Annotated in this window: 49 protein-coding genes and 1 tRNA gene (1 of these 50 only partly in view); 13 read left to right on the top strand and 37 right to left on the bottom strand. The window is 40.4% G+C overall.

Translation table 11 applies throughout. The features are described from left to right. Positions 1-252: 252 nt before the first annotated feature. The 15 genes from BKH46_RS03255 to BKH46_RS03185 all read right to left on the bottom strand — a co-directional run bounded on the left by BKH46_RS03255 (position 253) and on the right by BKH46_RS03185 (position 13714). Positions 253-1167: a lipid A biosynthesis lauroyl acyltransferase gene (locus tag BKH46_RS03255; protein WP_095225404.1), complete on the bottom strand. Its 915-nt coding sequence runs from the start codon at positions 1165-1167 to the stop codon at positions 253-255. After that, positions 1164-2174, bottom strand: a complete 1011-nt coding sequence (gene waaC / locus BKH46_RS03250; RefSeq protein WP_095225403.1) for a lipopolysaccharide heptosyltransferase I — start codon at positions 2172-2174, stop codon at positions 1164-1166. The genes BKH46_RS03255 and waaC overlap by 4 nt, the downstream gene beginning before the upstream one ends. Continuing rightward, positions 2171-3649 carry a Ppx/GppA phosphatase family protein gene (locus tag BKH46_RS03245; RefSeq protein ID WP_095225402.1) on the bottom strand — a complete coding sequence of 493 codons (1479 nt, stop codon included), beginning with the start codon at positions 3647-3649 and terminating at the stop codon, positions 2171-2173. The genes waaC and BKH46_RS03245 overlap by 4 nt, the downstream gene beginning before the upstream one ends. Next, on the bottom strand, positions 3649-3900 hold the full coding sequence (locus tag BKH46_RS03240) for a YfhL family 4Fe-4S dicluster ferredoxin (protein ID WP_095225401.1): 252 nt from the start codon (positions 3898-3900) through the stop codon (positions 3649-3651). The genes BKH46_RS03245 and BKH46_RS03240 overlap by 1 nt, the downstream gene beginning before the upstream one ends. 67 nt (positions 3901-3967) lie before the next feature. Further along, positions 3968-4657 carry a hypothetical protein gene (locus BKH46_RS03235; RefSeq protein ID WP_095225400.1) on the bottom strand — a complete coding sequence of 230 codons (690 nt, stop codon included), beginning with the start codon at positions 4655-4657 and terminating at the stop codon, positions 3968-3970. Continuing rightward, entirely contained in the window at positions 4654-5925 is a 1272-nt protein-coding gene (locus BKH46_RS03230) for an ATP-dependent nuclease subunit B (RefSeq protein WP_095225399.1), read from the bottom strand. The genes BKH46_RS03235 and BKH46_RS03230 overlap by 4 nt, the downstream gene beginning before the upstream one ends. Then, positions 5907-6311 (bottom strand): YkgJ family cysteine cluster protein, encoded by a 405-nt coding sequence (locus tag BKH46_RS03225; protein ID WP_095225398.1) that lies wholly within the window; start codon positions 6309-6311, stop codon positions 5907-5909. Before BKH46_RS03225 ends, BKH46_RS03230 begins: the two co-directional genes overlap by 19 nt. Beyond that, on the bottom strand, positions 6311-7708 hold the full coding sequence (locus BKH46_RS03220) for a major outer membrane protein (protein WP_095225397.1): 1398 nt from the start codon (positions 7706-7708) through the stop codon (positions 6311-6313). Before BKH46_RS03220 ends, BKH46_RS03225 begins: the two co-directional genes overlap by 1 nt. 89 nt (positions 7709-7797) lie before the next feature. Further along, positions 7798-9210 carry a major outer membrane protein gene (locus BKH46_RS03215; protein ID WP_095225396.1) on the bottom strand — a complete coding sequence of 471 codons (1413 nt, stop codon included), beginning with the start codon at positions 9208-9210 and terminating at the stop codon, positions 7798-7800. A 152-nt stretch (positions 9211-9362) separates the two neighbouring features. Beyond that, entirely contained in the window at positions 9363-9941 is a 579-nt protein-coding gene (locus tag BKH46_RS03210; RefSeq protein ID WP_095225395.1) for a hypothetical protein, read from the bottom strand. Further along, the gene (locus tag BKH46_RS03205; RefSeq protein ID WP_095225394.1) at positions 9938-10474 is read right to left on the bottom strand and encodes a hypothetical protein; all 537 of its coding nucleotides are present in this window, start codon (positions 10472-10474) and stop codon (positions 9938-9940) included. Before BKH46_RS03205 ends, BKH46_RS03210 begins: the two co-directional genes overlap by 4 nt. Then, positions 10474-11481 (bottom strand): hypothetical protein, encoded by a 1008-nt coding sequence (locus BKH46_RS03200; protein ID WP_095225393.1) that lies wholly within the window; start codon positions 11479-11481, stop codon positions 10474-10476. Before BKH46_RS03200 ends, BKH46_RS03205 begins: the two co-directional genes overlap by 1 nt. Positions 11482-11506: 25 nt before the next feature. Then, positions 11507-12157: a lysophospholipid acyltransferase family protein gene (locus tag BKH46_RS03195; protein ID WP_095225392.1), complete on the bottom strand. Its 651-nt coding sequence runs from the start codon at positions 12155-12157 to the stop codon at positions 11507-11509. Beyond that, positions 12154-13461: a tRNA (N6-isopentenyl adenosine(37)-C2)-methylthiotransferase MiaB gene (gene miaB / locus BKH46_RS03190; protein ID WP_095225391.1), complete on the bottom strand. Its 1308-nt coding sequence runs from the start codon at positions 13459-13461 to the stop codon at positions 12154-12156. Before miaB ends, BKH46_RS03195 begins: the two co-directional genes overlap by 4 nt. A gap of 10 nt (positions 13462-13471) precedes the next feature. Next, positions 13472-13714: an HP0268 family nuclease gene (locus tag BKH46_RS03185; protein WP_095225390.1), complete on the bottom strand. Its 243-nt coding sequence runs from the start codon at positions 13712-13714 to the stop codon at positions 13472-13474. Between the two features lie 182 nt (positions 13715-13896). Here BKH46_RS03185 and nusA point away from each other — a divergent pair, with 182 nt between their 5' ends. The 3 genes from nusA to BKH46_RS09740 are packed head-to-tail and all read left to right on the top strand — an operon-like array spanning position 13897 to position 18896. Further along, complete coding sequence (gene nusA / locus BKH46_RS03180; RefSeq protein ID WP_095225389.1) at positions 13897-15033, top strand: transcription termination factor NusA; 1137 nt, start codon at positions 13897-13899, stop codon at positions 15031-15033. A 36-nt stretch (positions 15034-15069) separates the two neighbouring features. Continuing rightward, positions 15070-18162: an N-6 DNA methylase gene (locus BKH46_RS03175; protein WP_253248281.1), complete on the top strand. Its 3093-nt coding sequence runs from the start codon at positions 15070-15072 to the stop codon at positions 18160-18162. Next, complete coding sequence (locus BKH46_RS09740) at positions 18114-18896, top strand: hypothetical protein (protein ID WP_253248280.1); 783 nt, start codon at positions 18114-18116, stop codon at positions 18894-18896. Before BKH46_RS03175 ends, BKH46_RS09740 begins: the two co-directional genes overlap by 49 nt. Positions 18897-18955: 59 nt before the next feature. Here BKH46_RS09740 and flgG read toward each other — a convergent pair whose 3' ends face one another. The 5 genes from flgG to BKH46_RS03150 form a co-directional block, all read right to left on the bottom strand. After that, the gene (gene flgG, locus BKH46_RS03170) at positions 18956-19744 is read right to left on the bottom strand and encodes a flagellar basal-body rod protein FlgG (protein WP_095225388.1); all 789 of its coding nucleotides are present in this window, start codon (positions 19742-19744) and stop codon (positions 18956-18958) included. A 78-nt stretch (positions 19745-19822) separates the two neighbouring features. Further along, the gene (locus tag BKH46_RS03165) at positions 19823-20590 is read right to left on the bottom strand and encodes an ABC transporter ATP-binding protein (RefSeq protein WP_095225387.1); all 768 of its coding nucleotides are present in this window, start codon (positions 20588-20590) and stop codon (positions 19823-19825) included. Next, positions 20587-21573 (bottom strand): iron ABC transporter permease, encoded by a 987-nt coding sequence (locus tag BKH46_RS03160; protein WP_095225411.1) that lies wholly within the window; start codon positions 21571-21573, stop codon positions 20587-20589. Before BKH46_RS03160 ends, BKH46_RS03165 begins: the two co-directional genes overlap by 4 nt. A 229-nt stretch (positions 21574-21802) precedes the next feature. Then, positions 21803-22519, bottom strand: coding sequence for a hypothetical protein (locus tag BKH46_RS03155; protein ID WP_095225386.1), 717 nt, complete (start codon positions 22517-22519; stop codon positions 21803-21805). Positions 22520-22689: 170 nt separating this feature from the next. Further along, positions 22690-22765 (bottom strand) — tRNA-Phe (locus BKH46_RS03150). A 186-nt stretch (positions 22766-22951) separates the two neighbouring features. Between BKH46_RS03150 and BKH46_RS03145 the strand changes: the two genes are divergently transcribed. Beyond that, positions 22952-23707 carry an exodeoxyribonuclease III gene (locus BKH46_RS03145; RefSeq protein ID WP_095225385.1) on the top strand — a complete coding sequence of 252 codons (756 nt, stop codon included), beginning with the start codon at positions 22952-22954 and terminating at the stop codon, positions 23705-23707. Here BKH46_RS03145 and metA read toward each other — a convergent pair. From metA to mraY, 4 genes are all read right to left on the bottom strand, one after another. Continuing rightward, positions 23704-24615: a homoserine O-succinyltransferase gene (gene metA / locus BKH46_RS03140; RefSeq protein ID WP_095225384.1), complete on the bottom strand. Its 912-nt coding sequence runs from the start codon at positions 24613-24615 to the stop codon at positions 23704-23706. The two genes, BKH46_RS03145 and metA, sit on opposite strands and share 4 nt — an antisense overlap. 180 nt (positions 24616-24795) lie before the next feature. Next, complete coding sequence (locus tag BKH46_RS03135) at positions 24796-26646, bottom strand: mechanosensitive ion channel family protein (protein ID WP_095225383.1); 1851 nt, start codon at positions 26644-26646, stop codon at positions 24796-24798. A 22-nt stretch (positions 26647-26668) separates the two neighbouring features. Continuing rightward, positions 26669-27913, bottom strand: coding sequence for a UDP-N-acetylmuramoyl-L-alanine--D-glutamate ligase (gene murD, locus BKH46_RS03130; protein WP_095225382.1), 1245 nt, complete (start codon positions 27911-27913; stop codon positions 26669-26671). A gap of 14 nt (positions 27914-27927) precedes the next feature. After that, the gene (gene mraY / locus BKH46_RS03125; RefSeq protein WP_095225381.1) at positions 27928-28992 is read right to left on the bottom strand and encodes a phospho-N-acetylmuramoyl-pentapeptide-transferase; all 1065 of its coding nucleotides are present in this window, start codon (positions 28990-28992) and stop codon (positions 27928-27930) included. Positions 28993-29134: 142 nt separating this feature from the next. On the opposite strand from mraY, the gene BKH46_RS03120 reads away from it, so the two are divergent. Then, entirely contained in the window at positions 29135-30049 is a 915-nt protein-coding gene (locus tag BKH46_RS03120) for a PDC sensor domain-containing protein (RefSeq protein WP_095225380.1), read from the top strand. Positions 30050-30064: 15 nt separating this feature from the next. On the opposite strand, the gene proC is transcribed toward BKH46_RS03120, so the two are convergent. Together proC and fliW are read right to left on the bottom strand one after the other, a co-directional pair. Further along, entirely contained in the window at positions 30065-30853 is a 789-nt protein-coding gene (gene proC, locus BKH46_RS03115) for a pyrroline-5-carboxylate reductase (RefSeq protein WP_095225379.1), read from the bottom strand. Positions 30854-30922: 69 nt separating this feature from the next. Next, complete coding sequence (gene fliW, locus BKH46_RS03110; protein ID WP_095225378.1) at positions 30923-31315, bottom strand: flagellar assembly protein FliW; 393 nt, start codon at positions 31313-31315, stop codon at positions 30923-30925. A 173-nt stretch (positions 31316-31488) separates the two neighbouring features. Here fliW and bamD point away from each other — a divergent pair, with 173 nt between their 5' ends. Genes bamD through BKH46_RS03095 form a run of 3 tightly spaced genes read left to right on the top strand, consistent with a single transcriptional unit; the run spans position 31489 to position 35422 of the window. Beyond that, complete coding sequence (bamD, locus tag BKH46_RS03105) at positions 31489-32133, top strand: outer membrane protein assembly factor BamD (RefSeq protein ID WP_253248279.1); 645 nt, start codon at positions 31489-31491, stop codon at positions 32131-32133. 9 nt (positions 32134-32142) lie between these two features. Further along, positions 32143-34542: an endopeptidase La gene (gene lon, locus BKH46_RS03100; RefSeq protein ID WP_095225376.1), complete on the top strand. Its 2400-nt coding sequence runs from the start codon at positions 32143-32145 to the stop codon at positions 34540-34542. Positions 34543-34594: 52 nt separating this feature from the next. Then, positions 34595-35422 carry a prephenate dehydrogenase gene (locus tag BKH46_RS03095; RefSeq protein WP_095225375.1) on the top strand — a complete coding sequence of 276 codons (828 nt, stop codon included), beginning with the start codon at positions 34595-34597 and terminating at the stop codon, positions 35420-35422. Here the strand turns inward: BKH46_RS03095 and BKH46_RS03090 are convergent, their stop codons facing one another. Next, a complete protein-coding gene (locus BKH46_RS03090; RefSeq protein ID WP_095225374.1) occupies positions 35423-35923 on the bottom strand; it encodes a flavodoxin in 501 nt (166 codons plus the stop codon). Between the two features lie 90 nt (positions 35924-36013). Continuing rightward, positions 36014-36583: a DedA family protein gene (locus BKH46_RS03085; RefSeq protein ID WP_095225373.1), complete on the bottom strand. Its 570-nt coding sequence runs from the start codon at positions 36581-36583 to the stop codon at positions 36014-36016. A 113-nt stretch (positions 36584-36696) separates the two neighbouring features. On the opposite strand from BKH46_RS03085, the gene BKH46_RS03080 reads away from it, so the two are divergent. Beyond that, on the top strand, positions 36697-37530 hold the full coding sequence (locus BKH46_RS03080; RefSeq protein ID WP_095225372.1) for a flagellar hook-basal body protein: 834 nt from the start codon (positions 36697-36699) through the stop codon (positions 37528-37530). Between the two features lie 67 nt (positions 37531-37597). Here the strand turns inward: BKH46_RS03080 and ruvX are convergent, their stop codons facing one another. Genes ruvX through ilvC form a run of 6 tightly spaced genes read right to left on the bottom strand, consistent with a single transcriptional unit; the run spans position 37598 to position 41930 of the window. After that, on the bottom strand, positions 37598-38026 hold the full coding sequence (gene ruvX, locus BKH46_RS03075; protein WP_095225371.1) for a Holliday junction resolvase RuvX: 429 nt from the start codon (positions 38024-38026) through the stop codon (positions 37598-37600). Next, positions 38023-38811: a DNA-processing protein DprA gene (dprA, locus tag BKH46_RS03070; RefSeq protein WP_095225370.1), complete on the bottom strand. Its 789-nt coding sequence runs from the start codon at positions 38809-38811 to the stop codon at positions 38023-38025. Before dprA ends, ruvX begins: the two co-directional genes overlap by 4 nt. Then, the gene (locus BKH46_RS03065) at positions 38808-39860 is read right to left on the bottom strand and encodes a divergent polysaccharide deacetylase family protein (protein WP_095225369.1); all 1053 of its coding nucleotides are present in this window, start codon (positions 39858-39860) and stop codon (positions 38808-38810) included. The genes dprA and BKH46_RS03065 overlap by 4 nt, the downstream gene beginning before the upstream one ends. Next, complete coding sequence (gene minE / locus BKH46_RS03060) at positions 39860-40093, bottom strand: cell division topological specificity factor MinE (RefSeq protein WP_095225368.1); 234 nt, start codon at positions 40091-40093, stop codon at positions 39860-39862. The genes BKH46_RS03065 and minE overlap by 1 nt, the downstream gene beginning before the upstream one ends. Continuing rightward, positions 40090-40896, bottom strand: a complete 807-nt coding sequence (gene minD / locus BKH46_RS03055) for a septum site-determining protein MinD (RefSeq protein WP_095225367.1) — start codon at positions 40894-40896, stop codon at positions 40090-40092. The genes minE and minD overlap by 4 nt, the downstream gene beginning before the upstream one ends. 8 nt (positions 40897-40904) lie before the next feature. Beyond that, complete coding sequence (gene ilvC, locus BKH46_RS03050) at positions 40905-41930, bottom strand: ketol-acid reductoisomerase (RefSeq protein ID WP_095225366.1); 1026 nt, start codon at positions 41928-41930, stop codon at positions 40905-40907. A 162-nt stretch (positions 41931-42092) separates the two neighbouring features. On the opposite strand from ilvC, the gene BKH46_RS03045 reads away from it, so the two are divergent. From BKH46_RS03045 to recG, 4 genes are all read left to right on the top strand, one after another. Next, complete coding sequence (locus tag BKH46_RS03045; RefSeq protein WP_095225365.1) at positions 42093-44834, top strand: phosphoenolpyruvate carboxylase; 2742 nt, start codon at positions 42093-42095, stop codon at positions 44832-44834. A 63-nt stretch (positions 44835-44897) separates the two neighbouring features. Further along, entirely contained in the window at positions 44898-45854 is a 957-nt protein-coding gene (dcm, locus tag BKH46_RS03040) for a DNA (cytosine-5-)-methyltransferase (protein WP_095225364.1), read from the top strand. Continuing rightward, the gene (locus BKH46_RS03035) at positions 45844-46599 is read left to right on the top strand and encodes a type II restriction endonuclease (protein WP_095225363.1); all 756 of its coding nucleotides are present in this window, start codon (positions 45844-45846) and stop codon (positions 46597-46599) included. The genes dcm and BKH46_RS03035 overlap by 11 nt, the downstream gene beginning before the upstream one ends. A gap of 206 nt (positions 46600-46805) precedes the next feature. Continuing rightward, complete coding sequence (recG, locus tag BKH46_RS03030; protein ID WP_095225362.1) at positions 46806-48695, top strand: ATP-dependent DNA helicase RecG; 1890 nt, start codon at positions 46806-46808, stop codon at positions 48693-48695. Positions 48696-48758: 63 nt separating this feature from the next. Here recG and BKH46_RS03025 read toward each other — a convergent pair whose 3' ends face one another. The 3 genes in view from BKH46_RS03025 to BKH46_RS03015 are tightly spaced (each overlapping or abutting the next) and all read right to left on the bottom strand, a layout consistent with a single transcriptional unit that may run on beyond the window. Further along, entirely contained in the window at positions 48759-49325 is a 567-nt protein-coding gene (locus BKH46_RS03025) for a hypothetical protein (RefSeq protein WP_095225361.1), read from the bottom strand. Further along, positions 49322-50110, bottom strand: a complete 789-nt coding sequence (locus BKH46_RS03020) for an MlaD family protein (protein WP_095225360.1) — start codon at positions 50108-50110, stop codon at positions 49322-49324. Before BKH46_RS03020 ends, BKH46_RS03025 begins: the two co-directional genes overlap by 4 nt. After that, positions 50095-50827, bottom strand: partial view of an ATP-binding cassette domain-containing protein gene (locus BKH46_RS03015; protein WP_095225359.1) — the 3' portion only. Its footprint extends 47 nt past the window's final position; only the last 733 of its 780 coding nucleotides appear in the window; the start codon falls outside the window, past its right edge — the gene reads right to left on this strand; it ends in the stop codon at positions 50095-50097. Before BKH46_RS03015 ends, BKH46_RS03020 begins: the two co-directional genes overlap by 16 nt.

Raw genomic sequence — 50827 nt, 5'->3', positions numbered from 1 at the left:
TTCTAACCCTTAACTCATAGATTTCTTATAGAAACCCATCAACCAGAGATAAAAAGAAAAATTATCGGAGAGTTTTATATGCGGCTCACCTGAATGGGATTGGAATATTACAAGCTTATTGCTTAATATATGCTTAATGGATTGAGGGGGGGGGATAAAAAGAAAGAAGGAGAAAAGGGAGGGAGGTAAGATTGGGAGGTGGGAAGAGGGGTTAAAGCCTGTTTATGGAGGTTTTGGGATTCCCACAAATGCTTAATGGCGATAGATTTCTGGATATTTGCTTTTCCAGCGCTTATGGAACCAAAACCAACTCGACGGGTTGTTTCTGATGGCTTTTTCAGCAAGGTCTGCTTGGGCTTGTGTGGCTTCTTGGATATCTTTTTCTGTGTCTTTGGTATTTTGGGCATAGATAGGAGGGTAAAACCTGATTTGAAACTTTGAGTAATCATCATTGTAAGCAATCAATACTGGGACAATGCCAATCTGAAAGCGCCTAGAAAGGACTGATGCGATCGTGGTGTGGGTCGCTTCTTTGCCAAAAAATTTGATCCATATCCCCTCATCAGGAGAGATGTTTTGATCTACTAATATCCCTGCTAGTGCCTTGCCTTTACTATACATTTTCAGCAAATGCCTGAAAGCGCCCTTTTTGTCTATCAATCTCGCCCCGCAAGCCTCCCTGCGACTGATGATCAAACGATTGATCGCCTCATAATCTGTCAAACGCCCCAAAGAAGCTAGGTCATACCCAACATACCGCTGGGGCAATATGGTAGCCATCGCCTCCCAATACCCAAAATGCATTCCCATCAGCACAGCACTCCCATCATTTTTGAGTGCATCGAGCAAATAAAATTCATCAAATATCTCAAACTTTTTTTCATATTCTTTTCGTGGGATATAAACAGCCCGAAGACTCTCTAGGAGCACAAAAGAAAAATTGCGATAGCACCGCTTGATGATTGCGTGTTTTTGAGTATCTGTCATTGCTGCTCCATAGACAAAATGCAAATTTGCCCACGCATCGCAAAAGCGCCGCCTATCGAGCTTTTGCATTAAAAACGCCACGCCATCTACTACAAACAAAAATCCTCGATGGGGCAATCTAGACAAAAAAAAGCCCAAACAATTCATACCCCACTCAATCAACTTGACTAAAAATCTCATAAAACTGCCCTCAATGACTCAGCTACTCTCTCTGGAGGTATGAGTCTGATAGAAAAATCATTTTTATCATAATTTGCCCTGAGATTGCCACTCAAAGAGATATTTTTCTCTCCATATAGTTTGAAGCGCTCCATAGGTGTGTTTCCATAGAGCGTGATAGAGGCTTTTTGCATTGCCCACGCCAAATGCGTTACCCCCGTATCTCCACCGATAACAACATCGACCCGCCCTATCAATGCCTTGAGTGCATCTAAGCCCATCTTAGGGAGAAGCACCACATCAGCAATACCACTGATTTTGTCAAAAAGATCTTGAGCTTTTTTGGGGTGGTGGTGTGAGAGTAAGAGGATTTTTATGTCTAAATCCATGAGCAAATGTGTGAGTTGGGCATATTGCTCAATGGGATAGGTCTTGGCTTCAAGGCTAGCTTCGAGGACAAAAACAATGGTTGCCTTGCTTTGATTACCCAAAATAGTATCGATTTTTTGTGCTGCTTGCTGGGTGTATCCAAAAGCCTTTTGCCTTTGTGTGAGAGAGGTTTGTGGAGGGATATCTTGCCCAAAAGCCCCATAGAGGAGCTTTGCATTGCGTTCTAAAATATTTTTTTCATAAGGGATATGCACACAATGATTATAAAACAATGCTGCAAGACTTTCACGAATAGAATTTTTATCAAAACCTATAAATTTTGATTTTTTAAGCATACTCCCAATCAAGGCTGATTTGATAAGCCCTTGCAAATCTATCACAATATCATACACACCATAGCCACACAAAGTCTTCCAAAGCCTATAAAATGCCATAGGGTTTTTGGATTTGAATATTTTTTTGAAAGGGAGTTTATGCAAGCCATCAATATAAGGGCAATGATCTAAAATATCTCCAAACATCTCATCAACAAACCAATGGATCTCAAGCTGGGGGTAGAGGGTCTTGAGATGGGGCAAAAAAACTGCACTCACGATAATATCTCCCAAAGCTGAGAGGCGAATAATAGCTACTTTCAAACAACCTTCTCTTGAAAAAATTCAATCTGAAATTCTATGGGCTTGACTAATTTCATCACATTTTCTTGAGAGAGATAAAGCCCTTGGGAGCTTCTGACCTTGAGTCTATCGCCCTCATAGCTATAGTGTGTATCACTCGGCAAGCCCACAATACACATCGCTTCAGCCATACCAAGTATAAAGCTCAGCCACTGCAAGGTCAAAATAGGGGGCATAATCTTGCTGATATGGGCGATTGAATTGTCTTTGGGGATTTTTTTATTGCTGAACTGGGCTAAAAGACAGATGATGGCCTTGTCTTGATGGGAAAAGCCATAATCAAGGGCGTGGAGCAAAAAATAAGCGCTGTGTTCGTGCGCGTCATAAAAGCTTAGCTTTTTGCCAATACCTGAAAGCCGCCCTGCAATGGATAGATGGAGCTTGTATCGCACATCGATTCGATGCACACTCCATAGGGCGTCAAAAATCTTCAAACATTCTTTTTTGACACTTTGCCCGTGCTTATGGTGGAGCAAAAATCTATCTGCCAACGAGCTCAAAGAGGGATTGAAGCCTATGGGGAAGGTGTAGTTTTGATTGCGCAATAAATCACTCAAAAACACACCCTCACGCACACCTACGCCACTTGTAGTGACAATATCAGCTTCAAATCTCTCTAGCAACACAGCAAGGATCAAAGCCCCACTACGGATATTGTCCTTTCTGTCCTCGCTCACGCCAAGAGAGGCGAGTTTTTCTTCTTTGGTTGTGTAGATTTTCTCAATAAAGGGCAAATGCTCTTTGATATCCATTTCATAGCCATGAAGCACATCAATGGGATAATCTGTATTTTTCATTGCCATTTTTGAGATCGCGCGGATAGTCCCGCCTATCCCAAAAATATTAGTATGCCGATAGGTTTTTGGAATCTTTTCAATTTCTTTTTTGATAAATTCCTTAGCAGCCCTCAAGTCTTCTTTTTTATCAAAAAAAAGCTCTTTTAAACGGATAGTCCCGATATCAAGAGAAATCAGATCAATGACCTTGCCCTCTTTGATGAAGGCACACTCCGTGCTACCACCCCCTATATCAATGGTAATGCCATCTTTTTTATGGGAAAGGTTTGCACAAGCAATGCCCCCATAAAATGCTTCCTTTTTGCCATCAATCACCTTGATTTGTATCCCACAAGTTTGCTTCACTCGCGATATAAATTCTCTTGCATTAGGGGCATCTCTGATAGCACTTGTGGCGACACACAAAAGCTTTTTGCTGCCATATTTTTGGGAGATTTGCTTGAAATCACTCAAAGCCTTCAAAGCCCTTAACATAGGCAATTCTTGAAGTATCCCACCAAAGCGATAACTACCTTCTGAAATCCTAACTTTGGATTTTATCTCATACAAAAGATAAAACCCAAACCGACTCGTTTTTTGAAAAATCGCCATACGAACCGAATTAGATCCTATGTCAATAATGGTAGTTATTTTTGCCATCACTCTCCTTCTTGCAGCTGGTCAAACTTATATTTGAGCTCTTCGACACTCTCGACATTATCTGGATCAGGGATAATCGCATCGACAGGGCAGACCCCCACACAACTAGGCTCATCATAATGCCCCACGCACTCTGTGCATCTATCAGGATCAATGATATAGAGGGGATCGCCCTCATCAATAGCTTCATTGGGGCATTCCTCCCTGCAAGCATCACAAGCAATACATTCATCATTTATCAACAAAGACATTTTCTACTCCGATATTATAGTTTAGATATTTCTAGAAATGACCTTTTAACCAAAACAATCTTAACTTTTATTGAATCGCTCCATCACGCACCAAAAACATATCCACCCCATAAGAGCTTTTTGTATCTCCATCGCACCCAAGAGGCATATCACGAAAAATAATCTTAGAATTTGGCACAAGCTTGAGCAAATCATCAAAATCTCTGGCGATATAAATAACCTCAGCCTTTGCAAAAATCGCTGCTTTGAGCTCGTGGGCTGTGGTGATTTTCACAATCGGCACAAGCCCCACTCTGCTAGCAAACGCACACATACTAGCAAGCTCCTCTCCTAAAACACCTGCCTCCAAAATCACGCAATCACTCCCATAAATCACAGATTCTAGCAATTGATAAGGACTGATAAAAATATCACTATGGATAATCAATCTCTCACTATAGCGCCTGAGCTGTGTGATACAATCAAAAGCCGCTACAGATGGGACTTCTCGCCCATAAATAGCAGTAAAATCAATCACAACAGCTTGTGTATTAGATGTTGATAGTGCCAAAAGCCCCTCATAAGCAAAAGGCTCACAAAAAATAATCTTGCCTGCTGTAGTGCTATCCTTTGCCCTCTGGAAGGAAGTGGCTTGGGCTCTTGGTGTATAGGGGTTATAAGCCAAGCTCCTGCCTAAAAAATCAAAAGGCAAAAATTCTTCTTTTTTTTGCAAGCTTTGCTTGAGATTTTCAAAATATTTTGCAGGATAAGGCTTCATTGTGCGCACTTGCTAATAGATTGCAAATGTGTTTTGAGCTCAGGCTCACTCTCAATCTGTTCTTTAGGGATAGTCGCAAAAATCTTTTTAGCTTCTGCGCATTTCCCAAGCTTATAATACCCCCACGCAAGAGAATCCACATAAGAAATCGACCCTGGATCAACCTCTAAAGCAGTCTTGACATAGCCAATCCCCCTTTTGACATCGATACTATAATCAATCAGCATATAGCCCAAAAAATTATAAAAAAACGCATCTTGATAGTTCAGATTTTCTTTGGTGCTAGCAATCTCTTTTTTGCGCTGCAAAAGTGCGTCTTCAAGCTTTTTGATAATCTGTGTGGTGAGGGTTTTAGGGGGTGAGGGCGTGGCTTCATACAAATAAACAGCTTCTAGCGCAAGGTATTTAGGGTTTTTTTGCTCTGCATAGATCAAACTTGCTTGTTTGGCCGCAAGAGCAAACTCCTTTTGTGCTACATACAAATCCAACAGCAAATGCCTATTGAGCGGGAAAGTCTGCGCGACCTCTTGGGCTTGCTTGTATTTTTTCTGTGAAGTTAGGATCCAAATATAATATCTTGCGTTTTCGATTGTGGGCGATTTTTCATACATCTCTTTGAATACTTCTTGTGCCCCTGCGATATCATTAAACTGCATCAATGTATTGAAACTTTTTTGACACAATTCCTCAGAGCAGCCGTATTTTTTGAGATGGGATTTCAAAAGACTCAAGGCTTCATTTTTATTATTTTGGCTCAAATAGATAGTGATAATCTTTTCTAAAGCCCCTTCATCGTGGGTTTGGTTATAAAATTTATTGATCAAAGGGAAAGCTTTGTCAAAATCCTTTTGACTCAAATAAAGCGTCCCAAGCACATTATCCACAGCCAAAGAATCTTCCTCTTTCCTGATACCCTCCAAAAGAGAAATCGCCTTTTTCACATCACCCATACGAATATAGCTATCAGCAAGGATTTTGTTTGTAGAAATATCTTTAGTGTCTTTGGTGGCTTCTTGATAAGCTAAAGCAAGCTTCAAAGCTGTCTGAAAATCCCCTAAATTAGCAGCAGAAACTGCAGCTTGCTTGGCATAGGCTACATTATTTGTTTCTTCATACAATACCAAATAACCATCTTTTGCTGTAGCAAAATCCCCCCGATTGAAGGCATCTGAGCTAATCATCAGATAATAATCTTCAGAAAAAGTATTTGCCTTGAGTGCCACACACAGCACGAAAATAAACCCCACTTTTAAAAAACTTTTGAGCATTGAACACCTTTGCAAGATTTGCATAAATTTTCTAACTCTTCAGCTGTGATTACATCTCTTTTATGCCCCTCCCAAAAAGGAAAAGTCACGCACTGCTTGGGTCTGACATCATAGATAAGGCATTTTTTAGTCATATCATCAAAAAAAACACACGCCATACCATCGATACTTTTTTTCTCCAAAAGCGAAAATTTATATCCCAATTTTTTAACATATTTTTGTGTGAATTTATCAAACGAAACATCTAAAAAATTGCTGATAGCTAACATTTCATCGATAGTGACAAAGATATAGCCACTCTCTCCTGTGCAGCATTTCCCTCCACAATCTGCACACATAGAGCCATCAAAGCCAAAATCAAAGCCACTATTTTTATCTGGGTGCATCAATCAAAATCATACTTGAGTGTTACAACAGCCCTACCCATTAGCAGATCATCGCTAAGCATTTGGGAGTAGACAACAGAGCCTGTGAATTTATCTGTAAAAGCATAGCTGATTTGAGGAGAAAGCTCGACAATCCTAGCATCCATTGTCACATTATCAGATCTTGCTGGGATAACAGAGCCTCGGTTCTTGCTGCTTTGTCTGATTCTTTTAGAGCCTTTTTTCATAAATGGATATCGGTTTTTGCCCCCGACCCACACAGCATCAATCCCAAATCCAACGCGATTGAGTTTATAGTGGTGTGTGAAATACACTGCTTGCAAGCTTGTGTTCTTGACCCCACCTGTCCCTGTCCAGCCAAACCCCATCAAGCCCCCAGCAATGATACCGTTCCACAATTGACCCCCCACATTGAAAGCCCCCTTGCTATCAAGCATTGTGCCATACCCTTGACCAAAGCTGCCGATATAGCCTAGCTTACCTGTATAACCACCTGCTTTGATATTGACTTGTAGATTATAAATACCTCTAGTTTTTGCATACCCACCATAGGGAGCTCCCTCTGGATCTAAACCTGCTAGGGCAGAAAAATAATTACTCAAATTCGTGCCTTTAGTATGGAAAGCTGCATGACTATTCATCACAGTCCCAGCAATCTGCCCCAAAAGCCCGATACTCACGCCATTATCAAGATGGAATTTATAATGGATATCTCCAAACATCATCATATTATAAAGCTGCTCAGCATAGCTATAATAAAGCTTGAAGCCCAAATCTTTTACCTGAAAGTCTTTATCGCTTTCAACACCCAAAATAAAGATATTGTTGCCAATTCCATAGGTGGTAGCTTGATTCATTGCAAGCATAATATTATCTGTCATCCAGCTATCATAAGCAGAAGCATAAAGGCGGATCCCTTGAATATCTTTATTTTCGATCATTCCCCCAATCCCCCTATCTCCATAGGAAGTCCCTGCATTTAGGGCTGAAACGATATTCATCTGACCCACTCGCACAGTGGTTTTAGAGCTCTCAAAAGTTTTATTGATATAAAGATTGCTGATATTAAAAACATCTGGGGCTGAACTCTGGTCGATACGAGGTGCCCTGCTCCCTCCGATTGAATTATCTGAAGTCACAGCATCAGGCACACCTGGTCCATAAGCAGCAAACAAGCCCACAGTCAAGCTATAGCCATTGACTTCCCCTGAGTGGACATTGGGTAAGAAAAACATCTGATAGCCCTGACCTGAGCCATCAGCGCCATCACTATAAAAATACTTCCCGCGCAACCAACCATCTAAAGTAGCATTTTCTATTGCATCTTTGAGCGACGAACCCATCAAAGCACACCCTCCAGTCATGCAAAGCAAAACAATAGATTTTAAAAATTTCATTTTTATCTCCCGAGTTTTGAATTTTAAAAGCTAATCACTATATTCTAAAAAATATAAAGATTTAATAAAATTCTCTGACTCCTGAGATTTTAAAAATTATATGTGATTTGCATACGCGTGCGATTCAATGATATATCTCCAAATATGCTTGCATAATAGATTTGGGCTGTGATCTTTTTCCCGATTTTATAAGCAATGCTTGGTGTGAGTTCAAAGAAACTTGCATCGAGTGTCTTTTTTTGACTGGGATAGGCAGGACTCCAGCCTCTATAGACATAATTGGCGTGGTTTGAGCCAGCTGTAAGCATAGGATAGTTGTTTTTACCACTCACCCACGCAAAATCTAGCCCCAAAACAAAATCTGACAACTTATAGCTTGCTTCTGCATAAAGGGCATTGATATTAGTGCCTTTAGTCGCCCCTCCACCCAAAAATCCAAAACCATCTGCCCCATGCCCTTGAGAGCCGTTCCAAAGCTTACCGGCTGTGTTGAACCCCCCGACATTATCAAGCAAGGCTGCATATCCTTGCCCAAAGCTTCCGGCAAATCCTAGCTCAGCATAAAATTTATGCACTTCGATACTTGCTTGGATATTATAAAGCCCTCTAGTGGTGGCTAATTCTTGTCTGGGGCCTGTGGTAAATGATTCTTGAGAAACTTTATTGGCAAAATATCCATTTAAAAAGACACTTTTGCTTTCAAATCTAGCCGATGGATTCACACCTGTCGCAGCGACTTGTCCCATAAATTTCAAAAATGTATGCTCGGCCAATGTGTATTTATAAGCCAACTCACCAAAAATCATATAATCAATCAACTGATGTGCCCATAAATCATAGAGTTTAAAATCAAGCTTATGGATCGCCCCATCATCTAAGGCATAGCCCCCTGAAACCCCTCCGATGATGAGATTATTGCCGATTCCAGAGCCTTTTTTGCCCGTGTCATTAGGGAGTTTGCTTGCTTGTGCGGCGATATAAATATCATCTGTAATCCAGCTATCATAGCCAGACAAAAATATCTGTGTGCCTTTGATATCAGAATTCTCTATGCTTCCACCAATCCCTCTATCGACGCTTTTGTCTGTGAAAGGCCCTGTAAGATTCATCTGACCGACTTTGACTTTTGTCTTTGTTTGTGTAAAGCTTTTGTTGATATAAAGATTGCTGATATTAAAAACATCTGAGCCGCTCATATCTGTGCGCACCCCGCGACTCCCTTGGATATCATTATCGGTATTGTTGCCTTTATCGGGTGTCCCTGAGCCTTGTGAGAAAAATATCCCCCCACCTAAAGAATAGCCATTGACCTCCCCTGAAGTCAAATCGGCTTTGATGCGAAACTGAAATCTACTCCCACCCCCATCATTGCCCCCATTGGTGGTAAAACGACCAAAAGCAAAGCCACTCAATGATGTTTCTTCAAAAGCTTCCTTCAAGCTCCCTGCTTCTGCCAATGAAAATGCAAATACTAAAAATGTTCCTAAAGCCTTATACTTCATTTTCCCTTCCTTTGATAGTATTTTTAGTTTGTCGCATCAATAATAAAATCACTTGTGTTATTATTGATGTAAAGATACTAATTAAAGTTAGCTTGAAAATTTCTGAATAATATTTGCCGTTTTGTTACTATTTTGTAATATAGGAAAAAGAGTTACAAACTGATTTGTGGGTGGTAATTGCTCTTTTGGATATTGACATAAAACTCTACAACCAAGCTCGAGGAGGTATCAGACTTTTTGACAATGATGGGCAATAAGACCTTGATACTAGCAGGGGCATTTTGGAGCTCGCTAAAAAATCGATTCATCATCACAATATCCTTAATCTCCCCACGCACAAAATATGTATCGATACTGAAAGATTCGCCATTGTCTGCTTGGAATAATTGTTTGACGATATTGACTTGTGTGAAATACTGATCCAAATCGTGCTTTAGCTGCGTGCCATCTAATGCAGAAGACATAATATTCAAAGATTTTTGATTGAGAGTTTTGGTCTTTTTGAGTGCGTTGAAATGGCTTTCAAAATCGCTTTTAGCTTTTAAGAATACGATTTTGATTTTTTTCTCTTCGATATGCTGCTGTTTGTATTCTTCAATCACTGGCCATAGGCAATAATTGATAAACACACTCACAAGCAAACAAAAAATCACAAAAAAAATCAAATTGCGGATTACTAGCTCTGGCTCGACATCGATATAGAAAAAATTCTTATTGCCTTGTGTGCTCATCTGTCTGCTTCCTTGGGTTGTTCGATGATTGAGATGACAGATCGGCTCGTAGAAACAAAATGATACCAACCATTTGAAAGAGGGAAAAAGCTCACATTGCTTTTGCCAAAAATAGCCTTCAAGGGGTCTTGGAGCAAGAACTTGAATACCTCTTTAGAGGGCGTGGAACCTTTGATAGTCAAGAAATCACTGCCAATTTCAATATAATCAATCGTGATCTGATCGGGAATGATATTGAATAGATTTTTGATCACATCACGCACGATGAGATTATGCACCTGTCTGCTTTTGAGCAAATCGACCTCAAATAAAATCCGATTCTGGTATGCATCCAGTTCAATGACCTTGGTCTGATAATCAATCTGCTTGGCTTGATAATCTGCTACCCTGCTATGAGAGAGGAATATCTGGAATTTCAAAAGAACCAAAAAACCAAAGATAATCACCAAAGCAGCAACAATATACAACAGCCATATCTTGGTGATTTTAGTCAGAATATGCTTGGGATGGGGCGTGAGGAAACTAAAACGCATCACTTATCCTTTGCAAATTCAATCCTTGCAAGTCCATTGAGCCCATCGAGTATGGAAGCAGGGATTTTATGGGTTTCAATCATCATATTTTCACTCAAATAGCTCAAAGCCCCCTCTGATAACCCATAAGTATCCAAAATAAAGATTTTTTCGATAAATTGGCTTTCATAAAGTTCATTAGAATAAAACTCTCTGAGTGAATTCTGGATAATCGATGAAACGGTGGCAATCTTAGCAATATCATCTACCTTGCCCTTGGTTTCATCTTCTTGACTATCAAGCAAAAGCCTTGCATTGAGCTTGTCGATAAAAAAATCAGAATCCCCCAAATCTTCTAGCTCATCGATTTCATCATCAAAATCCTTATTTTGATCGCCCAAAAATGAAGTAGAAAAAATATCGTCCATCGAAGCTGTCGTATCCTCGCTCACATCTTCAGTTTCCCCCTCGACGATAAAATACCCTCCAAAATACACGCCCTTATTGTCTGCTATCAACAAAGAAATACAGCTCCTTTCTTGCAGGATATACAAATGCATTTGTGGCTCTAGCTGGTCTTTGATTTTGTGATAAATGAGTGCAAAAGGCGAAAACAAATAATCTGGCCCACCGATTTTTGAGAATTTTTCAATATTTTCTTTGATGGCAGAGTTTTTGATATAAAACCGAAAATTTTCAAAATCCAAAATATTGAGTTCTTTAGGATTCAGACCATATGCGAGCAAATCCTCTGGCTTGCCCTTTTTCAAGATACCTTGATTATAAGTCTTAGCCATAGTGCTCAAGTAGGTGAAGGGATATTTTTTCTGATAAGTCCTAATCAGCTTGATGGCGTCCATCGGCAGTTCGTTGTTGATGATTTTGAATTCTTTTTGCAAACTCTCAATGACTTGCTTATTTTTGATACGCAAGATTTTGATCGCACACATCTTGCTGTCGATATTCACAGCGATAAATACATTTGAAAAAAAAGGTTTTATCAATTTTGAAAAACCAAAAATATCCATCATCAACCTACTTTTTAATTTAGAACTATTTTATCAAAAACCGCTGCGTTTCTCCTAAAAAATCTTCCATACGCATATAAACAAGCTTTTTAGCCTCTTCTATATCCATATCTTTGGGGATAAAAAACGGCTCTAACATATAATAATCAATCTGAGAAAAAGGCTTTGGTATCTGGAAGCGATCCCAAGTATTCAAGCGATAATATTTTCTTGGAAACACCCTGCATACACTGATTCCCACGCCCGTCTTTTGCGCCATCGCCACGACACCATCAGCGATATGGTGGTAGGGTCCTTTAGGACCATCGGGCGTGATCCCCATATCCCACCCCTCCTTTAAATGTGCAAAAGACTCCACAAGCACGCGCCTGCCACCTTTATTGGTAGAGCCTCTAATAGTCTGAAACCCAAAATAACTATAAAGTTTCACCATCAGCTCCCCATCAAAATGCTGGCTTGAAATCACGCAAATCTTAGGCTTGGGCTTGAGCTTGAGATAAGCAAAGGGCAGCATCAAAAATTCTCCGTGCCAAAAACTTGCAATAAAATTAGTTTCTTTGAGCTGCTCGGATAAATAAAATCTATGGCGACAGCTCCCATACAACAGCCACAATATCCCCCAAACAAGCCGCGGGAGAATAGCAAGGGTGATTTTTTGCTTCCAGCTTAAAGTCATTGCAACATATCCCCTATCAAGCTCCCTCCATCACTTTGTGTGATCTGGATCTCTAAAATATCTCCGATATTCAGGGCTTTGTTAGGGATTTTGATGAGCTTTCCATTATCGCTACGTCCCTCAGAAAACACCACCTCCCCAGTTCGGACATTTTCAATCAGCACGCGATGGATCTTACCAATTTCATTTTTAGCCTTTTGGCGCAAAATTTCCTTGTGTTTATCTTGCAAATAAGTCAATCGATAAGAAGCTACCTCTTTAGGCACACTCCCCTCCTCTCCCCAACCAAAAGACTCTGTATGCGGACGCGGAGAATACACAAAGCTATAAACAGTATCAAACCCCACTTGCTCAAGCACATCGATTGTATCAGCAAAATCCTCTTCACTCTCTGTAGGAAAGCCCACGATAATATCTGTCCCAATCCCCACATCAGGCACTAAAGACTTGAGCTTAGCGACACGATTGAGATACCACTCCTTGCTATAACCCCGACGCATGGATTTCAAAATCCTAGTCGATCCACTCTGCAAGGGCATATGGATAGATTTACAGACCTTAGGATTGCTAGCAAATTCTTCTAAAAATGCATCGTCCATATGCAAAGGGTGGGGCGAGGTGAAACGGATTCTTTCTATCCCCTCTATCTTGCTGAGCTCCTTGAGCAAGCCTGTAAAATCAATACGGCTATGGGGAAGAGAAAATCGGACACCATAGTTATTGACATTTTGTCCCAAAAGCATGAGCTCTTTGACGCCGTTTTTTGCTAGCTTATCTGCTTCAGATAAGATCAAGTCCAAGGGGATTGAAATCTCCTTACCGCGAGTGTGGGGAACGATACAATAAGCACATTTTTTATCACAACCAATGGAAATATTTAACAGCGCTTTGATACCTGTGTTTCTGGCTGTATCAAACACATAAGTGCTATCATCATAATCAATCGCAACCTCTACAGCCTTGTCTTTATGGATAATCTCTGAGATTTTTGAGATATTTCTTGCTCCCAAGACAAAATTCACACTCGGTGCTCTTTTGATAATCTCCTCGCCCATATGGCTAGCTGTGCAGCCACAAATACCGATCTTTGCCCCTTGCTTTTTGAGTCGAGCAAACTGCCCAATCTCTGAAAACAGCTTGCGTTCTGGCTTTTCCCTCACACTGCAAGTATTGATCAATATCAAATCAGCCTCTTTAGCATCATCGGTCACAGAAGTGTAACCTTGCTTTTTGAGCTCACTGATCATATGCTCGCTATCGCGCATATTCATCGCACACCCGAGCGTTTCTATATACAACTTCATCAAAAACTACTCAAATAATATGCAGCTCATAAATATAGTCTTTTTCATCCAGACTGATTTTGATTTCTGAAAGATAGGCCTTTCTGCCCTTGCCCTCAAAGAAATTCACAGCCTTCAAAAGATCTTTATGGTTATTAGCGCGGTCAAAATAAAATACCTTATCGCCCCCTGCTTCGAGCTTTTCAAACAGCTTTTCTAAGCTGATTTTTTGTGGTTTTTCCTCCATATTTCCCCTAGCTAGCGTCAATTCCATGCCATATTCCTTTCTTTGATAATTTTAATGGTGCATTTTAACTTGTTTTGCCTTACAAAAAGTTTGAATATTCTTTATTCAAAATCCCATAAAAAATGGCATTTATAAAAAATTTTGCTATAATAAAAAACTCTAAAAACCTCCTACTCTATGAAATAAAACTACACAATCAAAGGACACAGATGGAAAAAATACTCGATATCATAGAACTTATTGCTTATGAAAAAGGACTTCAAGTATCGACAGTATCGCAAGTTGTCAAAGACTCTATCATCAAAATGGCAAAAAAAGAAATCGATGAAAATATCAACTACACCGTAGAAGAAGACCACAAAGAAAGAACTTTTAGGCTGATACACACCATCAGTGTCTGCGAAGAAGATGACCCCAGAATCCAAGATGACCCGACTAACTTTATCCCCATTTCTAAGGCAAAAACAACCGATAGCGAGCTCAAAGCTGGTGATGAGATCAAATATGAATTGAGTTTGGAGGATATGAGCAGGAACGCTGTGAATTCGCTTTTTAAAGACCTTGAATTCCATATCCAGCGCATGATTGAAAATCAATTATTTGAAAAATTCAAATCCAACATTGGCAAAATCATCACTGGAGTTGTTGTCCGCGTCGATGAATCCCAAAATACCTATATCGAAATCGATGGAATCCGCGCTGTCTTGCCTATCAAAAATCGTATCAAAGGTGAAAAATTTGTTGTGGGCGATACTGTTTCTTCGATCCTCAAACATGTGGGTATCAACAAAGATAGTATCCATATCGAACTCTCGCGCACCACGCCTAAAATGCTTGAAGAACTCCTTGCGCTAGAAGTCCCTGAAATCAAAGATGGTGAGGTCATCATCGCCAAAAGTGCAAGAATCCCTGGCGATCGTGCGAAAATAGCCCTCTACTCCCATAGCCCTAAAATCGACCCTATCGGCGCTAGCGTAGGGGTCAAAGGCGTGCGTATCAATGCTGTAAGCAAAGAGCTCAATGGCGAAAATATCGATTGTATCGAATACTCTGAAGTGCCTGAAATATTCATCTCCAAGGCTTTAGCACCAGCCAATATCATCAGTATCAAACTCCAACCACAAACAGAAGAAAACATCCCCCCTAAAGCCATCATCAATATCATGAGCGACCAAAAAAGCAAAGCTATCGGCAAAAATGGTATCAATATCCGTCTGGCTTCAATGCTTACAGGCTATGACATCGAGCTTGTAGAAATCAATGCAGAAAAAGATTCGCAAGACACGCAAGATAAAACCCTTTCAAAAGTCGGCATTGATGCACTTGAATCACTCTTTAAACAATAGCATTGCCCCATCATTCCATCATTTAAGGCTAATTGTATGAAAAACTTTTATTTTTTAAAAAACAATCTTTTTACAAACTACACTCTTGAGGTTAGTTTTAAAAAAAATTATCCTTTTGAAGAAAATTTGAGCGAAACTTTTGAAAAAATATGCTCTTTGTATGATAAAGAAAAATTTCAAAATCAAAATGAACCTCAAATTGAAGATGAATTTATCTCCAAAACACTCAAAATTCTGGGATGGCACTCTATCTATCAAGAAAGCAAAATCATTCAAGGCAAGATTGAAAAACCTGATTTTCTGCTTTTTACAGATGAAAAATCAAAAGCAGCCTATCAAAATATTCCCTCGCAAAATAGATACTCAAGCAACGATAAAATAAGCGTTATCTTGGAATCTAAAGCTTATAATATTGCCGTTGATAACAAAAAAGTAAAAGACAACCCGCATTTTCAAATCTTGCGTTATCTCAACAGCTTAAGAATTCATTTCGGATTTTTAACCAACGGAAGATTGTGGAGATTTTATGACAATTCCAAGCTTTCTTCAGAAAAAATCTTCTACGAAATCGATTTGGAAGCCATCATCGAAAATAACGATTGTGAAGCGTTCAAGTATTTTTATTTTGTTTTTAGAGCAGAAAATTTTATGCCCGTTTTAAATCAGCAAGAAATTCCGATCGCAGAAGTTTTATTCAAAAATACCCAATCAAAAAAGAAAATTGAAGATGACTTGAAAGCTTTGATTTATGGAATCGATAATCAAGATTCGATTTTTGAAAAAATCGGTAGTTGCATTTATGCCAAAAATGAGGGCATTTCACTCGAAGATGTGTATAAAAACGCCCTTTATTTTACATTTCGCTTATTGTTTATCGCTTATTTTGAAGATAAATTCGATGAGACACTCCAAGCACATAAATACTTCAAAGATGAAATCAGTTTGCAAAATCTACTCGAACAACTTGATGACAAGGAAGACAGCTTCAGCGGTTTTGTCCAACTACAAAAAATTTTTAATATTTATGACAAGGGCGAACCCAATTACGATATGCCTATCTTTAACGGCGGACTTTTTGATGCCACAAAAACAAAGCCTCTTTATGCTCCCAAGCTTTTTTCAAACAAAGATCTCAAAGAGATTTTAGAAAAATTCTTTTATTTTAAAGAATCCGATAAACATTTCAAACGCGATTATCGCACACTTTCAATCTCTCATTTAGGCACAATTTATGAAGGCTTATTGACTTACTTTTTTCAGATCGCTCAAGAAGATATTTTTTATATCGCCTACTCTTCAAAGAAATCAAAATCCAAGCAATCCGAAATTGAAGGCTATTTCGATAGCTATGATTATGAGAAAATCAAAAAAACCCACACCATCCAAAAGGCTAAGCATTACACAAAAGGACAAATCTATCTCAAAAATACAAGCAATTCCCGCAAAACGACTGCAAGCTATTACACACCTGAATCTGTCGTTTCTTATCTGGTAAAAGAATGTCTCCAAAACAAAATCACACCCGAAAATATCCTACAATTCAAAATCCTTGACAATGCCTGCGGAAGCGGTCATTTTTTGGTTGAAGCACTCAATCAAATCACCTTAGAAATATTGCATAACTTTGATGCCTATGAAGCATTAAAAGCAATTTATGAAAAAGAGAAGCAAACCATTATCGACAACACCGCCCAATATATCGCTAATTATCAAATTGATGAGAGCGATATCCTCAAGCGCCTTTTACTCAAACGCACGATTTTTGGCGTGGATCTCAATCCTTTCAGCATTGAACTTACCAAACTCAGTCTTTGGATCGACAGCTTTATCTTTGGAACGCCACTAAGCTTTATCGAACACCATATCAAATGTGGCAATGCCTTAATCGGTTCAAGTATCGAAGAATTTAAAAAATTCTATTCTGATTACAACAAAAACGCACGCAATCTTTTTATACAAAATTTTTTAAAAGAATTTGATGCCTTATCAGATGTCTTTAAACAACTTGACTCCCTAAAAGACACGACCGAAGAAGAGATATTGGAATCCAAACGCATTTACAAAGAGCAAATCACTCCGATTCTAGAAAATCTAAACCTTCTCTTAGATTGTTTCAGTGCACTGCAATTCTTTACACCCGAAGAAAAAAGATTGTTCGACTCTCTCATAAAAACAGGTCTGCAAGATCTGTTTGACAACAAGGAAATAAAAGCCCTCATCCAAACCTATGCCAAAACTTACAAATTCTTCAACTACGAAACCGAATTTCCCGAAATCGTAGAAGAAGGCAAGTTTAAAGGCTTTCAAGCCATCATCGGCAATCCCCCTTGGGACAAGACAAAATTCAGCGACAGCGACTTTTTTCCTCAATACAAAAGCGATTATCGCACATTGTCAAACACGCAAAAATCACAATTGCAAAAGGACCTTTTGAGCAAACCCTATATCAAAGAAGCCTATGAAGCCCAAAAATTCCATATCGCCGCTGCCAACAACTTCTATAAAACCAAATACCCCTATAGCCGCGGGAGTGGAGATGGGAATTTGTTTAGGTTTTTTGTCGAACGCAATCTTTCGCTTTTGGAAGAAGGAGCAAATCTGGGATATATTTTACCCTCTGCTCTGATGTTTGAAGAAGGGAGTTTGGCTTTGAGAAAACATATCCTTGAAGATAAAACGCTCCATTTTTTCTATGGTTTTGAAAACCGCGAGGGTATTTTTCCCGATATAGCTAATCATTACAAATTTGCCCTGATGCAAATCCAAAATACTCCCGCCCCCAAAAATCACACGATCCAAACAATGTTTTATCAGACCAATACCCACTCCCTTAATGACGCTTCCAAGGTCATTCTCCTAGATTATGAGACCATCTCCTCCCTAAGCCCGCACCATCTTGCCCTGATGGAATTGCGTGATAAGCTTGATTTGAGTATATTGCAAAAATGCTATCAAAGCTTCCCCACACTCTCCTTACAATGGCTGGATTTTAGAAACGAACTTCATATGACAGCAGATAAAGATCTGTTTATAGAAATTTCTGGGGGGGGGGGGAATTATGGCCGCTTTATGAAGGCAAGATGTTTTATCAATTCCACACCTCTTTTCATACCTCGCAATATTTCCTAGACCCTGCCAAACTCAAAGAAAGACTCAAAAGCAAAGAAATCTATCGCCTCAAGCAAGATTTAAAACTCAATCAAAAAGAATACGAAAATCTTTTAAAATCCACCAAACAAAATGAAGATGACTTTATCGCATATGATCACGAATTTTTCCGCTTGGGCTTTCGAGACATTGCCAGAGATACAGATGAACATACTGCTATCTTCAGCCTTTTGCCCAAAAATATCGGATGCGGAAACACCGTTTGGAGTTCCATACCCAAACGCTACGCCCTTTTGGGAGATTCTATCAAGATAGAGTGTGTTTCTTACCTGCGGCTACTTTTTGCTCTGGGTATCTTCAATTCTTTAATCATCGATTTTTTAGCACGTCAGATGGTGCAAATCCATCTTAATAAAACCTATCTTGAGCGTCTCCCACTTCCCCAGCCAAACGATGCAGAAATCTTAAACAATCCCATTTATCACTCCATCGCCATCAATGCTCTCAAACTCCAACTTTATAACGACCCTGAAACTTTTTGCGAAATAAGCAATATGTTTGGTATTCAAAAAGATCAAATCCCACTCACGCCCAAGCTTTACGATCAACTCAAAGCACAAAATGAGATTGCCGTTGCCAAGCTTTATGGGATTTCTTATGAAGAATTTTGCCATCTGCTAAAATCTTTTCAAGTCCTTGCAAATAAAAAACCCGAATACATCGCTTTAATCACATCTCCAAAACTATGGGAATAGTCCTGCAAGAAATCCCTTGCAAGCTTTCATAATGCTTTTAAAAATGGGTTTTAAATATCTTATCGCTTGAGATTATTGACAGTTTGGAGCATTGCATCAGCTGTTTGGATCGATTTGGAGTTGGCTTCATAAGCCCTCTGCCCTGTGATGAGATCAGTCATTTCTTCGACTAATTTGACATTACTGAGTTCTACAAACCCTTGCCTGAGCTGCCCTAGCCCCTCATTGCCTGCGATACCTACGATAGGATCACCTGAGGCATTGGTATTGATGTAGAGATTATCGCCTAAAGCGTGCAATCCTGCGGGATTGATAAAATGAGCAATTTCAATCTGCCCGAGCACATTACTTGTGCCTTGATTCCCCTGCACGACGCTCACTGTGCCATCTGTGCCGATATTGATCTGCGTCGCATCTTGGGGCACGGTGATTTGGGGCAAAAGCATATAGCCCTCTGCAGTGACAATATTGCCCCCATCATCAAGCTTGAAACTCCCACTGCGGCTATAAGCAACACTCCCATCAGGGAGCTGGATCTGAAAAAATCCTTTTCCTGTAATCGCAACATCTAAATTATTATCAGTTTCTTTGGGACTGCCTTGAGAAAACATCTTGCTGACTGCCCCAGGGCGCACACCAAGCCCCACTTCTATGCCCGTAGGAGAAAGCGTAGTTTCGCTCGTGGCCGTGCCTGCATATTGCAACACTTGATAAAACAAATCATTGAACTCTGCTCGCTGCTTTTTATACCCCGTAGTATTGACATTGGCTATGTTATTAGAAGTCGTATCGATTTGGAGTTGTTGACCCAACATTCCTGTTGTAGCAGTGTATAGCGAACGCATCATAGTTTTAAGCCCTTAATAAAATATCTTATCGATATCTTTGTATCTTTTTGTCTTAAAATAAGCAAAAACAATACCATATCAAAAAGCACGGACAAAAGGACGCTCATCGATATACCCCACTGCCACATCAACCCCATACAACACGCTCAAATTCTCTGCACTAATCGCCTCTCTGACCTCGCCATTATAGAAATTTTTGCCATCTTTAAGCATAAAAACCTCATCAGCATAAGCACTCACCAAATTGGGATCGTGGATATTAATCAGCACAGAGAGGGGCTTTTTACTCACTTGATGTTTGAGCTGTCTGAAAAGCAAGGCTTGGTTTTTGAGGTCAAGATGCGAAGTGGGCTCATCAAGCAAAAGCAAAGGGCAATCTTGCAACAAAGCCCGACCCAAAAGTGCCATCTGGCGCTGCCCTCCACTGAGTTCATTGATACCTTTGTCTTTGAGATGAGCTATCCCGATTTCTTCCATCAACTCTAAAGCCTTGTTTTTGTCCTCTAATTTGGGTGCACCAAACACACCCATCGTATGAGTCAGTCCCATCATCACGACATCAAGCACACTATAATTAAAAGGACTCACCCACTCTTGAGGGACATAAGCCACATAGCTAGCCCGAAGAGGCGGGGGGAGCGCTAAGATATTTTTACCCCCAATAGATATGCTGCCCCCAAGGGGTTTGTGCATACCTAAGATATTATGAAACAATGTCGTTTTGCCCGTGCCATTAGGAGCGAGAATCGCTGTGATTGTCCCTACCTTAGAAACCAATGAAACATTGTCTAAAATCTTATTTTTACCATAATAAAAACTCAGATTTTTAATCTCTAAAACCTTCATCGATCGCCCCATTTGCTCGCAAACTTACTGAGCAAAAAGATAAAAAATGGTGCGCCCAAAAGCGCTGTGATGATACCAACAGGAATATCATAAGCACTCACACTCCGCGCTATGGTATCAGCCCCTAATAATATCAAAGCCCCCAAAGCCACAGACCCACCGAGCAAATAACGCATATCTGAGCCAAAAATCACTCGCGCCAAATGGGGGACTACAAGCCCCACCCAGCCAATAGTCCCGCTCACACTCACAGCTAGCGCACACGCAAAACTGATACAACTGATACAGATAAAACGCATTTTTGTGGGCGAAACTCCCAAAGACATACACTCACTATCCCCCAAGCCCAAAATATTGATACGCCATCGCAGCAAAAATAGCGGGACAAACCCCACCACCAAGCCCAAAAGAGCGATTCGGACATTTTCCCAACTCGCAAGTGAAAGACTCCCTAGAAGCCAGATGACTATGGCTTGTGCTTTTTGTGGATCGACAAAAAACTTGATCGAACCACTGAGCGCACTCAAAAAAGCTGAAAGCACCACGCCTGAAAGCACCAAAGAAATACTGCTCCCCCCAGCCAATCTACCGATAGCAATCACCAAAAACGAAGCCCCCATCGCACCGATAAAAGCTAAAATCCCTATGGGCCAGCTCTCAAACAAGCCGATAGAAACAGCACTCCCAAAGGCCGCTCCTGATGAGATACCAAGCAAATAAGGATCAACCAAGGGGTTTTTGAAAATCCCTTGCATGATCGCCCCAGACCCAGACAAGACACCTCCAACGATAATGGCCAATACAATGCGCGGGAAACGAATCTCATAAATAATGACCCCATCACTACTCAAGGGCTCTCCATGAGCAATATGCCTATAAATATTCCCCAGCACATCTCCCCAAGCAATATCGCTCGCACCCAAAAACAGAACAATCACAGCCACCAAAACGACTAAAAAATAAAGGACTGCTTTTTTTATCAATATGCTTTTTTTGAGATCTGCCACGAAAACCTATTCCCATCTTTAATATTTTTATGAAAATAATCGTATCAATAATTGATTAACGCTAAAGACACATCTATCAAACCATAGCCCCAACCCATCTTGACACAAACAATCACAGAGAAATTAGAGCAGACTTGATCAATGCTTATCTAAATTTGAGCCTAGATTTGTTTTATCTTATTTGTTTGAGTGACCTAACAATAGTTTAAAATTTTATCTTTCTCATTTCATATTCATACGCTGCGATGATATTTTCATAGCTTTCAAATTTCACACGATTTTTTAAACTCTCAAATGCTTTTTTCTCAATTTCTCTATTAAATTTTGTGATTCTATTTGCTTCTGCTACGCAATAAAACTCTGCATTTAAAAACTCTAATTCTTTGAATTTTGTGAAAGCTGCTCTAAAATCACTGCTATGCTCCACCTCGCAAATCCGCACAGGGAAGGCAAATTTATCCGTGCTAAACCACCCCACATCCACATATCGCACATTTTTAGCAATGAGTTCAGGATAGGTAAATAACGGAATCTCTTGCAATGTAGAAAGTGAGCCTAATTTTTTGTTATCAAATTCCCAAGATTTGTCATTTGTATAGGTATCAAATCCTCTTTGAGAGCCCATTTCAAGCAGCATACCCTGCACTTTTGCGTGCATCCTCTCTTGTTTTTCTACTTTTGTCTTTGGCTTTATTTCTGCTTTTAAAAGCTCGTTTTTATACTCACTAAGTCCCCATACGCCTATGCCAATAGGAAAAAATTCATCATTTCTTTGTAATATTGCCCTAATGGTATTTTCTGGCGTTTTACCGCCTATATCGCCCTTATCTTTCAAGCCCCAAATTTCTTTATAAATCAATTTGAGTGGTGCAAATCCACCATTATTTTTTATTATCGCTCGCAACGCTTCTCTAAAAGTCATATCTACTCCTTGGCTAAAGCAAAATTATACTCACCTAATTTTATTTTGATTTGAGTTTGATTTTGAATTTTTAGTATTTTAAATACTGCTTTGATAAACACTTGCAAAATTGGTTGATTTTAGAGGAAAATATGTAATATTGTGGATTTGTATGCAAAAGAAAGTAAAAATGGTGGCTTGAGGCGGAATCGAACCACCGACACGAAGATTTTCAGTCTTCTGCTCTACCGACTGAGCTATCAAGCCAAATTCAAAAGAGCACATTATCCCAAAAAACCCTTGAAAAATAACTTAAAAAATCAGACCCACACTGCTAAATACAAAACAAACCCCAAAAAATGCAAATATTTTTCTTAAAATCCCCATACCCACGATATGGATTCAGATACCAAAAGCTATAATATGCCTATCAAAACTGACTAAGGGAATATAATGAAACTAATATCGTGGAATGTCAATGGATTGCGGGCGTGTATGAATAAGGGCTTTATGGAGTTTTTTACCTCTGTAGATGCTGATATTTTCTGTATCCAAGAATCAAAAATGAGTCCAGATCAAGCTGCATTTGAGTTTGCAGGCTATGAGCAGTATTGGAATACGGCTGAAAAAAAGGGCTATTCGGGCGTGGCAGTATTTTCTAAGCAAAAGCCACTCACGATAGACTATGATATGGGTATCGCTCATCACGACAAAGAAGGACGGATCATCACTGCCCAATACCCCAACTTTTATCTGGTCAATGTCTATACTCCAAACTCCAAACGCGAGCTAGAAAGGCTCTCTTATCGCATGGAGTGGGAAGATGATTTCAGAGCCTTTCTCAAGCAACTAGAGCAGCAAAAGCCTGTAATTGTCTGTGGGGATCTCAATGTAGCCCATCAAGAAATCGATCTCAAAAACCCCAAGACAAACCATCGCAACGCGGGCTTTACTGATGAAGAAAGAGGGAAATTCACAGAACTTCTCCAAGCAGGCTTTATCGATACTTATCGATATTTTTATCCTGACCTCACAGGTGCATATACTTGGTGGAGCTATATGGGTAAAGCGAGGGCAAACAACACGGGCTGGAGGATTGATTATTTCCTATGCTCACACGCACTCTCTCCCAAGCTCAAAGACGCGCAGATATACCCCCAAATCACAGGGAGCGACCACTGCCCTGTAGGGCTAGTGCTTGATTGCTAGGCTATGGGGTGTTTCCAATCAAATGGAGTCACTTGATAGACATAATAATTGAGCCAATTACTAAAAATCACACTCGCCCCAGCACGCCAATTGATACACACTCCATTGTTGGAATCAAAATAATTCTCTGGGGCTTGTATCTGCATGCCTTTGAGCTTATCGCGTTCATATTCGCTTTTTAGGCTATCACGATCATATTCTAAATGCCCAATGATAAATATTTTTTTGTTATCACAAGACTTGATGATCCCTGCCCCTGCTGTGGTGCTCTCACACAAAATATGCAAATCTTTGCATTGTATAATCTTGTCTTCATCGACTCTGGTATGCCTAGAGTGGGGCATATAAATCTTATCATCACAGCCATTAAACAACACATCAGAGATTTCTGTTTTTGTATGCTCAAAAACCCCGAACATCTTTTGAGATAATGGGAGTTTTTCAATGCCATAATAATGATACAGCCCTGCCATCGCCCCCCAGCAAATATAAATCGTGCTATTGACATTTTTTTGGGCAAATTCCAAAACCTCTACCATCTCCTCCCAATAAGCCACTGCACTAAAATCCATAGTTTCCACAGGCGCACCTGTGATAATCATGCCATCAAAATAAGTATCTTTGAGTGTGTCAAAAGTCTGATAAAACCTCTCCAAATGTGTCTTAGAAGTATTTTTGCTCTCATAAGTTTGCGTGGTGATTAGGGTGATTTGGACTTGGAGAGGTGAGTTCGCAAGCAGTCTGATGAGCTGGCTTTCTGTCTGTATTTTTGTAGGCATTAGATTGAATATTGCAATCTGTATGGGGCGAATATCTTGCTTGAGTGCTCTTTGTGAAGAGATCACAAATACATTTTCTTCTTGCAATGTCTTAAAAGCTGGGATGTCTTGAGGGATAATCACGGGCATAGCCACTCCTTTATTCTACCAAATTATATGATGATATAAATCAATCAAACACGATATGTGTTTATTATATAAATAAAATATAAATCAGAGAATAAAATCCCACTCAAATACTCACAATCAAAGCCCACCCTCCCTATAAATTGTGAGTAAAGGAGGGCTGATATAGCCTATTTTAAGGATTTATAGAGGTTTGGGAAGACTTTCTACATAAAGACTCTGGCTAGGGAAGGCAAAGCTCAGATTATTGGCAGCAACAATCCTCATGATTTCTAAAATCACCTCTTCTTTGACTTTCAAAAACTCCCCCCACACCACGGTTTTGCTGAAGCAATAAACCAAAAGATTGATAGAGCTATCAGCAAATTCATCAACAAACACAAAAAGCGTGCTTTTATAGCCCATATAATCATCCATTGAAATGATGTCTTTTTTAAAAATCACTTGATAGTCTATAGAATCCCGTCCATCGGTATCTTTTGAGATATTGGGGTGATTCAAAAGCATTTCTTTGATCTCTTGGACACATTTTTGGAGCTGCTCTCTTGAAGAATCATAAGTGAGTCCAATGCTCATTTTAATGCGCCTACCAACTTTCCTGCGATTCCAATTGCGGATTGATTTGTTTGCGAGCTCAGAATTTGGCACAAACAACAAAGCATTATCAAATGTCCGCACAGTTGTCCGCCGCAAGCCCATCTCCACGACAGTCCCCTCAATATCCCCGCACACAATCCAATCCCCTTGTGAAAAAGAATTATCAAACAACAACATCACAGAGGCAAAGAAATTTGCTAACATATCCTTGACTGCCAAAGCAACTGCCAACCCGCCAATCCCCAAAGAAGCGATGATAGCAGAAATATTAAATCCCAAATGTTTCAAAATCACCAAAATCGCTAAAACAATCACGATAAAATAAAGTATCTTCAAAATCAAATTGATGACTTCTTTACGGAAGCCATCGGCACTTTTTTGGGCGATACTCATAATAAATGCTGTGCCATAGCCTTTAAGCAAAGAGATGACAAACCACGCTATCAAGGCGATATAAGCCACTCCAAACCAGACTTGCACCTTCGGGGAAGCCAGACTTGGATAATACAAAATATCCAAAGAAATATCAAAGCTCCAAACAAGCAAAAACGCTGAAATGGGCGTGATAATATCGTGACGGATTTTGTTTTGGATTTCTTTGTTGTGGCGTGTGAATTTGATAAAAAAATCAGCCAATCGCATGATGACCCCAGCGACTATCTTCCTGCAGCCTAGCAAGATGATGAGCGTCACTAAAGAAAGCACGACTTTAGCAATACCTAGATTGTTGGTATTGAGTGGGATAAAATAATCGATTTTTTCTAGCACCCACTCCATACCGATATTCATAGCAGCACTTTGGGGGAGCACTGCACTTGCATTTTTTTGGATATAGCTCAAAATTTCGACATAAGTATCAAGCTTGATTTGATATTCTTTGAGTTTATGGTGCAAAAGCTCTTTTTGCGATGTTCCTAATTGCGTGGGTAAGGTATATTTTTGCATTTGTTTTTGAGCAAATTCAAGCAAAAAAGGTGCGACAATCTTGGTGACATCATCTTTTTGAGAGAAAAAATCAATCTTTGTGCGTAATTTTTCTAAAAAATCATACATACGCGCATCGAGTTGGAGGGATTCTAGGGTGATTTTATTGAGAGAAAAAGAATAGGGATCTTTGATTTGCAAGCTCACATCTAGCTTGTGCTGGACTTCTTCTTGTTGGGCTTTATTTTGTGTGATATCAATGCCTATTTTTTCTTTATGGCTATTGATTTTTGATACAAACTCTTTGAGTAAATTATCTTTTTGGTCAGCATATAAGCTCGCTTCTTGGGACTTTTGAGGATCTTTTTTATAGGTGTTGATGACTTGATTGATCTGATCGATTTGCTTTAAAATCACATACAAATCCACAAAATCTGGATTCTCCATCGCGCGCAATGAAAGGGGCAGCATACAAATCCAAACTGCTATAATACTCAAAATAAACTTTTTCATCTCTATTTTCCTCTTCTTGTTTTTACTCTTCTTCTGTGACGTATTGGCAAAATAACTCTCCACGTTCTTTATAAGAGCTGAACTGATCTAAGCTCGCAGCTGCTGGAGAGAGCAAGCCCACGCCATCACGCCCCAAACGCTCTTTGATTGCATTGACAGCATTTTTAAGCTCTGCACATGGATGCAACACGCACGCATATTCCCTAGCTAGCACACAGAGTTTTTCTTCATTGCTCCCAATAGCAAAAATCTCTATATCCAACCCCCTAGCAAGCTCAAAAATAGGCCTTAAATCTGCACCTTTATCATCGCCGCCCAAAATCAGAAATATCTTTTTGTCTGCATAGCTTTTGAGCGCTTCTAATGTCGCATCGACATTAGTCCCCTTGCTATCATCAACCCATAAACGCCCCTTTGAGTCATGAAACTCTTCCATACGATGCTGCCCGATTTTAAAGGTATTGAGCAAAGTAGTGTCTATTCTGCTAGAAAAAATCTTTGCTGCTTGCAATGCCAAGAGTGCATCAAGCAAAAAAGGCCCTTTGAAATGCAGTGCATGTGTATCTACGCCAACATCTTGGGCTAGAGTCTGTATATCTTGGTAATAAAAAGCCTTGCCTAAAAAATTTTTTGCTTCATATCTGTGGGCAAATTCTTGAGGGAGGAGTGCAAAAGTATCTTGCTGCATGATTAAAAGTGGCTTGAGCTTAGCTTGCACATAGGCTTCAAAGCTTGTATGCCAGCTGATATGATCTTCTCTCACTGGGAGGAGGAGGTAAAATGTAGGGTAAGCTCTGTGTGTATAATGCAAGGTAAAAGAGCTTGTTTCTAGCACCCATAAAGGAGGTTTCTGCCTATAAAGTTCAGCTAAAGGCGTGCCGATATTGCCTCCACTTTTTGCACCTTGGTCTTTTAGCAAGAGCGTGAGCATTTCTGTTGTAGTGGTTTTGCCATTAGTCCCACTGATCCAGATACTCTGGGGATTATATTCAGGAGAAAATTGGTCATAAAAATAATCATACTCACTGATAGGGTGCTTTGCCTTTTGGAGGAGAGGGTGAGAGGGGGGGATACCTGGGCTTAGAATCTCTAGGTCTGAAGTTTGTGGATCAAACCAACTAGAAGGCAGCAACGCATTGCCCTCTTGGTCGTGGCTTGCTTGCTTGAACACATCATCAAAGATCGCACATACAATACCTTGTGTATTCAGAAGTTTTACAATAGGTCGGGTTGTAGTGCCATAGCCAAAAACAGAAATGCGTTCCATCAATTTACCTCAAATTACCTTATTTTCAAGCTCATCAAAGCAATGATATTGCTTAAAATCGCAATGATCCAAAATCTGACAATGATTTTATTCTCTGCCCAGCCCTTAGCCTCAAAATGATGGTGGATAGGTGCCATCAGAAAAATCCGTTTTTTACGCGTCTTATAGCTGCCAATTTGCAAAATCACTGAAAGCGTTTCTATCACAAAAATTGATCCAATCAAGACAAGTAAAATTTCATTATTAGAAACAATAGCCATATAAGCGATAAATCCCCCAACTCCAAGGCTGCCACTATCGCCCATAAAAATCTGCGCGGGGTGGCAGTTATACCACAAAAACCCAAAAAGCGCCCCAATCAAAGCCGTAGAAACGACAAAAAGCTCGCCAGCATCCACAACGCGCGGCCACAAAAGATACCTAGAAAACTCTGCATTGCCTGCAATATAAACAAAAATCGACAAAGAAACCAAGGCACAAATACTAGGCACAGTCGCTAGTCCATCAAGCCCATCAGTGATATTGACTGCATTTGTCGTAGCCAAAAATACCAATGTCCAAAAAGCAATCGCTACACCCGGATAATCCCCCAGATAAAACAAAGGCTTTTTCATAAAAGGCATATACAAGCTAGAATCTAGCCCGTGCATACTCAAAGAGATAGAAACTCCGATAGAAACAACAAAGAGCAAGATAAATTTCAATCGCGCACTCATACCGCTATTTTTCTTAGCAGCAATTTTCATATAATCATCTCTAGCCCCAATCAAGCTAAAAGCCACCAAAACAAAAAGCCCCAACACCACATAAATATTTGCCAACTTAACGGTCAAAATCGAAGCAATGATCGTCGATACAATAAATACAATCCCCCCCATTGTCGGCGTGTTTGCCTTGCCTTGATGTGCAGGGACAAAGGCTGATATGGGCTGGTTTGCCTTTTTAGATCTTGCCCACCCAATAAAATAAGGCATTACAAAAGCACACAGACAAAACCCTAAAAAAAAGCTCATGCCTGCCCTAAATGTCAAGTATTGAAACACATTGATCCCAAAATCTGAATACAAATAATACAGCATACACTATCCCTAAATTTAAAATGTGAAATTATAAATCAGTTTTGAAGATAAATCTTTAAAAGTTTATAACAATTTCCTCTGCATACAATACTCAAATATTATAGTAAAATGCAAGCCCAAAGACAACCACAAAGGAGTATTGATGCTCTCAAAAGACATTGTGACTTATGCTAAAATCCGATCGGAGCTGCGCGCTTATATCTGCTACCTTTTCACACAAAATATCAAAAACTATATGCCTGAAATGACCTTAGATACGATACTCAACGCTGCCAAAAAGATCAAAGATGAAATCAAGGCCTTTGATTGCATTTATATTTTAGATGCCAAGGGCAACCAAGTGAGTGCAACCATCACAGACAAGAAACATATCCAACACATAACTTGTGAAAACTTTGCTGATAGAGGGTATTTCTATGAAGCCATCAAAGAGCAAAAATGTGTCATCACCAACCCCTATCCCAGCAGCACTAATGGAAATCTCGTCGTGACCGTTTCTTATCCTATCTACAATACCCATCGTGAGCTGCTCTTTGTCGCTTGTATCGATATCCCACTCAACGAAGCCATTGCTATTAGCTCACCGAGCCGTTTCTATGATATTTTTTCCCATTTCAGTGTTGCGATGTATTTCTCCCTCTCAAGTATGCTCACACTGATTTCAATCTTACTTTTTGTCAAGGGAATTTCAAGCTTTTGGACAGCTTCAATCCATTTCAGGAGCTTTGATATCAAAGAAGTATTTGAATCAACCATCTTACTCACCTTAGCCCTCGCGATTTTTGACTTGGTCAAAGCGATTTTTGAAGAAGAAGTCTTGGGAAAAAATAGTGGGGACAACCACCGCGCTATCCATAAAACAATGATCCGATTTCTGGGGTCTATCGTGATTGCTTTGGCGATTGAAGCACTGATGTTGGTGTTTAAATTCACCATCAGCGAACCCGATAAAATCATCTATGCTGTCTATCTCACCGGAGGTGTCGCAATGCTTTTAGTAGGGCTATCTGTGTATGTCAAGTTTGCCTATGGTGCGATGAATAAAGATGAGCGTTAGAATCCTTTCTAAGTATCAGTGCTTTTGCTTAGCCTTTGCAACTGCCATGTGACAAGCCTGAATCAAAGCACCCCGCACAGCCCTATCTTCAAGCACAGACAGACCCTCTATCGTCGTCCCCCCTGGGCTTGTGATTGAAGCAATGATCGTATCAGGAGTTTGTTCGCTCAATAAATGAGCAAAGCCCTCAAATGTCGCCCGCACTAACTTGAGCGAATCATCACGTCGCAAGCCCTCCCGCACGCCCGCATCGACTAAAGCCTGTGCGATCAGCGCTAAAAAGGCTGGTGAGCTCCCACCTGTAGCAATCGATGCATCCACCAACGTTTCAGAATCCACAAAAACCACACTCCCAAAACTTGCAATGATTTTTTGGGCTTCTTCTTGAATATCCCCCTCAAGATAGACAGCTGTCGATGATTTTTGATATTTAGCACCCACATTAGGCATTAATCTCGCATAATGATCTGCTCTGATATGCTGCTTCAAGGTATCCATACACACCCCTGCCATCACGCTATAAACAGAGTCTGCCTTGCCTTTGTAGGTAAAGTTTCCTAAAGCATAGGGCTTGATACATAAAATAACGATTTTGCCTATTACATCAATCTCGCTAGAGCCTCCATATACTTTTCCAAAAGCCTCTATGTGGTTTTCTTTGATAAATTCTTGAGCTTTTTGGGGGTTTCTCCCAGCAATTTCTAAGCGATAAGTGTCTTTCAATGCACTGCAAGCAATCCCTGAAACAATCGCCTTTGCCATACTGCCATAGCCAACAAAAAGTAAAGTTTTTTGTGCTGCCATTTCAGATCCTTATAATGTAAAATTTTGGGGTATCTTAAAATAAAATGGCTAATCAATTAAAAATAAAAGTTACTTTTCTTCTTTGTAATAATGCGAGATCAGCTCAGCAAGACCATATTGTGGGTATTTAAGGCTATCAAGGACAACTTGCCCCATTGTCTGATTATCGAAGTTAAAGATTACAGGGGCTAAAAAATTGATAGTAGAGGCTTGTATGGGAGTTTGGATCACCATAATATTGGCAGTGAAAATATTTTTGCTATTTTCTAGGTCTAATAAAAGCTTCAAAGCAATGGGGACATCAAATGCATACTCTCTCAATACAAAGGGGTTGATGAGTGTAAAAATAGGCACATCGCCCTCTGCATTACTCAGACGAACAAAAATATCATCTATTTTTTCTAATTTCATCTTCGTAACATTTTCAAACCCCAAAATTGGCGATTTTACATCAAAAATCATTATCAGCCCTCTTTTAATCTTTCTAGCTAGAAAATTGCTCTATAAAATCTTAGCATAATTATTCAGATTTTATCCAATTTTATGCACAAAAATCAATTTTTGGAAAATATTGTTTAAATGATTGTGTGAGATTCGATATAATGCCAAAAACTTGCAATAAAATGAGGGGCTTTATGGTTTCTTGCAGACACACCATTTTTTTACTTTTGCTCGCAGTCTTTTTGGCTGCTTGTGCCAAGCAAAATGCCGAATACAATAAGCCCGCCACCTATTGGTATCAAGGGATTTTAAAAGAAATCAAATTTGGTAACCTTGAAACAGCAGATAACTATTACTCCTCCTTACAAAGTGAGCATATCAACTCTCCCTTGCTCCCTGAGGCAATGCTGATTTTAGGGCAAGCGCATATGAATCAAGAAGAATATATTTTGGCTGAATTTTATTTTGATGAATACTTAAAACGATATGGGACAATCCAAAATGCCGATTATATAGCCTTTTTAAAGCTCCAAGCCCATTATTATGCCTTCAAAAATCAAAGCAAAGACCAAGAATTTATCTCTGATACGCTCCAAGCCTTGGATAATTTCATCAACAAATACCCCAATAGCCGCTATATCCCGTATGTAGAATATATACAAGTGAAATTTGTGTTGGGGCAAAACGAGCTCAACAAAGCCATTGCCAATGTCTATAAAAAACAGCACAAAAAAGAAGCCTTGGATAAATACCTCGAACGGATTGATGAAGAGCTCCAAAAAGAAACCAACCCCAAACCCTCACATATCCCGTGGTATGTCGTTATATTTAATTGGTAAAGGATTTTGATGCAAATAAGTAATTATGGCAACTTCCCAAGCACGATACCTGTCATTATAGAAGATGAAGTCTTTATGTATCCCTTTATGATTGCCCCGATTTTCATCACAGATGAAGCCAATATCAAAGCAGCCAATAAAGCCTTAGAACAAAATGATATTGTTTTTGTGAGCTGTGCTAAAAACTCTCAAGAGCAAAAAAGACTCAAAGATAGCTTTTATGATGTGGGAGTGATTGGGAATATTATGCGTAAAGTTGCCTTGCCTGATGGACGGATCAAGCTCCTTTTTCAAGGTATCACAAAAGGCAAGATATTATCCATCGAAAGTGAAGACCCCCTCCAAGCACTCATAGAAGTCATCGCCTATAAAGACTATGACCCCGATAAAATCAATGCGATTATGGAAGTCTTGCGGGAAAAAGTCACCAACCTTGCTAATATCAGTCAGTTTTTTCCCCCTGATTTGCTCAAAACGATTGATGATAATGACGATCCCAATCGCATTGTTGATTTGATTGCTTCAACCTTAAGGCTCAAAAAAGAGCAGTCTTACCAGCTTTTTGCAAGCGATGATACAGAAAAAAGACTCCTGCTTTTAATCGATCTTGTCATCGAAGAAACCCAAACCCAAAAACTCCAAAAAGAAATCAAAAGCAAAGTCCATAATAAAATGGAGCAAATCAACAAAGAATATTTTCTCAAAGAACAGCTCAAACAAATCCAAAAAGAGCTAGGTGTCGATAAACAAAGGGATGAAGAAATCGACCAATACTACCAAAAACTCGATACAATCAAGCCCTTTATGGATAAAGAAGCCTATAAAGAAATCAAAAAACAAATCGAGCGACTCACTCGCATGCATCAAGATAGTGCTGATGCTAACATTGTCCAAAGCTACATTGAGTGGGTGCTTGAAATCCCATTTGGTAAATTTGGAAGAAAAAAACTCTCTATCAAAAATGTCCAAAAACAACTCGATTCTGACCACTACTCCCTCCAAAAGCCCAAAGAAAGGATTGTAGAGTATTTTGCCATCAGAGAGCTACTCGCCCAAAGACACAAGAGCGACACAGAGGGCAAAGGAACAATCCTATGCTTTTATGGCCCTCCGGGTGTGGGTAAGACTAGTTTGGCAAACTCCATTGCTAAAGCCATCAATCGCCCTCTGATTCGTATCGCACTGGGTGGGTTAGAAGATGTCAATGAGCTCAGAGGACACAGACGAACTTATTTGGGTGCTATGCCCGGTAGGATCGTGCAAGGGCTGATCGAAGCTAAAGAAATGAACCCCGTGATGGTGCTTGATGAAATCGATAAAGTCGGTAGGAGTATGCGCGGTGATCCCACAAGCGTGCTGCTTGAGATTTTAGACCCTGAGCAAAATACTGCCTTTAGGGACTATTACACTAATTTCAATATTGACCTCTCTTCTATCATATTTATTGCCACTGCAAACGATATTTCTAATATCCCTGCTCCTTTGCGCGATCGTATGGAATTCATCAGTGTTTCTAGCTACACACCGCAAGAAAAAGAATCCATTGCCAAAAAATACCTTATCCCCCAAGAGCTAAAAAAACACGCACTCAAGCCCACTGAAGTGAGTATCACCCCACAAGCCCTTAAAATCATCATCGAAAAATATACCCGCGAAGCAGGCGTGCGTAACCTCCGTAGGAGTATCGCTACAATTATGCGCAAATGTGCAAAAGCCATCTTGGAAGCCAAACACGCGACCCATAAAATCATCATCTCGCCCAAAGACTTGCCCCACTATCTCGATAAAATCGTATTTGAAATCGATACAATCAATGGCGAGGACAAAATAGGCGTTATCAATGGACTTGCTTGGACTAGCGTGGGGGGCGATGTGCTCAAAATCGAAGCAATCAAAATCAAAGGCAAAGGTGCCCTCACGCTCACAGGCAGCCTTGGAGATGTGATGAAGGAATCAGGACGCATTGCATTTTCTGTCATCAAAGTATTGATCGACTCTCAAGACCTACCACTCCCAACAAAAAAGGGCAGAAAGAACAAAAAAGAGCCCCAAGAACAAATCTATAACCTCTATGATATCCATTTGCATGTCCCAGAGGGAGCAACTCCAAAAGATGGCCCTAGCGCAGGGATTGCCATGGCAAGTGCGATTGCTTCGATTTTGTCTGAAAGAAAAACGCACTCTGATATTGCCATGACGGGTGAATTGACCCTTACAGGCGCTGTTTTACCCATTGGTGGCTTGAAGGAAAAGCTAATTGCAGCACACAAAGCAGGGATCAAAAAAGTCCTTATACCCGAGAAAAACTACAAGAGAGATTTAGATGATATCCCTCAAGAGGTCAAACAAGAAGTAGAAATTACTCCCGTAAATACTATACAAGAGGTCTTAAAAGCAGTGCTTTTATAGATGGCTTGCCTTTTGCAAGCAAAGGGCTAAAAATTGATTAGATGGAGGCAGTATGCAAGCAGGAATTATCGGTTTGGGGCTGATTGGTGGATCGATGGGGCTTGCCCTCCAAGAAACAAAAATGTTTAAAACCATACTCGGCCATGACATCAACCCGCTCCATACCCAGCAAGCCCTCTCTTTGGGGTTAGTCGATGAATGCGTGGGTCTTGATGGAATCCAAATGTGTGATGTTATATTTTTAGCCACGCCCTTAGAGGGGATCATACAAACACTCCAACAACTCAAAAATATCCCCCCACACACAACAATCATCGATCTTGGCGGGGCAAAAGAAAAAATTGTTGCAGCTATCCCAGCTTCTATCAGAAAAAACTTTATCGCAGCCCACCCCATGAGCGGGACTGAGTGCTATGGTCCTAAGGCGGCCTTGAAAGATCTTTTCAAAAATAAAATCATTATTCTTGCTGACCTTGAAGATAGCGGGGAATTTCAAATCGCTTGTGCCAAAGAGATTTTTATCGCCATTGGTATGCGTATCATTAAAATGAACTCCAAAGAGCACGATAGACATATCGCACTCATCAGCCACCTCCCCCATATCATCAGCTATGCCCTAGCCAACACCGTCCTCTCGCAAGAAAACCCACAAACTATTCTCGCGCTCATTGGTGGAGGGTTCAAAGATATGAGCCGTATTTCTAAAAGCTCACCGATCATGTGGAATGATGTTTTCAAACAAAATAAAGAAAATGTCCTCAAAGCAATCGATTTGTTCGCACAAGAGATGTTGTTAGCAGAAAAGCTGCTTTCTGAAGAAGATTGGGAGGGGCTCAAAGAGTGGATGGCAAAAGCCAACACTCTTCAGAAGTTCATGTAATCAAGCAAATTTTGATTTGATATCATTGACCCAAGCATCGATACGACCCTCTGTCAAGTCATCTTGATTGTCTTCATCGATAGCAAGTCCTACAAACTTATCCCCATCGACTGCCTTAGAATCATCAAAAGTATAGCCATCTGTAGAAGTCTGCCCGATAATCTTGCCACCTTTTGCTTTTTCATATAAATGATAGAGAGAATCACAGAAGGTATCACTATAAGTATCTTGATCTCCAAGACCCACAAGAGCCACTGTCTTGCCAGCAAAATCACTCTCTTCAAAAGAGCCAATGAAATCTTCCCAATCAGTCTGCAAATCACCACTACCATATGTAGAGCTAGCCAAGATAAGATTATCAAAGCCTAGAAGTTGGTCTTTAGAAGCCTTTGCTACATCGATGAGTTCGGTGTTTTCTTTACCGAGTTTATCAGCAATTTTTTCACAAATTGTCTGTGTATTGCCACTATCGCTTCCATAAAAAATACCAATTTTTTTCATCGTTTATCCTTTGTAATTTATTTTTAGGTCTTGTATTATACATCAAAATATCTATCAAACACTTTTCTAGCACAATCAAATACCAATACTTCATTTTTCCCCAAATTTTTTCAGCAACACCCACACAACCAGCACAATACACACAAAAATCAATGGCATCACATAAGGCATTTCATTGACCTGAGAAAAAATATTTTTGATGAACTCACTAGCAAAATACGCCACCATTCCAAGTGCTACTGCCCAAATAGCACACGCAAGGGCATTGAAAATAAGGAATTTTTTCATATTGTATTTACTCACACCAATAGCAATAGGCACGATAGTCTTCACCCCATAGATATATTTGTTGATAAAAATCAGCCAAATCCCATATTTACGCATCCAAGTATGCACCAAAGCGACCTTGCGGCGATACTTAGCAAAATATTTGAGTATTTCACCTTTTTGGTATCTACCCAAAAGTGCTAGCACACTGCTCCCAAAAGTATTACCCAAAAACGCCACAACAATAGAAATCCCTATATCCATACTCCCCAAAGAGCTCAATATCCCAGCAATGATAATGCCTACATACCCACTCCCCATACAATATAAAAATAAAATCAAATATCCCCAAGTGTGGAACGAATCTTGAAATGACTGGATCGTTTGCTGCATGTGTCCTCTTTTGGTCAAAAGTAATTTATTCTATCCAAAAATGATAACAAATATCATCAAGCCTTGAGGAATAAAACTTGCTTCTATCCTAGAAATACCCATAAAGGTTTTTAATGCAAAATGGTTATTACTCTGCCACAGGTGGTATGGTCACTCAATTCAATCGCCTTGATATCATCTCTAACAACCTAGCCAACCTCAATACCAATGCCTTCAAACGCGATGATGTAGTTATCGGCGATTTTTTAAGGCTCTATCAAACCCATCAAGAAACTCTCCCGATCAATAACCAAACACGCGATGGGGCTAAATATATCAACAGAAACCTCAACAGAGTGCCTATCATCTCTGAAGAATATACTAACAAAGCACTGGGCGCAATCAGCAAAACAGATAATCCCCTAGATTTTGCCCTGCAAAAAGAAAATACCTATTTTGCGATCCAAACCCCAAATGGCGTGAGATACACTCGAGATGGAAGTTTCACAATAGGCACAGATGGAATACTAAGCACCAAAGAGGGTTATCATATCTTAAGCAGAGTCGGGCTGGATAATCAAGGCGGGATTTTGCTCCCCCAAGGCATGCAAATCGAAGCTGATGTTAATGGCAATCTATACTTTAGAGATACTGCCAATGAAGCTATCGCGCAGCCATTGGCCGCAGGGGCAATCGCTATTGTGAGTTTTGATAATCCTAAATATCTCAAAAAAGTTGGCAACAATCTCTATGAATACCCCCAAGACAAGCTTGATGATCGCCAAAATCTTATCACCCCAAACGCCCTGATCCAATACTCTATCGAAAGAAGCAATGTCAATGCCATCACAGAGATGACCCAGCTCATCGAAACCAATCGACTTGTCGATATGTATGCTAAAGTCCTCAAAACCCATATGGACGACCTCAACACCGAAGCCATCAGCAAGCTCGCTGTGAGGGCATAAAGCACCTCTCTCCTTTTTAAGATAGCTTAAAAGCTTATAGCCTATTGCGTGCTATCAAGCAAAGTTACTAAATGTTATTTGTGTCTTTGATTGGAGTGTGCTGGGTGATATATCGCTGGAGTATCTCACAAGCTGCCAAAGAATCGAGTTTGCCGTTTTTGCAGGCTTGTTGTCTGGATTTTTTGCCCATATGGAAAAGATTTTCAAAAGCTAGCACACTCGAATAATCTTCATTGATATAAATAATCTCCCCGCCAAAGCTCAAAAGCCCTATAAAATGCTTGATACGCTGATGCATTTCTCCATCTTGAGTGCTTGAGAGTTCTGGTAACCCCACCACCAAGCGCTCAGCTCCTTTATGCTCTAAAAACCTTGAAAGCTCTAAAGCAGCTTGATTGCGATTCTTGCGTATGATGGGGGCTAAGGGCAGCACGATTTGACCGATGAGCCCAGCTAGACCAATTCTTTTTAACCCTACATCACACGCTATAATCACACCACAACCTTCAAGCGCCCTGCTTCACGCATTATTTTGCCCTCAAGCTCATATTCTAAGACCAAATCCCCATATTTCAAATACGCTTCTTCAAAAGTCGGCAAGCCCTCACAAAATTTTAAAAACGCATCGTTGTTTTTTACTTGCACGCCAAAAATCATCTCAATGAACGCATCGATATCATAAATAGCTTGTGCGAGAGATTTCTGCAGCAAGGCATTAGTCCCCTGACTTTCATCAAGCCTTTGGGGCAAGACAAAAATCGGTTTATTATATTTGCTTGCAAGCCTTGCGCTCTGCATTGAGCCGCTATTGAGGTCAGCTTGTGGGATAATCACACAATCACTCAAAGCCACCACCAAACGATTGCGCTGTATGAAGGAGTGGTATTTGGGAGCATAGCCCTCTGGGTATTCACTCACAATCAAGCCTTGCTGCGCAATTTTAGTAATGATCGAGGCATTGGACGCAGGATAGATGATATCTAAACTGCTTGGAGATACCATAATCGTATCAGGGAGCGCACCATTTTGAGCGATAATATCCACGCCCAACGCCCCGCCACTGACAACAACGCCACGATTTTGCGCGATTTTTTTAGCTAAAGTAAATGTCAAGTTTTTGGTGTAGGGTGTGGGGTGTCTAGTGCCGATGATAGCGATTTTGTGCTTTGCTTGGAGCAATGGAAGCTTGCCTGTGTAGTAGAGCTTTTGTGGGGGGTCTTGGAGCGTGCATAAGGCAGGGGGCAATGATGGGAGTGCATCAAAAAGAAAATGGCTTTTCATCGATGGGATTCCTTTTGATTTTTTTCTTGGCTGTCTTGATGTTTGATTGGGGTTGTCTTGATGGCTTTTTCTTGTGTATTGTGCTGTGCTTGTGCAAAAATATCACTGATATACACGAGTGTCACAGAGTCAAAGAGCGTATTTTTGGCAATCTGGAGCGCTTCAAAGGTCTGCTTGTGTGGGTGGCAAATAGCGATGGCATAGCCTTTTTTCTTTGCAATATCAATAGCCTTTTTTATCTGGATAAGAATAGCCTTTTTATCTGGCTTATTGTCTAAAAATATCTGCCTAGAAAGCAAGGGCGTATGTAGCTCTGCATAGATTTTGGGCGCTTGTGTGAGGGGCGTGGTGCGTGAATCTACAAAATGGATACCATATTTTTCTAACACCTCTATAAGATTTTTCATATCCACATAGCTAGCAGTGAATTTGCTACCTGTGTGATTGTTGATAAAGTGCAAACGAGGAAAATCGTGTTTGATCGATGCGATATAGGCTTCTATTTTTGCTTGAGTGTCCCCTACTTGGATCCATTTGTGTGGGCTTTGATAAAAATGCAATGCCTCTAAGGGCAAATGCACCATATAAAATGGCTCATTTTGTGCCATTTGGGGCGTGTGGGGATTGTCGTGGTTTTTGGGGAAAAATGAAGGCGTGATCACAAGCCCTAGCTGGTGCAAGGACTCTAACTGCCAAGGATAAGCCATATCGTCCATAATAATAGCAAGCTTGGGCTTTGGGGGCGTTGTAGAAACTATAGAAGCCATAGGGGTTATAGAAGTTATAGAGGGGTTTTGAGAGGCTTGAGCGGTGGGCTCTTGCTTTTCTTGTAGTATTTGGAGTGCTGGGCTATCGTGCTGGGCTAGCGGGGATAAGCCAGACTCAAACCCCTTGCTATTGTTATAACCATTGTTTTGAAAATCTGTGGCTATATCTGTGGTTGTATCTGTGTCTATAGAGGGCTTCAAACCATAGACATAATACCCACTCAAAGCTCCAAGCACCAAGCACACCAAAAGCAGCAGAGTCACAAAAAAGGTTTTTTTCATTATTTGCCTAAAATGATTTCAACCTCTAATGTATCAATATTTTGATTGGAATCAGCCTTGATGTCGATTTTAGAGGCGTGGGTATATTTTTGCACCACTTCTAAAATTTCGCGTTTCATATCTTCCATATAAGGCAGCTTCACACTCCGCTCATGCGCAAGGACTATTTTGAGTCTGTCTTTGGCCGCTTGGGCACTGCCGTGATTACCAAACCATTTTACAAGCCAACTCATCGGAACAGCCTTTTAAAAACACTCAACAAACCACCTTGTGATTTGATCTCAGGGAATGCGACATCTTCACCCAACAAGCGCCTGACAATGCGTTTATATGCCTCCCCACTCATACTATTTCCATAGATAACAGGCTCGCCTGAATTGGTCGCAGAAACAACTTTATCATCTTCTGGGACAAGCCCAATCAAGGGCAAAGCCAAGATATTGAGCACATCTTCATTAGAGAGCATTTCTCCTCTTTGGACCAATTCAGGTTTCAAGCGATTGATGATAATGTGTTTTTGGACTTCAGAACCATTTCTAGCGCGATCTGATTTTGCATCAATAATCCCAATGACCCGATCGCTATCACGCACAGAACTCACCTCCGGAGTCACCACCACCAACGCACGATCTGCCCAAAAAATCGCGTGTTCAAATCCCCATTCAATACCCGCAGGAGAATCAAGCAAAATATAATCAAAATCCTTTTTCAAATCCTCTATCAGTATCTTGACTTTTTGCTTGTCTAAAATATTTTTGTCCTTACTTTGAGAGGCTGGGAGGAAAAAAAGGTTTTTAGTCTTTTTGTCATTGATGAGTGCTTGAGAAAGCTTGCACTTCCCCTCCATCACATCGACCACATCATAGACAATGCGATTTTCTAATCCTAAAATCATATCCAGATTACGCAAGCCAATATCAAAATCCACAGCCACTACCTTCTTGCCACTTTGGGCTAAGCCCACAGCGATATTGGCTGTTGCTGTGCTTTTGCCCACCCCGCCTTTTCCAGAAGTTATCGTGATTACCTCAGACATTGCCACCCTTAGTTCTTGCTTTTATCTACGAGCTTATCAGCCCCAATCCAAGGCATCATCGCACGCAAACGCTCGCCCACTTTTTCAATCTTATGCTCGCTCAAATTTTTCCTCTCTGCGTTCATTCTGGCATAGCCTGCCTTTCTTTCCAAAATAAAATCTTTGGCAAATTTACCATCTTGAATATCTCTAAGAATAGCACGCATTGCCTTTTTGGACTCTTCTGTGATGACTCTAGGGCCACTGACCATATCGCCGTATTCAGCTGTGTTGGATATCGAATAACGCATATCAGCCAAGCCGCCTTGATAAATCAAATCCACAATCAACTTCAGTTCGTGCAAGCACTCAAAATAAGCCATTTCTTCAGGATAGCCCGCTTCAGTGAGCGTTTCAAACCCTGCCTTCACCAACGCACTCACACCCCCGCACAAAACAGCTTGCTCACCGAATAAATCTGTTTCAGTTTCATCTTTGAAAGTCGTTTCAATAATCCCGCTCCTGCCCCCGCCAATAGCACTCGCATAGCTCAAAGCAATCTCTTTGGCATCGCCCTTGCTTGTATCTTGCTCGACTGCAATCAAATCAGGGATCCCCCCTCCTTTGACAAATTCACTCCTCACAGTATGGCCAGGGGCTTTTGGCGCTACCATAATCACGCCCACTCCTTGTGGGGCTTTGATCTGACCAAAATGTATATTGAATCCGTGTCCAAAAGCAATGATTTTATCTTCTTTAAGAGAGGGGGCAATGTCTTTTTCAAACACATCAGCTTGGAGTTCATCAGGGATCAAAATCATAATGACATCTGCCCATTTTGTCGCTTCAGACACCTCAAGCACTCTAAAACGCTTCGCCTCTGCCTTTGCCCAACTTTTCCCGCCTTTATAAAGCCCGATGACGACCTCAACACCGCTATCTCTGAGATTTTCTGCGTGGGCGTGTCCTTGAGAACCAAAGCCAATGATGGCGACCTTTTTTTTCTGGATCAAAGCAAGATTGCAATCTTTATCATAATAAACTTTCAAAGCCATAGCACTTCCTTTATTTTAAAATCAATACCACGATTATATGTTAAACAAACTTAGTTACTACTTTGTAAGCTCGATTTGTCAGCCCTTTGCAATCAAAGTGCAATCAAAGTTTTGATGATATATGCTATAATCATAGCAAATTGGTCAATATAGGGGCTTACAATGCGCAATAACACCCGATTTTCACAAGAGCTAGATTTTATCTACAACCTCATGATAAGTATGCTTGAAACACTCAACCCCCAAGCCAAAGAGTTCTTTTTGGACTTACGCAAAGAACTGCTATTTGAAGAAAAATCTCAAGAAAAAATCAAGGCAATCTTAGAGTCAATCGTGCTTTCAGACAAGACACTCGAGGTTATCAAGGCTTTTTCACTCTATAATATTCTGCTGAATATCATCGAAGAGCGGCACTATTTTGAAGACCAAGACCCATTTTTTGCCATCAAAAAAGCTTATGATGAGCTCATCACAGAGGGCTTTAGCAAGCAAGATATCAACAAAATTTTAAGCACAATGCAATTCTACCCCGTATTTACCGCGCACCCCACAGAATCAAGAAGGCGCACATTTTTAGAAGCACACCACGCAATCAGTGATGATTTATTCAAAATCTTTGACCTCAAAGACCAAGGAGCTCAAGGGACTCAAGGGACTATAGAAACTCAAGAAACGATAGAACATCTCCAATATCGGCTGGGGCTTTTATGGCAAAGCCATTTAGTGAGAAGCGAGAAACTTGAAGTCCTCTTTGAGCTAGACAACCTCCTGTATATCGTTGAAAGCTCTGTGTTAAAAAGCAGTCAAAAGGTCTTAAACTGCATTGAAAATATCCTCCAAAAACCCTTAGAAATCTCGCCTATACAGCTTGGAAGCTGGATTGGTGGGGACAGAGATGGCAACCCTTTTGTCACTAATGCTTTGATGACACAAGTCATGCGCACGCAGCACGAACTCATCATCAAAATCTATCTCAAAAAACTCAAAGAACTCGAAAGAGAGCTTTCTATCTCTACAGATTTCCACCCTATCAATCAAGCGCTCCACCAATCCCTAGAAGCGCAAAAAGATGAGCTAGAAGAAAACAGCCGCAAGCTCCACGCCAGAGAGCCTTTTCGCGCCAAACTCCATCTCATGGGCAAAAAACTCAAAAATCGCTTGATTGCTATCAACTCCCCTAGCAACATTGATTTTATCTATGAACACCCCAAAGAATTGCTTGCTGATATTGACTTACTCATCGACAACCTCGATCCCTTGAGCGCTAAATATCTCAAAGAATTCAGAAACCTCGTTTTATTGGGTGGATTCCATCTGATGCGTTTGGACTTTAGAGAACATCGCGATATGTTTCTCAATGCCATCAGTGAGGTATTCTGCCTTTTGGGGATTTCTGATAGTGATTTTGGCACTTTTGGCGAAGAAAAAAAGATCGAAATCTTAAACTTTGCCCTCGATAGACCCAAAATTGAGCTAGAAACCCTCACAAACAGAGTCAGCAAAGACACACAAAATATTTTAGAAGCCTTTCTAAGGATTGATTGGGCAAAAAAACATATTTCAGAAGAAATCATCAAATCATTTATCATTTCAATGACTACAGAAGCGAGTGATATGCTCTGTGTGCTTTGGTTTGCCAAACAAAGTGGGCTATGGAAACCTAGCAAGCCCAAAGCCTCTATGGATAAAAAAATCCGCGCTAGAATACGCATCACACCATTATTTGAAACAATCAACGACCTACAAAGGGCAAAAGATATCATCAATACTTTGAGCCAAAACAAACACTACGCCCATTATCTCTCCGATCTCAAAATGACCCAAGAAATCATGATTGGTTATTCAGATTCAAGCAAAGATGGCGGGATATTTACAAGCAACTACAGCTTGTATCAAGCGATTTTTGAACTCATGCGCTTAGAAGACAAGCTAGGCATTACATTTATTTTATTCCACGGCAGAGGTGGGAGCGTGAGTCGTGGTGGGGGGACGCTCAAATCAGCACTGCTTGCCTCGCCCCCTAGGAGTGTGTGCGGCTTGCTTAAAACCACCGAACAAGGCGAAGTAATCAGCTCTAAATACCTCAACCCCAAAAGCGCACAATTCAATCTAGCTAGCACAATGGGGGCTTTACTCAAAAAATCTACCTATGACAGCTTTTGCTCAGGAGAAGCCCCTAATATCAAAACAAGCCAAAATATCTGCCATATCGATACCCTCCAGTGGCAAATGATGGGGCAAATCTCTCAAACTTCCTATCAGACTTATCGCAAGCTCGTCTATGAAACACAAGGATTTATCGATTATTTCAAGCTCGCCACGCCCATCAGCTTTATCCAACAGCTCAATCTAGGCTCACGCCCTAGCAAGCGCAAAGACACGACAAAAGTAAAAGATCTCAGAGCGATCCCTTGGGTATTTGCTTGGACGCAAAATCGAAGCATTATTCCTGCGTGGTATGGTATCGGCAGTGGATTAGAGGGTATCAAGCAAACAAGGGATTTGCAAGAGTGCTATCAAGAATCAGCCTTTTTTAAAACCACCATCGATAATATCTCGCAAGCCCTCTTAAAAGTCGATATCACCATCGCACAACGTTATAATAAGTTTGTCAGTGATACCCATATCCGCGATCACATCTGGGATATGATTAAAAGTGAATACGACAAGACAATGCACTATATTCTCTATGTGCGTCAAGAAAAAGAACTCCTAGAAAATGACTCCCAACTCAGAGAATCTATCTTGCTCCGTAAGCCCTATATCACAGCTCTCAATCTTCTCCAAATCGAGCTCATCAAAAAATACAACCTCTCCCTCTATCAAGACCAAAAAACTCGTTTGATGGAACAAATCCATAGCACCATCGTTGGCATTGCCCAAGGTATGAGAAACACAGGCTGATGGGCTAGATGAGTAGGCTAGATGAGATAATGAAACACCAACAGACAAAAGCTAACAAACACTATGAAGCAAAATAATTATTTTTTTGATGTTTGCTCAGGGATTGGAGGGGGTCGGCTGGGCTTTGAAATGGCAGGGCTTGAGTGTATTGGCCATAGTGAAATCGACCCAAACCCTGCTTTGACCTATCGGCTGTTTTTTGATGATGATAGGAATTTTGGCGACTTGATGCAAATTGACCCAAATACATTGCCTGATTTTAGGTATTTGATTGCTGGCTTTCCTTGCCAAACTTTTAGTATCGTAGGCAAAAGAGCGGGCTTTGCTGATGATAGAGGGCAGGTGATTTTTGGTATTGCTAGGATTTTGAAAGCTAAAAATGTCCCCTTTTTTCTGCTCGAAAATGTCAAAGGACTGATCCATCACAACAAAGGTGCGACACTCAAACATATCATAGAGCTTTTAGAAGATATCGGCTATGTCATATCTTATGCAGTGCTCAATAGCCTTGACTTTGGTCTGCCACAAATGCGTGAACGTGTCTATATAGTCGGTATCAAAAAAGAGCTTTATACCAAAAAGTTTGCATTTAAATTTGAGAAAAAAAGTGCTGATATATCAAAATTTTTATGCAAAAGCGATGGAGAGCTACACACTGATAGCCCTAGCTTCAAAAAATACATCAACAACAAATACAATATCGGACGCATTTGTCTGGATACAATCTTAAAAGATGATTACAACATTATAGACACAAGGCAATCTGACTTGCGCGTATACGCACAAAAATGCCCCACTTTGCGACGAGGCAGACAAGGTATTTTATACACAAAAGGCGGCAAAGTCTATAAACTCAGTGGTTATGAGGGCTTGCTTTTGCAAGGTTTTGGTCATGAGAGAGCCCAAAAGTATGCAACAAGCCTAATTACTACAAGCAAGATTTTAGAGCAAGTCGGCAATGCGATGAGCGTGCCCGTTATCGAAGCGATCGCAAAAGAATTAGTGCGTTATGACAGATAAAGAAAATAAAATACTTTTAGGCTCACAAACAGCCAAAAATGGATTTGCAAACGAGCAAGATATCGCAAATAAATTTAATAAATGGCAAGATGATCCAGAAGCAAAAAATTGGCTGAGGATTATGGGTTATGTTTTACACGATATCTTATGGGTAAAAGCCAATATTTTATCGGGTCATAAAAGTGATGTCAATGTCATCATACAAATAAATTTTAAAACTAAGCAAGATACTCAAAATATACAAGTAAAGCTAGTCAGCAATAAAACAGGTTTTAATCAAATAGATAAAAGATGGCTTTCTAGTTACGGTCAATTATGGCAAATCCCACAAAATATCTATACAATTCTGCAATACTTTGTCGGTGAAAAAGAACCATTTTGTGCCACACCAAAAGACAAAAGACGAATGTTTTTTGATGAAATGCCAAAAAATATGCAAGATACATTGATTAAATGGTTTGATCAAAATAAAATTTTAATTGTTTCAGACATTATCAGAGGTAGGGGAGAATTTTGTGCTGAGTGGGTGCTAGTCGCCCAAAAAATATTACACAATAGTAGATGGGTTTTAAAAAATATCAATGAGGTTTTAAATTACTACGGAAAAGGGGATGTAGCAATCAGTCCTAAGGGCTCACTAAATATTGGACGCATCACAATGCAAAGAAAGGGTGGTGATAATGGCAGAGAAACTGCTCAAATGCTACAGTTTAAAATAGATCCTACCAAGCTTTTTGATATATAAAATGACTACTAGATATAAGCAAAAGCTACGATTCAAACCATTAATGGCTTTCCTGAGCCCCTCTCTCCTATTCTTATTGTTGGATAAAGGGATAGATTATAATAATGATAGGGGCTTGAGCCAATACACTAAATCCACTCATCTAAGCAATCACATCTATTATCTTCATCAATATAATGGTGCAAATTTTATAATAAAATGCGTGTATGAAAATATCTGATAGTGATTATATAAAACTCCAAAAGCTTGGGTGTCAGAATCTGCTTGCTTTCGCACTGCATATCCCCAAATCCTACACAGACACAACCTTGCTTGACACGCTAGAGCCCTCTTCTCAAGGGGCAGTGGCTATAGAAGTGGAGCGGGCTGAATGGATTTTGGGAAAAAATATCCTCAAAGTCCAAGCCCATATGCCCCAGTTCCACCAACCCCTAGAGCTGGTGATATTCAATGCCAAGAGTTTCCACAAGGCTATCTATGTAGTGGGAAAAAGTCTGTATGTATGGGGCAAGATAGAGTATAAATTCGGTAAATACTCCATGAATCAGCCAAAGCCGCTCAGCACACAAGGAGAGATTATCGCGCATTTCAAAAGCACAGCCATGCGCTCGATACATATTTTTGCCCTTGCTAAAAAGCTCCTCACACGCTCTAACCTCATAGAAGAGGGCTTGCCTTGTGAAATCGCGCAACTCATTGCTGAAATCTTCTGCCCCACAAAGGCTTTTATGGAAGTTTATCAGCAAGCAAACGCCCTCCCTGCCACTCATCTAAACGCACTCAAATGGACTGAAATCTATGCCCATCTCAAATACCTCGCCCAAAAAAGAAGATATTTTACAAGCAAATATATCTGCACAAATGATTACCGACCTTTTGTCGATTCTCTGCCCTTTATGCTCACGTCTGCTCAAAGTGAAACCATCCAAACAATCGCCAATGATCTCAAAAGCCCCACTGCAGCCAAGCGCTTGGTGATGGGAGATGTGGGCTGTGGGAAAACGATTGTGATTTTGAGTGCTGTTGTGATGGCTTATCCCCATAAAAGCCTATTGATGGCACCTACAACGATTTTAGCCCAACAGCTGTATGCTGAGGCCAAAAAATTCCTCCCTGATTATATCACTTGCAAGCTCATCACAGGGAGTGCAGAGAGCACAAGGAGCAAAAAATCTAAGGACAAAGGTCTTTTCCAACAAGAAGAGCATTTTATCATCGGGACACAGGCCTTGCTTTATCGGGAGCTTGATGGAGAAAATCTCGCTTTAGTGATGACAGATGAACAACACCGCTTTGGGACTAGGCAGCGCCACTATCTGGAAAAACTCACCGAAGACAAGACAACCCAAGATACCAAAAAGCCCCATGTGCTGCAGTTTTCTGCTACACCTATCCCGCGAACAATGGCAATGCTCAATGCAAGCTTGATTGACTTTAGCTCCATCAAAGACCTCCCGTTTAAAAAAGACATCACCACAACCATCATACACAAAGAAAATTTCCCCCAGCTCATCAGCCATATCCGAGATGAAATCGCTCACAACAAACAAGTAGTTATCGTCTATCCTTTAGTCGAAGAGAGCCAACATCTTGAATACCTCTCTTTGAAAGAGGGAGGGGGATTTTGGCAAAAGCATTTTGATCGTGTCTATATCACTTCTGGCAAAGACAAGGACAAAGAAAAGATTTTAGAAGAGTTCAGAGAAAAGGGAAATATTCTTTTGGCAACGACATTGATTGAAGTGGGGATTTCACTCCCCAAACTCTCTACAATCGTGATTGTCGCCCCTGAGCGCTTAGGGCTTGCGACACTCCATCAACTGCGCGGTCGGGTGAGCCGTAATGGACTAAAAGGTTATTGCTTTTTATACACCCATCAAGAAGATTCCGAGCGTTTGAGGGAGTTTTGTGAGCATTTGAGTGGGTTTGATATCGCTGAGCTTGATCTCAAATACCGAAGTAGTGGTGATTTGCTTTATGGGGATCGCCAAAGTGGCGTAGCGTTTGAATTTTTTGATATCACTACAGATACTTCTATACTCCTAGAGGTCAAAAATTATCTATCATCACAGCCATCACAGCACACAAACACATAACCCCCCCCCTCCTCCTACAGAGAGCACAGAAACAGCCCCCCCCCCCCCCAAAAATCTTATTTTTTATTTTTTAGTGCCAAATAGCTCTATGAGGTCGCTTGCTGCGCGTTTTGATACGATTTGCAGCGCTTGTATGCTATTTTCTTTGATGGGCTCTTGCTCGCTCAATACTCCCTCCATCTTTTTCCCATCTACAAAAAATTCATAGCTCAAGCCCACGATTGCTTGGGGTGCAGAACCCTCTTTGATATCAAAGCTCAAAAGATTGATTTTAAGCATTTTTTGAGGGTTTGACGCTCCAAAGGGCGGGAAAGATACCAAAATACAGCGTTTGGAGGCTTCTTGGACAAGCAAATTAGCAAACATATTCTTAGGCAAATCGATCCATTTTTTGCCATCTATGGACTCTATTTGCCCATTATCAAGCCGTTTTAGAATATTTCTTGTTTCATAGATAGAAGCACTGCTGATACCGATGAGCGCTAGATTGCTATATTGCTTGCATTGGAGTGTTCCTAGTGTGTTATCACTCAAGTCATATTCTTGGATATGGGGGGATTCTGTTTTGATTTTTAAGCTCACACACCCTGCTAGTAGGAGTGCTGCAAGGATCATACTAGCTTTTTTCATTTCTTTTCTCCAAAAAGTGTGCTGTAGGGATCTGCATCCAATTTATCCAAGAGATTGGAGCCTTTTTGGAAAAATCTGTCTATATTTTTCAAGCTCATCTCCAGCTCCATCACCACGGGATTGAGGATTTGTTTCAAGTCATAATCACCACTTTCAATCCTACGATTGAGATTCAATAATAACATATTTGAGTTTTTAGACAAATCAGCAATGTCATCTTTTGTCTGATTGAGCCCTGCGGTGAGAGAATCTAGGGACTTGATGATATGAGAGATATTTTGTATGTTTTTGGTATCAGTGAGTTCTTTGATATTTTTGAGCACAACCAAAAGCTCTTGGGTCACTGCATCAGCACTTGAAGCGATCCTGCCTAAGAAATTTTGCTTGAACTCCAATACCCGCGGGTCTTTCTCGCCGATAAACTCAGGATTATCACTTTGCTTGAGCGAAAGATAGCTCAAACCAGCCAGCCCTTGAGAGTCTAACATCACAACAGAGCCTTTATGGATAGGGATATTAGCATTGATGGCAAGCTTGATTTCTACCGTTCCAAGTCTGTTTTTATCAAAGCCAATCTGAGTCACACTGCCAATAGTAATGCCCTTATATTTGATGGGTGTATCCACGCCAATCCCTGATACTTCTTGATCGGTATAGACATTGTATATGCGGTATTTGCTCTCATCTACGCCGATACGCCCTATCCAGAGTATAAAAACCACCATACATATGATTACAGCAAAAAACACCCCCCCAATCAATGTATAATTTATATGTCTTTCCAAAATTTCTCTCCTCGTCTTGAGTTAAACAGATTGTCCTTATCAATCCCATATTGCCGAGCCCTATGGATAAAGGTATCCAGATTGCCATCAAAGTCAATTTTACGATCTTTGAGTAAGATAAACCGATCGACAGCATCTTTGATGGAGTCTAAATCATGAGTGATCATCACCACACTCAAATGCAACATCTCTTTAAGCTCTACAATCAAAGTATCAAACTTGCCTGCACTTGCAGGGTCTAGCCCACTAGTGGGCTCATCTAAAAATAAAATTTCAGGCTCTAGCACCAGCGCCCTAGCTAGCCCGACGCGTTTTTTCATGCCACCACTGAGCTCATAAGGGTAGAGACGATAGACCCTTTTATCCAGCCCCACCATATCCAGCCACATTTTAGAGATTTCTTCGATACTTTTTTGCGGATAAGTGCTGTATTCTTCAAGCATAATACCGACATTTTCCAACACATTTAAGGAGCTATAGAGCGCACCAAATTGAAACAATACGCCACAGCGATTGAGAAATGCATATTTTTGCTGCTCTTTGAGCTGCCATATATCAGAGCCAAATATATCAATCTCGCCTTCTTTGGGGCGATTCAAAAGTATCATACTCCGCAATAATGTGCTCTTCCCGCTCCCGCTCCCACCTAAAATCGCAAAAATCTCCCCTTGCTTGACTTCAAAGCTGATATGATCATGGATCACTTCGCTCCCATAG

Source organism: Helicobacter sp. 12S02634-8 (assembly GCF_002272865.1).
Lineage (GTDB): Bacteria > Campylobacterota > Campylobacteria > Campylobacterales > Helicobacteraceae > Helicobacter_J.
The sequence above is the reverse complement of the archived record's forward strand: the minus strand, read 5'-3'. Positions and strand labels throughout refer to the sequence as shown.

Bases quoted from the DNA above. Each gene is read 5' to 3' on its own strand.
- BKH46_RS03200 (WP_095225393.1), bottom strand. From the start codon at position 11,481: ATGGATATTTTTGGTTTTTCAAAATTGATAAAACCTTTTTTTTCAAAT.
- BKH46_RS03080 (WP_095225372.1), top strand. From the start codon at position 36,697: ATGCAAAATGGTTATTACTCTGCCACAGGTGGTATGGTCACTCAATTC.
- nusA (WP_095225389.1), top strand. From the start codon at position 13,897: ATGGAAAAAATACTCGATATCATAGAACTTATTGCTTATGAAAAAGGA.
- BKH46_RS03240 (WP_095225401.1), bottom strand. From the start codon at position 3,900: ATGTCTTTGTTGATAAATGATGAATGTATTGCTTGTGATGCTTGCAGG.
- metA (WP_095225384.1), bottom strand. From the start codon at position 24,615: ATGCCCGTGATTATCCCTCAAGACATCCCAGCTTTTAAGACATTGCAA.
- BKH46_RS03225 (WP_095225398.1), bottom strand. From the start codon at position 6,311: ATGCACCCAGATAAAAATAGTGGCTTTGATTTTGGCTTTGATGGCTCT.
- mraY (WP_095225381.1), bottom strand. From the start codon at position 28,992: ATGCTGTATTATTTGTATTCAGATTTTGGGATCAATGTGTTTCAATAC.
- flgG (WP_095225388.1), bottom strand. From the start codon at position 19,744: ATGATGCGTTCGCTATACACTGCTACAACAGGAATGTTGGGTCAACAA.
- proC (WP_095225379.1), bottom strand. From the start codon at position 30,853: ATGGCAGCACAAAAAACTTTACTTTTTGTTGGCTATGGCAGTATGGCA.
- BKH46_RS03135 (WP_095225383.1), bottom strand. From the start codon at position 26,646: ATGAAAAAGTTTATTTTGAGTATTATAGCAGTTTGGATTTGTATGCTG.
- BKH46_RS03245 (WP_095225402.1), bottom strand. From the start codon at position 3,649: ATGGCAAAAATAACTACCATTATTGACATAGGATCTAATTCGGTTCGT.
- BKH46_RS03045 (WP_095225365.1), top strand. From the start codon at position 42,093: ATGCGCAATAACACCCGATTTTCACAAGAGCTAGATTTTATCTACAAC.
- dprA (WP_095225370.1), bottom strand. From the start codon at position 38,811: ATGAAAAGCCATTTTCTTTTTGATGCACTCCCATCATTGCCCCCTGCC.
- minD (WP_095225367.1), bottom strand. From the start codon at position 40,896: ATGTCTGAGGTAATCACGATAACTTCTGGAAAAGGCGGGGTGGGCAAA.
- BKH46_RS03090 (WP_095225374.1), bottom strand. From the start codon at position 35,923: ATGAAAAAAATTGGTATTTTTTATGGAAGCGATAGTGGCAATACACAG.
- BKH46_RS03025 (WP_095225361.1), bottom strand. From the start codon at position 49,325: ATGAAAAAAGCTAGTATGATCCTTGCAGCACTCCTACTAGCAGGGTGT.
- BKH46_RS03255 (WP_095225404.1), bottom strand. From the start codon at position 1,167: ATGAGATTTTTAGTCAAGTTGATTGAGTGGGGTATGAATTGTTTGGGC.
- dcm (WP_095225364.1), top strand. From the start codon at position 44,898: ATGAAGCAAAATAATTATTTTTTTGATGTTTGCTCAGGGATTGGAGGG.
- BKH46_RS03155 (WP_095225386.1), bottom strand. From the start codon at position 22,519: ATGACTTTTAGAGAAGCGTTGCGAGCGATAATAAAAAATAATGGTGGA.
- minE (WP_095225368.1), bottom strand. From the start codon at position 40,093: ATGAGTTGGCTTGTAAAATGGTTTGGTAATCACGGCAGTGCCCAAGCG.
- BKH46_RS03210 (WP_095225395.1), bottom strand. From the start codon at position 9,941: ATGAGCACACAAGGCAATAAGAATTTTTTCTATATCGATGTCGAGCCA.
- BKH46_RS03235 (WP_095225400.1), bottom strand. From the start codon at position 4,657: ATGAAGCCTTATCCTGCAAAATATTTTGAAAATCTCAAGCAAAGCTTG.
- BKH46_RS03085 (WP_095225373.1), bottom strand. From the start codon at position 36,583: ATGCAGCAAACGATCCAGTCATTTCAAGATTCGTTCCACACTTGGGGA.
- murD (WP_095225382.1), bottom strand. From the start codon at position 27,913: ATGGAACGCATTTCTGTTTTTGGCTATGGCACTACAACCCGACCTATT.
- BKH46_RS03065 (WP_095225369.1), bottom strand. From the start codon at position 39,860: ATGAAAAAAACCTTTTTTGTGACTCTGCTGCTTTTGGTGTGCTTGGTG.
- BKH46_RS03120 (WP_095225380.1), top strand. From the start codon at position 29,135: ATGCTCTCAAAAGACATTGTGACTTATGCTAAAATCCGATCGGAGCTG.
- BKH46_RS03215 (WP_095225396.1), bottom strand. From the start codon at position 9,210: ATGAAGTATAAGGCTTTAGGAACATTTTTAGTATTTGCATTTTCATTG.
- lon (WP_095225376.1), top strand. From the start codon at position 32,143: ATGCAAATAAGTAATTATGGCAACTTCCCAAGCACGATACCTGTCATT.
- BKH46_RS03145 (WP_095225385.1), top strand. From the start codon at position 22,952: ATGAAACTAATATCGTGGAATGTCAATGGATTGCGGGCGTGTATGAAT.
- BKH46_RS03165 (WP_095225387.1), bottom strand. From the start codon at position 20,590: ATGAAGGTTTTAGAGATTAAAAATCTGAGTTTTTATTATGGTAAAAAT.
- BKH46_RS03095 (WP_095225375.1), top strand. From the start codon at position 34,595: ATGCAAGCAGGAATTATCGGTTTGGGGCTGATTGGTGGATCGATGGGG.
- miaB (WP_095225391.1), bottom strand. From the start codon at position 13,461: ATGAAGTTGTATATAGAAACGCTCGGGTGTGCGATGAATATGCGCGAT.
- BKH46_RS03195 (WP_095225392.1), bottom strand. From the start codon at position 12,157: ATGACTTTAAGCTGGAAGCAAAAAATCACCCTTGCTATTCTCCCGCGG.
- BKH46_RS03175 (WP_253248281.1), top strand. From the start codon at position 15,070: ATGAAAAACTTTTATTTTTTAAAAAACAATCTTTTTACAAACTACACT.
- BKH46_RS03185 (WP_095225390.1), bottom strand. From the start codon at position 13,714: ATGGAATTGACGCTAGCTAGGGGAAATATGGAGGAAAAACCACAAAAA.
- BKH46_RS03230 (WP_095225399.1), bottom strand. From the start codon at position 5,925: ATGCTCAAAAGTTTTTTAAAAGTGGGGTTTATTTTCGTGCTGTGTGTG.
- BKH46_RS09740 (WP_253248280.1), top strand. From the start codon at position 18,114: ATGTTTTATCAATTCCACACCTCTTTTCATACCTCGCAATATTTCCTA.
- BKH46_RS03220 (WP_095225397.1), bottom strand. From the start codon at position 7,708: ATGAAATTTTTAAAATCTATTGTTTTGCTTTGCATGACTGGAGGGTGT.
- fliW (WP_095225378.1), bottom strand. From the start codon at position 31,315: ATGATTTTTGATGTAAAATCGCCAATTTTGGGGTTTGAAAATGTTACG.
- ilvC (WP_095225366.1), bottom strand. From the start codon at position 41,930: ATGGCTTTGAAAGTTTATTATGATAAAGATTGCAATCTTGCTTTGATC.
- BKH46_RS03205 (WP_095225394.1), bottom strand. From the start codon at position 10,474: ATGCGTTTTAGTTTCCTCACGCCCCATCCCAAGCATATTCTGACTAAA.
- BKH46_RS03035 (WP_095225363.1), top strand. From the start codon at position 45,844: ATGACAGATAAAGAAAATAAAATACTTTTAGGCTCACAAACAGCCAAA.
- bamD (WP_253248279.1), top strand. From the start codon at position 31,489: ATGGTTTCTTGCAGACACACCATTTTTTTACTTTTGCTCGCAGTCTTT.
- recG (WP_095225362.1), top strand. From the start codon at position 46,806: ATGAAAATATCTGATAGTGATTATATAAAACTCCAAAAGCTTGGGTGT.